At 44.8% G+C, this 44,089-nt stretch carries 41 protein-coding genes, 2 tRNA genes and 1 pseudogene; 16 read left to right on the top strand and 28 right to left on the bottom strand.

Annotated elements, in window-relative coordinates:
- Positions 1-220: 220 nt before the first annotated feature.
- The 4 genes from PSI15_RS09985 to argF all read right to left on the bottom strand — a co-directional run bounded on the left by PSI15_RS09985 (position 221) and on the right by argF (position 5,216).
- Positions 221-1,213 carry a D-cysteine desulfhydrase gene (locus PSI15_RS09985; RefSeq protein ID WP_273583403.1) on the bottom strand — a complete coding sequence of 331 codons (993 nt, stop codon included), beginning with the start codon at positions 1,211-1,213 and terminating at the stop codon, positions 221-223.
- 21 nt (positions 1,214-1,234) lie between these two features.
- A complete protein-coding gene (locus PSI15_RS09980) occupies positions 1,235-2,659 on the bottom strand; it encodes a Na+/H+ antiporter NhaC family protein (RefSeq protein ID WP_273583402.1) in 1,425 nt (474 codons plus the stop codon).
- Between the two features lie 43 nt (positions 2,660-2,702).
- A complete protein-coding gene (locus PSI15_RS09975; RefSeq protein WP_273583401.1) occupies positions 2,703-3,848 on the bottom strand; it encodes a trans-sulfuration enzyme family protein in 1,146 nt (381 codons plus the stop codon).
- Between the two features lie 354 nt (positions 3,849-4,202).
- On the bottom strand, positions 4,203-5,216 hold the full coding sequence (gene argF, locus PSI15_RS09970; protein ID WP_273583400.1) for an ornithine carbamoyltransferase: 1,014 nt from the start codon (positions 5,214-5,216) through the stop codon (positions 4,203-4,205).
- Positions 5,217-5,448: 232 nt separating this feature from the next.
- On the opposite strand from argF, the gene rraB reads away from it, so the two are divergent.
- On the top strand, positions 5,449-5,871 hold the full coding sequence (rraB, locus tag PSI15_RS09965; protein WP_045968382.1) for a ribonuclease E inhibitor RraB: 423 nt from the start codon (positions 5,449-5,451) through the stop codon (positions 5,869-5,871).
- A gap of 45 nt (positions 5,872-5,916) precedes the next feature.
- On the opposite strand, the gene PSI15_RS09960 is transcribed toward rraB, so the two are convergent.
- The 4 genes and pseudogenes from PSI15_RS09960 to vapB form a co-directional block, all read right to left on the bottom strand.
- Positions 5,917-6,420 (bottom strand): GNAT family N-acetyltransferase, encoded by a 504-nt coding sequence (locus PSI15_RS09960; RefSeq protein WP_273583399.1) that lies wholly within the window; start codon positions 6,418-6,420, stop codon positions 5,917-5,919.
- A 107-nt stretch (positions 6,421-6,527) separates the two neighbouring features.
- Positions 6,528-7,823, bottom strand: a complete 1,296-nt coding sequence (locus PSI15_RS09955; protein ID WP_273583398.1) for an MFS transporter — start codon at positions 7,821-7,823, stop codon at positions 6,528-6,530.
- A 40-nt stretch (positions 7,824-7,863) separates the two neighbouring features.
- Positions 7,864-8,262 (bottom strand): annotated as a pseudogene (gene vapC / locus PSI15_RS09950) (type II toxin-antitoxin system tRNA(fMet)-specific endonuclease VapC); the annotation flags it as partial.
- A 4-nt stretch (positions 8,263-8,266) separates the two neighbouring features.
- Positions 8,267-8,509: a type II toxin-antitoxin system VapB family antitoxin gene (gene vapB / locus PSI15_RS09945; RefSeq protein WP_273583397.1), complete on the bottom strand. Its 243-nt coding sequence runs from the start codon at positions 8,507-8,509 to the stop codon at positions 8,267-8,269.
- A 230-nt stretch (positions 8,510-8,739) separates the two neighbouring features.
- On the opposite strand from vapB, the gene PSI15_RS09940 reads away from it, so the two are divergent.
- A complete protein-coding gene (locus tag PSI15_RS09940; protein WP_273583396.1) occupies positions 8,740-9,900 on the top strand; it encodes a PrpF domain-containing protein in 1,161 nt (386 codons plus the stop codon).
- Between the two features lie 42 nt (positions 9,901-9,942).
- Here PSI15_RS09940 and PSI15_RS09935 read toward each other — a convergent pair whose 3' ends face one another.
- The 4 genes from PSI15_RS09935 to PSI15_RS09920 all read right to left on the bottom strand — a co-directional run bounded on the left by PSI15_RS09935 (position 9,943) and on the right by PSI15_RS09920 (position 13,127).
- Positions 9,943-10,716: an amino acid ABC transporter substrate-binding protein gene (locus PSI15_RS09935; protein WP_273583395.1), complete on the bottom strand. Its 774-nt coding sequence runs from the start codon at positions 10,714-10,716 to the stop codon at positions 9,943-9,945.
- A gap of 49 nt (positions 10,717-10,765) precedes the next feature.
- The gene (locus PSI15_RS09930) at positions 10,766-11,530 is read right to left on the bottom strand and encodes an amino acid ABC transporter ATP-binding protein (protein WP_273583394.1); all 765 of its coding nucleotides are present in this window, start codon (positions 11,528-11,530) and stop codon (positions 10,766-10,768) included.
- Positions 11,508-12,209 carry an amino acid ABC transporter permease gene (locus tag PSI15_RS09925; RefSeq protein ID WP_273583393.1) on the bottom strand — a complete coding sequence of 234 codons (702 nt, stop codon included), beginning with the start codon at positions 12,207-12,209 and terminating at the stop codon, positions 11,508-11,510. The genes PSI15_RS09930 and PSI15_RS09925 overlap by 23 nt, the downstream gene beginning before the upstream one ends.
- 144 nt (positions 12,210-12,353) lie before the next feature.
- Positions 12,354-13,127: an amino acid ABC transporter substrate-binding protein gene (locus tag PSI15_RS09920; protein WP_273583392.1), complete on the bottom strand. Its 774-nt coding sequence runs from the start codon at positions 13,125-13,127 to the stop codon at positions 12,354-12,356.
- 237 nt (positions 13,128-13,364) lie between these two features.
- On the opposite strand from PSI15_RS09920, the gene PSI15_RS09915 reads away from it, so the two are divergent.
- Positions 13,365-14,045 carry an AzlC family ABC transporter permease gene (locus tag PSI15_RS09915; protein WP_273583391.1) on the top strand — a complete coding sequence of 227 codons (681 nt, stop codon included), beginning with the start codon at positions 13,365-13,367 and terminating at the stop codon, positions 14,043-14,045.
- Positions 14,042-14,374, top strand: coding sequence for a hypothetical protein (locus PSI15_RS09910; RefSeq protein ID WP_273583390.1), 333 nt, complete (start codon positions 14,042-14,044; stop codon positions 14,372-14,374). Before PSI15_RS09915 ends, PSI15_RS09910 begins: the two co-directional genes overlap by 4 nt.
- 106 nt (positions 14,375-14,480) lie before the next feature.
- On the opposite strand, the gene PSI15_RS09905 is transcribed toward PSI15_RS09910, so the two are convergent.
- From PSI15_RS09905 to pepA, 3 genes are all read right to left on the bottom strand, one after another.
- Positions 14,481-17,378, bottom strand: a complete 2,898-nt coding sequence (locus PSI15_RS09905) for a valine--tRNA ligase (RefSeq protein ID WP_273583389.1) — start codon at positions 17,376-17,378, stop codon at positions 14,481-14,483.
- Between the two features lie 13 nt (positions 17,379-17,391).
- Complete coding sequence (locus PSI15_RS09900; protein ID WP_273583388.1) at positions 17,392-17,883, bottom strand: DNA polymerase III subunit chi; 492 nt, start codon at positions 17,881-17,883, stop codon at positions 17,392-17,394.
- A gap of 65 nt (positions 17,884-17,948) precedes the next feature.
- Positions 17,949-19,457, bottom strand: a complete 1,509-nt coding sequence (pepA, locus tag PSI15_RS09895; protein WP_273583387.1) for a leucyl aminopeptidase — start codon at positions 19,455-19,457, stop codon at positions 17,949-17,951.
- 280 nt (positions 19,458-19,737) lie between these two features.
- Here pepA and lptF point away from each other — a divergent pair, with 280 nt between their 5' ends.
- The 3 genes from lptF to PSI15_RS09880 all read left to right on the top strand — a co-directional run bounded on the left by lptF (position 19,738) and on the right by PSI15_RS09880 (position 22,961).
- Positions 19,738-20,835, top strand: coding sequence for an LPS export ABC transporter permease LptF (gene lptF, locus PSI15_RS09890; RefSeq protein WP_273583386.1), 1,098 nt, complete (start codon positions 19,738-19,740; stop codon positions 20,833-20,835).
- The gene (gene lptG, locus PSI15_RS09885) at positions 20,835-21,911 is read left to right on the top strand and encodes an LPS export ABC transporter permease LptG (protein WP_273583404.1); all 1,077 of its coding nucleotides are present in this window, start codon (positions 20,835-20,837) and stop codon (positions 21,909-21,911) included. Before lptF ends, lptG begins: the two co-directional genes overlap by 1 nt.
- Positions 21,912-22,343: 432 nt before the next feature.
- Positions 22,344-22,961, top strand: a complete 618-nt coding sequence (locus tag PSI15_RS09880; protein ID WP_273583385.1) for a hypothetical protein — start codon at positions 22,344-22,346, stop codon at positions 22,959-22,961.
- A 98-nt stretch (positions 22,962-23,059) separates the two neighbouring features.
- Here PSI15_RS09880 and ampH read toward each other — a convergent pair whose 3' ends face one another.
- Complete coding sequence (ampH, locus tag PSI15_RS09875; RefSeq protein WP_273583384.1) at positions 23,060-24,277, bottom strand: D-alanyl-D-alanine-carboxypeptidase/endopeptidase AmpH; 1,218 nt, start codon at positions 24,275-24,277, stop codon at positions 23,060-23,062.
- A 394-nt stretch (positions 24,278-24,671) separates the two neighbouring features.
- On the opposite strand from ampH, the gene PSI15_RS09870 reads away from it, so the two are divergent.
- Positions 24,672-24,756, top strand: a tRNA-Leu gene (locus tag PSI15_RS09870).
- Positions 24,757-25,156: 400 nt separating this feature from the next.
- On the opposite strand, the gene phoA is transcribed toward PSI15_RS09870, so the two are convergent.
- The 4 genes from phoA to PSI15_RS09850 all read right to left on the bottom strand — a co-directional run bounded on the left by phoA (position 25,157) and on the right by PSI15_RS09850 (position 29,973).
- Positions 25,157-26,593 carry an alkaline phosphatase gene (phoA, locus tag PSI15_RS09865; protein WP_273583383.1) on the bottom strand — a complete coding sequence of 479 codons (1,437 nt, stop codon included), beginning with the start codon at positions 26,591-26,593 and terminating at the stop codon, positions 25,157-25,159.
- 154 nt (positions 26,594-26,747) lie between these two features.
- On the bottom strand, positions 26,748-28,241 hold the full coding sequence (locus tag PSI15_RS09860; RefSeq protein ID WP_273583382.1) for an aldehyde dehydrogenase family protein: 1,494 nt from the start codon (positions 28,239-28,241) through the stop codon (positions 26,748-26,750).
- Between the two features lie 15 nt (positions 28,242-28,256).
- Complete coding sequence (locus PSI15_RS09855; RefSeq protein ID WP_273583381.1) at positions 28,257-28,637, bottom strand: cupin domain-containing protein; 381 nt, start codon at positions 28,635-28,637, stop codon at positions 28,257-28,259.
- Positions 28,638-28,671: 34 nt separating this feature from the next.
- Entirely contained in the window at positions 28,672-29,973 is a 1,302-nt protein-coding gene (locus PSI15_RS09850; protein ID WP_273583380.1) for an NAD(P)/FAD-dependent oxidoreductase, read from the bottom strand.
- A 314-nt stretch (positions 29,974-30,287) separates the two neighbouring features.
- Between PSI15_RS09850 and uriH the strand changes: the two genes are divergently transcribed.
- Positions 30,288-31,238 (top strand): uridine-preferring nucleoside hydrolase UriH, encoded by a 951-nt coding sequence (gene uriH, locus PSI15_RS09845; RefSeq protein WP_273583379.1) that lies wholly within the window; start codon positions 30,288-30,290, stop codon positions 31,236-31,238.
- Positions 31,239-31,493: 255 nt separating this feature from the next.
- Here uriH and PSI15_RS09840 read toward each other — a convergent pair whose 3' ends face one another.
- Entirely contained in the window at positions 31,494-31,664 is a 171-nt protein-coding gene (locus PSI15_RS09840; RefSeq protein WP_045968559.1) for a helix-turn-helix domain-containing protein, read from the bottom strand.
- A gap of 220 nt (positions 31,665-31,884) precedes the next feature.
- On the opposite strand from PSI15_RS09840, the gene PSI15_RS09835 reads away from it, so the two are divergent.
- Positions 31,885-32,097, top strand: a complete 213-nt coding sequence (locus PSI15_RS09835; RefSeq protein ID WP_045968557.1) for a helix-turn-helix domain-containing protein — start codon at positions 31,885-31,887, stop codon at positions 32,095-32,097.
- Positions 32,098-32,137: 40 nt separating this feature from the next.
- On the opposite strand, the gene sugE is transcribed toward PSI15_RS09835, so the two are convergent.
- Entirely contained in the window at positions 32,138-32,452 is a 315-nt protein-coding gene (gene sugE / locus PSI15_RS09830; RefSeq protein ID WP_045968554.1) for a quaternary ammonium compound efflux SMR transporter SugE, read from the bottom strand.
- A gap of 207 nt (positions 32,453-32,659) precedes the next feature.
- On the bottom strand, positions 32,660-33,226 hold the full coding sequence (efp, locus tag PSI15_RS09825; RefSeq protein WP_045968552.1) for an elongation factor P: 567 nt from the start codon (positions 33,224-33,226) through the stop codon (positions 32,660-32,662).
- 41 nt (positions 33,227-33,267) lie between these two features.
- On the opposite strand from efp, the gene epmB reads away from it, so the two are divergent.
- Positions 33,268-34,296 (top strand): EF-P beta-lysylation protein EpmB, encoded by a 1,029-nt coding sequence (epmB, locus tag PSI15_RS09820; protein ID WP_273583378.1) that lies wholly within the window; start codon positions 33,268-33,270, stop codon positions 34,294-34,296.
- Positions 34,297-34,463: 167 nt separating this feature from the next.
- On the opposite strand, the gene PSI15_RS09815 is transcribed toward epmB, so the two are convergent.
- The 4 genes from PSI15_RS09815 to PSI15_RS09800 form a co-directional block, all read right to left on the bottom strand.
- Complete coding sequence (locus tag PSI15_RS09815; RefSeq protein ID WP_273583377.1) at positions 34,464-34,805, bottom strand: DUF4156 domain-containing protein; 342 nt, start codon at positions 34,803-34,805, stop codon at positions 34,464-34,466.
- A 104-nt stretch (positions 34,806-34,909) separates the two neighbouring features.
- Positions 34,910-36,556: a chaperonin GroEL gene (gene groL, locus PSI15_RS09810; RefSeq protein ID WP_273583376.1), complete on the bottom strand. Its 1,647-nt coding sequence runs from the start codon at positions 36,554-36,556 to the stop codon at positions 34,910-34,912.
- Between the two features lie 61 nt (positions 36,557-36,617).
- On the bottom strand, positions 36,618-36,911 hold the full coding sequence (locus PSI15_RS09805) for a co-chaperone GroES (protein WP_045968544.1): 294 nt from the start codon (positions 36,909-36,911) through the stop codon (positions 36,618-36,620).
- A 176-nt stretch (positions 36,912-37,087) separates the two neighbouring features.
- Entirely contained in the window at positions 37,088-37,621 is a 534-nt protein-coding gene (locus tag PSI15_RS09800; RefSeq protein WP_273583375.1) for an FxsA family protein, read from the bottom strand.
- Positions 37,622-37,967: 346 nt separating this feature from the next.
- Here PSI15_RS09800 and aspA point away from each other — a divergent pair, with 346 nt between their 5' ends.
- The 5 genes from aspA (at position 37,968) to PSI15_RS09775 (ending at position 43,568) form a co-directional block, all read left to right on the top strand.
- On the top strand, positions 37,968-39,392 hold the full coding sequence (gene aspA / locus PSI15_RS09795) for an aspartate ammonia-lyase (RefSeq protein WP_273583374.1): 1,425 nt from the start codon (positions 37,968-37,970) through the stop codon (positions 39,390-39,392).
- 139 nt (positions 39,393-39,531) lie between these two features.
- The gene (locus PSI15_RS09790; RefSeq protein ID WP_273583373.1) at positions 39,532-40,833 is read left to right on the top strand and encodes an anaerobic C4-dicarboxylate transporter; all 1,302 of its coding nucleotides are present in this window, start codon (positions 39,532-39,534) and stop codon (positions 40,831-40,833) included.
- Positions 40,834-41,035: 202 nt separating this feature from the next.
- Positions 41,036-42,772 carry a protein-disulfide reductase DsbD gene (locus PSI15_RS09785; RefSeq protein ID WP_273583372.1) on the top strand — a complete coding sequence of 579 codons (1,737 nt, stop codon included), beginning with the start codon at positions 41,036-41,038 and terminating at the stop codon, positions 42,770-42,772.
- An 18-nt stretch (positions 42,773-42,790) separates the two neighbouring features.
- A complete protein-coding gene (gene dicD / locus PSI15_RS09780) occupies positions 42,791-43,363 on the top strand; it encodes a division control transcriptional repressor DicD (protein WP_273583371.1) in 573 nt (190 codons plus the stop codon).
- Positions 43,364-43,492: 129 nt separating this feature from the next.
- Positions 43,493-43,568, top strand: a tRNA-Phe gene (locus PSI15_RS09775).
- Positions 43,569-43,898: 330 nt separating this feature from the next.
- Here the strand turns inward: PSI15_RS09775 and PSI15_RS09770 are convergent.
- Positions 43,899-44,089: tyrosine-type recombinase/integrase (locus PSI15_RS09770; RefSeq protein ID WP_273583370.1), on the bottom strand; the 191-nt coding region annotated here is incomplete at its 5' end.

Genomic DNA, 44,089 nt, shown 5'->3' with positions numbered 1-44,089 from the left:
GCTATATATTGCTATTGCTTGGATTAATCGTGGCTTGGCAGGCCAAAAAATACAGTTTTCCTCATCGTCGCCAAGTTTCGCGAAACTAAGCGTGTCCAGTTGGATAAGTGTATTAATCCAGAAGCAGACAACCGAACTGTAATAAATGCCCTCTTTTTACTACACGCCGGTTGTCAATGGAATGTCTTCAATGCCACCATACGGCCAAGACATTATTTCTTTAGCTTATGACATCAATCCCAGAATAAGAAAACAGCGCAGGGGCTCCGCCCGTATGCACAAACAGCAATGGTTTCTGACTCTCAATGGTGTTATTCAGCACACGATCAATTAATCCGGCCATGGCTTTTCCGGTATAGACGGGATCTAATAAAATGCCCTCTTTTTGTGCCAATAATCTAATGGCGTCTAATCCTTGTTTATTTGGCATGCCATACATTGGTGCAAAATAGTTGTCCCACAACAGGACATCCGGGCAGGTTGTTTGACCTAAGAGCGAGCTGATTTCTTGCTGCAATTGACTCACTTTTGGCGCTTGTTCGGCGGTAACTCGCGAGACGGTAACACCAATCACCGGTGTTTGTGGGAGTGTGACGTGTAATCCGATCGCTAATCCCGCGTGTGTTCCTGCGCTGCCAGAGGCGACAATAACGGCAGCAAACTCTACATCTTTTGGGCGCTGTTCGGCAATTTCTAATGCGCAACGCACATAACCCAATGAACCAAGGGCGTTAGAACCGCCGACGGGAACAATATAGGCATCTTTGAGATTGAGCTGGTCAATCAATGCCTCCATTTGCCTATTGGGATCGAACAACTCATTACACATAACACATTGGGCGTTGAATAATTCCGTTAGTAGTTTATTGCCATTATTCAGAAAATTATTATCTTGGTTTTGGATGGGATTTTCCAATAAAGCGACACATTTTAGGCCATACTTCGCCGCAATCGCTGCGGTTTGCCGGACATGATTGGATTGAATGGCGCCGGCAGTCACAATCACCTTCGCCTTTTTTTGTAATGCGTCAGCAATAAGATAGTCCAATTTCCGTAATTTATTCCCGCCCATCGCTAAGGGCGTTAAATCATCCCTTTTAATATAAATATCACGCCCTAAATAGTGAGATAAATTTTCCAATTTATCCATCATGGTTACTGTCTTAAGTAAATCAAGACGAGCAAATTTTGCTAAATTTTCTTTTAAAGACATATTATCCTCAGAGGATTTAAATTAATAAGTAAAGCCTAAATAAAAATAGATGGCGAGAGCGAAACTTGCCGTCACCAACGCATAGGGCATTTGCGTGCGAATATGTTCAATATGGTCACAATCGGTTGCCATGGAGGCAACGATAGCATCGCTGGAAATGGGCGATGTCATATCACCAAAAATCGACCCTGCAATGGCGGCACCAATCATATATTCAGGAGGCATACCCACGGAAATACCGAGCTGTACACCAATGGGGATCATAATGGCGAATGTCCCCCATGAAGTGCCTGTTGCTAATGACATGATGGAACTGATCAGGAAAATAAAACCGATGGAAAAACCGGCCGGAATAACATCAGAGGTAATGTGTGCAATATAAGCGCCGGTATTTAAATCAGCGGAAACGTTACCCATTAAAAATGCCAATACCATGACCGAACTTATTTTTATCATGCTGGCATAACCAATATAAAGTTCTTTAAAAAAGGTTTCGATGGTTAAAATTCGACGTATCAAGAACCAGAAAAAAGAGACTGTGGTTCCAAAGATAACACTCCAATAGATAGAGGTTGAACCGCTGCCTTTACTAAAATCACCATTACCTGTGATATAGAGCGCAAGGGGCAGCATCAATACCGTCGATAAAATAGGAATAAAGAAGTTTAATGAAGTATGGCTGTTGGGGTGGTCAATAATATCATCATTATCTTCACTGGGCTTGTCTTCAATATCATTATTTAAATGTTCATGTAACGCCCGCATTTCTGCGGTTCTCATTGGCCCCCAAGATACATTAGAAAAAATATAGAATAAAACAGAGGCCAGCGATAACCAGGCCATAATATTATAAATCATAGCGCCGGCCAGAATATCAAAAGGTTCACCGTTGATTAACCCTTTAGAAATCTGCACGCCGATGACGCCCATCATTGCCGCTCCCCAACCATTAATCATGGCAGAAGAGCAAACAGAAACACAGGATGTCTGGATAATGTAAGACATTTTTTCTGGTGGAATACCATAATTTTTGGCTAATTTCTTGGTAGACGCGCCAGCGATTAACTGATTAATTGAGCTTTCAATAAAAATTAATGAGGTAATCATCATTGCCAAAAATTGAACGGCTTTTTTATTTTCAATCAGTTGCGTTTTATCCGTGAGTAAGCGAACTAAGGATCGCACACCACCTGTCACCACCACCAGCCGCATTATTCCACCAATCATTAACATAAAGATGATGGTTTTGGTATTACCGGGAGAAGAAAAGGTATTAATAATACCTTCAACCGTTCCTTGTATGCCTAAAATAACATTATGGTCATGAATAACTGTAAATCCCACTAATATACCGAGCAGGAGTGATAAAATAACCTGGCGTGTAAATATCGCTAAAATAATGGTAACAACAGGGGTAATGATGGTCCAAATACCGTAATCATTCATTTTTTACTTACCTTGTTTTTGTTATTTTTTATATAAATTCAATTTATTCTAATGCTTGTTCAAGGTCAGCCAATAAATCGCGAATATCTTCGATTCCTACTGATAAACGTAACACAGTATCATAAATACCAATCGCTTCGCGCTCTTCTTTAGTCATTGAGCCATGCGACATGGTTGCAGAATGGTTGACCATACTTTCTACCCCACCGAGAGATTCTGCCAAAACAAAATAGCGTAATTTGCTTAAGAATTTTTTGGTATCTTCCAGATCACCTTTTAATTTGATCGTCACAACGGCACCACCGGCGCGCATTTGTGCCTGACAAATGGCATAGTGTGGATGAGTGGGTAAACCAGGATAATAGACTTGTTCAATCTTGCCATGAGATTGCAGGAACTTGGCTATTTCAAGGGCATTAGCACATTGCGCTGACATGCGTAGCGCCAGGGTTTTTAATCCACGCAGGGCTAAATAAGCATCAAAAGGGGATGCAATGGCCCCGAGCGTCGTTTTTAAGAAATCTAACCGATTGGCTAAATCACTTCGGTGGGTAATAACCGCACCACCAATCAGATCTGAATGGCCGCCAATGTATTTACTGGTCGATAACATCACAATATCGGCACCTAATTCGAGCGGCTTTTGGTTCCATGCGGTGGCAAAGGTATTATCAATACAAGTTAAAATATTATTATTTTTTGCGAATGCACAAATACGTTTGATATCCACTAACTCTAATAATGGATTCGTCGGGCTTTCTATCCAGATTAAACGGGTATTCTCTTTTACCTTAGCCTCAACTTCAGTCAGGTTATTTAAATCGACATAATCAAACTGATGACCATTATTCTCGATAGCAACGCGTTCAAATAAACGGAACGTGCCACCATAAACCCCTTTCATCGCAATAATATGGGACTCTTTGGGTAACAGGTTTAAGACTAAAGCCGCGGCTGCGACACCCGATGCGGTTGCCGTTGCGTAAGTTCCCCCTTCTATTTCGGCTAATAAGGTTTCATAAGCATGGCGTGTTGGGTTACTGCAACGGGAATAACAAAATTCACCCTGTTCAGATAAATTTTTCTGTACAAAAGTACTGGCGGTTGTAATGGGGGGAAAAATGGCATGGTTTTCTTTGTCTTGCTGTTTTCCGCCGTGGATCAATACGGTCGCTATATTTTTTATCATTTTTGTCGTCCTATAAATGAATTATTAATGTTTTTTAGGGGGAGTATTTCACTCTTGCAAAAGAATATGGCATAGGGAGATAGAAAAAATTTTCCAAAAAATAACCATAAATTTTTAATTAATAGAAAAATCTTTCTAAAAGAGATGATTTATTATAGCAATCAAATGGTTAAATGAATGTGATTTAATGTGATGATTATCAATATATTGAAAATTTGTGCATAGTGACAACGTTATTTTCTGGCTTTAAGCAAAAGTCAGTCGGAGATAGGCCGTCGTACTTCAAGATGCGTTTATTATCTCCCCCGCGTCGCGGGGAGATAATAAACGGAGACGATGTGAATTTATCGATAGCTACAATGTGAGATTTTCCACCAGCGTTGCCACCATCACCGCCTTAATGGTGTGCATGCGGTTTTCGGCCTGATCAAACACAATACTGTATTCTGATTCAAACACGTCATTTGTCACTTCCAGCCCACCATAGAGATTGAATTCCTTCGCCAGTTGCTTGCCGAGTGCCGTCTCTTCATCGTGAAAAGCAGGCAGGCAATGCAGGAATTTCACGGCTGGATTTCCGGTCAGTTTAATCACAGTCATATTGACTTGATAAGGTTTCAGTAAGGCAATGCGCTCTTGCCAGACCGACTTTGGTTCTCCCATGGATACCCAAACATCGGTATAGAGAAAATCAGCCCCTTTTACCCCTTGCGCAATATTTTCTGTCAGCATGATCTGAGCGCCGGTTTTTTCTGCCTGCTTTTGGCATTCTGCAATCAAATTATCGTCTGGCCAACAGGCTCTTGGCGCGACTAAACGGAGATCCATGCCCGTCAATGCGGCCGCTTCCAGCAGGGTATTGCCCATGTTATTGCGGGCATCGCCCAAATAGGCAAATGTGATTTCAGACAGCGGTTTTTGGCTGTGTTCCTGCATCGTCAGTAAATCAGCCAAAAGTTGAGTTGGGTGGAATTCATTCGTCAGCCCATTCCAAACCGGAACCCCTGCGTATTGCGCGAGCGTTTCGACAATTTGCTGACCGTGCCCACGGTATTGGATGCCATCATAAAAACGCCCAAGTACCCGCGCGGTGTCCTTGATGGATTCTTTGTGCCCGATCTGACTGCCACTTGGGCCTAAATAGGTCACATTGGCACCTTGATCATGGGCGGCAACTTCAAAGGCACAGCGTGTACGGGTGGAATCTTTTTCAAAGATCAGGGCAATGTTTTTCCCCGCGAGTAAGGGCGATTCCGAACCTGATTTTTTATTCGCTTTTAATGTATGAGCCAAAGTTAACAGGGTATTAATTTCTGTGGGGCTAATATCAAGTAATCTTAGGAACGAGCGCTTGAAAAATGGGTTCATTATGGATTTTCTCCATCAGACAATATTGAATTTATATTCACTATATATCGATAAAAAATTCAATTACAAGCATCGTGTTTAGCATTTATAAGAGTAAGTCTATTAAGACGGGTTATAGATCAGTCGCTTATGGCTTGCATTTCTCTTTAAACAAAACGGGTTAGATATATCCTTTGCCCAGAAAAGATGGGAGAATGCAAAACAAGACAGCCAACTGACGGAGGGGATTGGCATGGCAGACCTACATGCTTTAGAAGAACAGCGTGAAGAAACTCGCTTGATCATCGAAGAATTATTGGAAGATGGCAGCGATCCTGAGGCGCTTTATATTATTGAACACCATTTTTCGGCAGAAGATTTTGATCAACTGGAAAAGGCCGCCCTTGAAGCCTTCAGATTAGGTTATGAAGTCACGGATGCGGAAGAGCTGGAAACAGAAGACGGAGCTGTTTTGATGTGTTGTGATGTGATCAGTGAAAGCCGTTTAGAGGCTGAATTGATCGACGTGCAGGTTGAGCAGCTCATGGATCTGGCGGAAAAGATCGGTGTCAATTACGACGGTTGGGGGACGTACTTTGAAGATCCCAATGCCCCTGATGATGAAGATGAGGGTGATCTCTTTCCCCCTGAGGAAGATGAACCCAGATTGCATTAAGGGATTTTGAAGCCAAATGCCCCACTTGAACGGTGGGGCTTGATTTTACAGTTCTTTGACCATCCTGATTTCGCAGTCGCTGTGGCCAGTGTTGCCAAGTGGCTGATCAAGATAGCTGAATCCCAGTTTCTCATACAGGGCAATGGCGGCTTTCAAGTTTTCCGTGGTTTCCAGATAGCAGCGTTTAAACCCCTGTTCTGCCCCGAATGAGAGAGATTGCTTCACGATTTGTTTGGCAATACCTTTTCCCCGCAATACTGATGAAAGGTACATTTTCTGCAATTCACAGATATCGTTATCACCCCCCGCCAGCGGAGCAACACCGCCGCCGCCAACGACTTTCCCCGCCATTTCAACCACCCAGTAAGTGCTGCGTGGCTGGTTGTAAACCTCGTACAAGGTATCCAGAATCGGATCAGCAACGGCAAAGCCTTTGTCAGCGGTTAACCCATGCTCGGCAGATACCTCACGGATCACCGCGGCAATACCGACATTGTCTTGTTGGGTGATGGGGCGAATAACGTAGTCGTGTGTTGTTTTTGTTGTCATTATTTTCTCTTTATATTTTTATTGATAGGGGAGTAAATAATACAGAATGGAAGATATATGTATAGCTAATAATTAGTTACTATTAGATTGATTCCATTTTGTAATATTTATAAATCACCATACCTTTTTTCATATAAATTAGTAATATCCTCTTGCTTACTGGTTAATAATTCATAAAAAAGAGGAATAAAACGGACAGAAATAGCGATAATTATGACAACTAAAGCTGAAATGATCAGTGAAACCATATATCCATAGTGCGTTATGATAAACGGAGTTAATAATAAACCCAGTGGGTTAGCGAACCCAATGAGTGCATTGTGAATAGTTTGAATCTTTACCCGATTTTTCTCAGGAATAGCGATGGAGCGGTTCGATTCTACACTGATATTATTCATCACTATTGCCATTCCCATGAAAAATGCCAGAATACTCCAAATAAAAATATAATGAGAAAAAGCAAACAGAAAAAAGCATAATCCGACGATAAAGAAAGACAAAATAACACACCGCGCTTTCCCGATGATTGTTTCAATTTTCTTCTGCAAATAACATGATGAAAAAATAGCCCCTCCGGCGGCGCATCCTTCAATTAGGCCAACTGAGATAGGGTTTCCTCCTGCAATTTTTACTATAAAATAAGGAATGATCAATGATGAAAATGAAGCAAGAAACATATTAATTATCATTGAAGAGAGCGCCCACCAAGGTTCAAAACGATAACGCATAAATATAGCGATAGATTTTTTTATGTTATAGTCGGCAGGTGATTTTTCGAAAGAAATGGATTGGCCTTTACAATCTAAAGAAAGCAGAATAATAAAAGAAACTAATGATAAAGCCACAATAACCCACATCATATTTTCAAATCCAATCGATTGATATCCTAACATGCCAATTGCGATGCCAAATAAATTATTTGATGCTTGAATTAAAAAAGTTTTTCTGAATGCTTCAACGATAAAATCATTATCTACTATGGAGGGAATAAAGGCATTAACAACAGGAATAAAAAATGTTTCAACAAAACCAATTCCAATGGAAACAAAGATAAATATCAATGGGCTTATGGTTAAAGATTTAATTATAATGGTCGTCAGTGATATTCCCATAAAGAATAATATTAATTGAATAAGGAGTTGTTTCTTTTCTGATTTTTCGAATTTATGAGCAAGAAAGAAACCGAATACACTTCTTGACATAAAGTAGAAGAAAAGGAAATATGACGATAACCATACATTACCACTGCGTAGAAGGTAAAGTGTTATTATGGAAATAAAAATACGCGATGAAAGAATGTATATTGACTCAGCATAGCGTATTTTCCAGAAATCACGAGTCATTGCTTTATATTGTTCCTGATATGGACATATGGATGTTATCCAGAAACGATTTTCCGACATTCTCCACAATAGAAATTAACAAAGCATCAACAAGATGTATTTATTCTGATTCTTTTGTCCAATCTTCGACTCTCAATCCATCCACTCTATTAAATTCTCTAGTGTTATTAGTAACAACAATTAATCCTTTGCTTCTAGCGTGTCCTGCAATATGCAAATCATTATCACCTATTCTTTGCCCCTGTTTTTCAAGTATCGCTCGAATGTTTCCATAATGAAAAGCAGCTTGTTCATCATAAGGTATGATGGTCAGTCTAGATACAAAATCCAAAACAGTAGCGAGATTTTTTGTAGGGTTTGCACTTTTTTCTACGCCAAAAATCAATTCTGCTAATGTAATGGTAGAAATAGCTATCTGAATTGCATGTTGATTAAACTCAGGAAGTGAAAATTCAGGGCGTTTTTTAATGGTAAAAATAACAATATTGGTGTCAAGTAATTACTTAATCATCAAAAGGTTCCCTTTCATAAGTTACTTGCTCAGGACGTTCGGATAAAAAATCGTCTGTTACACTTTGTTCAGATAAAAAGAATGAATCCCATGTATTTTTTGCTGATGTAACAATGCGTTCTTTGTCATTTTCTCTGATTGTTACCGTTTTTACATTATCAAGAAAATGGAGATCTGCTGGAAGTCTCACATATTGATTCCGATTACTTGTAAACACTTTTCTTTGACGGATCATAAGTTATTCCTTCATAAGATTTTTTCTGAATAAATATACGCTTATATTCTAACCATTTATAACTAATAAATATAGTCCTTGTTTATATTACGTTTATCATTAATGCAATACATTCTCCTTGTCTTGAAATAATAATAACTTATGCTTTTATATTTCTGATTTTGGATGGAATATTTAAAATAATCATAAAGAAGAATTTAACAAAAAACAAACTTAATCATGGTAATAATATGAAAAAACTCTCTTTTCCCATTCGAATTCCGCTTTATTATGTTCGAGGTGGAACTTCAACGGGGATTGTTTTACTACAAAAAAATCTGCCAGAAAAAAAAGCACTAAAGGAAGAAATTCTTAAGATTATTATGGGTGTTCCTCTTCACGGAAGCAGTGAAAATAATAAACAATTACACGGTTTGGGTCGGGAAACCACAACCAGCAACAAAGCCTTTATCATTGATATCGATTATCAATCTAACAAGGTGATAAGTACTTTTGCACAGCTTGAGAAAGAGAGTTATACCGTTTCATGGGAGGTTAATTGTGGAAATATGACATCAGCGATACCTTTGGTAATCAGGGATCTTCCGGAAGAAAAATGGTTAATGCCTGATGGAAAGTTAACGATTTATAATACCAATACCCATAAAAATATTTTATGTACGATGGCGAATGTCTCTCCTCAATACCAATTGGCATCGATGCCGGGTGTGATTGGCGATTTCCCGGAAGTTAACCTGTCATTTGAAGATCCGGCCTGTTCAAAAACCAAAGCCCTTTTTCCGACAGGCAATTTAATTGACCAAATTAATGATATTCCGGTCACTTGTATTGATGTCACTGTCCCTATGATCATTATCAGCGCAGAAAGCTTAGGGATCTCGGGTTATGAAAATCTCAATGAAATTAAAAATAATCAAGTATTACAAGAAAAAATCATGGAAATAAGAGTAAACATGGGAATTAAGATGGGGATTCGTAAAAGAAATGGCGAAGTGATGAATGAGAAGGATTTAAAAGAATCGATAACCCAACCGAAAATAGCGATCATTGCGCCTCCTTTATACGCAGGGGATATTACTATCCGATATCTCACGCCCAAAAATGTCCATTTATCGGTTGCCGTCTCTGGTGGCTGCTGTTTAGCGGCTGCTTGCTGCTTTCCCGGAACAGTCGCCAGCAATATCTATTATGTTTATCGCATTAACGATCATTCTACGGTGCGTATTGAACACTTATCGGGAATATCGGAGTTTAGTATCACACATGAGGGTGAATATATAAAGTATGCAAGTGCCCAGCGCAATGCCCAAATTCTGATGAAAGGTGAGTTTTTTATTTATAATCCCAGTGATGAATTAGAAAAAGCAATGAAAACGTTTAAGTGTAAATAAGGCGGTTCATTCAGATACCGCCCGCCTTATTTATCAAAAAAATTACTGAGAAATATCTTCGCCAAAATACTTCTCGGAGATACGGGCATACGTGCCGTCATCCTTTATCTCTTGCAGGGCTTTATTAACCGCTTCCAGTAGTTCAGCATCTCCTTTGCGCAGCAATACGGCGGATTGACTCGCATCAGTTTGTTGAGCGACAATTTTCACCGGCGCATTAGGGCGCTGTTTTTTGAAATCGAGGAATGACAGACGATCATTCAATGTGGCATCGGCGCGTCCGGTGGCGACCAGATCAATGGCTTGGTTAAAACCATCGGTACTGACTAAATTAGCGCCATAAGAGGTTGCCAGTTGCCCGTAGTTACTGGTGAGTGATTGGGCTGAACGTTTTCCTTTAATATCGGCGAAAGTTTTAATATCACTGTTATTATCACGGGTGATCAACACGACTTGAGACGTTGTGTAAGGAAGGGAAAAACTGTATTTCGCTTCACGTTCTGGCGTGACGCCGACTTGGTTGATCACGGCGTCAAAACGCTTGGCATCCAGCCCGGCGATCAATCCATCCCATTTAACTTCCATAAATTCAGGTTTGACGTTCAGGCGGCGGGCGATTTCCCGTGCGATATCCACATCAAAACCGGTTAATTTATTGCCGGCATCGTGGTAGGTAAAAGGAGGATACGTGCCTTCCGTGCCAATCTTAAAGACGCCAGAGGCTTTGATGGCATCAAAATCTTTGCCGGCATAACCAGGGGCAGAAATAGCAAGGGCAGTCGCACTCGCCAGTAACAGACTCAAAATTTTCTTCATTGTGTTTCTCCGAATAAATCATGTTGCTAATGTTAAACGTGACTGCTTGCTATATTTCCCAATCCGGTAAGGTTTCTGTCAGGGTTGAGATAAATTCGACAGTACGTACCTTACTGGGACGGGTGAAGATCGTTTTTGCCGTGCCGGATTCAATAATCTCGCCGGATTCCAGAAACACCACGTTATGGGCAAGGTTGGCCGCCAGACGCAAATCGTGGGTTGCCATTATCATGGTGGTGCCTTCTCCTGCCAATTGTTTCAACACCGAAACGACTTCTTTGGATAATTCAGGATCAAGCGCTGATGTCGGCTCATCGCACAGCAGCACTTTGGGGGAAGGTGCCATCGCTCTGGCGATAGCCACTCGTTGCTGCTGGCCGCCCGATAAGGTGCTCGGCCAAACATCCGCTTTGTGGGACAGGCCGACTTTTTCCAGCAATTCCCTCGCCCGTTCTCTGGCACGTTCTTGGGACCATTTTTGTACCCAAATTAGCCCTTCCATAATGTTTTCAATCACCGTCAGATGCGGGAAAAGCTGGAAGTTCTGGAATACCATGCCGGTTTGCAGGCTAAAACGCTGGATTTCCCGATGCGGCAGCCGCTCTTTTCCGTTAAAGGTCATCTGCTCTTTGCCAATTTTCAGCTTGCCAGCCTGTGGGATCTCCAACAGATTAATACAACGCAGCAAGGTGCTTTTACCGCTACCGGAAGGGCCAATCAGTGCGGTCAGGCTGCCTTCTTTAATGGTCAGGTTAATATTTTTCAGCACCTTTTGCCCGTCGAAACTTTTTTCAATGTTGGTGAGCTGAATCATCTCTGGCTTCCTTATTGCTATTTTGCTGGGCGAATTTCTTTTCCAACCGGACTTGCAGTGCGGACAGTACCGAACTCAAGAGGAGATAGAGAATAGCGGCCTCGGTGTACAGGATTAACGGCTGATAGGTGACGGCGGCAATGCGCTGTGCCGCCAGAAACATTTCCGGCACCGTAATCACGGAAGCCAGGGACGTGTCTTTGACCAGCGAAATAAAGGTATTAGACAGGGGAGGAATAGAAACCCGTGCCGCCTGTGGCAGAATGATCCGGCGTAGTGATTGCCACCAGCTCATCCCGATAGAGTGAGAAGCTTCCCATTGCCCTTTGGGGACAGAACTCAATGCAGCCCGGATCACTTCTGAGGTATAAGCTCCCACATTCAGGGTAAAGCCGATCACCGCAGAGGTGAATGCTTCCAGAGTAATGCCGACACTGGGCAGGGCGTAGAAGATCAGGAATAGCTGCACCAACAGGGGCGTACCACGGATCAGCCAGACGTAAAACCGAACTACCGCAACCAGTGGCTTAGGACCATACAGCCGGATTAAGGCAACGACAAACCCCAACGTGATCCCAAGTGCGAATGTAATCAGAGTGAGGGGAATAGTGAATGTCAGGCCGGCGTAAAGCATCGGCCACAGGGAGTCCAGCGCTAAACTGAGCCATGATGGGGTCATAAAACCTTCCTGATAGAGATTAAAAATATGTTTATTTTTTATAGGCTTGTTTTAATGATGATATTGCAAGAAAAGGTGAACGCTATATACAAGAAAGTTATAGCTTAGAACTATCGTATATGCCTATCTGATTAACGTTTTGGATTATTTACCCGTCCCTTCCGCGAAATATTTATCCCAAATCCGCTGATAAGTCCCGTCCGTTTTTATCTCAGTAATGGCTTTATCGATTGCGGCTTTTAATGCTGTATCGTCTTTACGCAGCAGTACAGCAGTTTTAGCGGCCTGAGCCTCAGTGGCAACAATTTTTACCGGTGCTTCCGGGCGGTGCTTTTTATAATCGAGATACGACAGTTTATCGTTGATCGTCGCGTCGGCACGACCGGTACTGACGAGTTCCACTTCCTGATTAAAACCGTTAGTGCCGATAATCTCTGCGCCATAATGTCGGGCGATCTGGGCAAAGTTATTGGTCAGGGTATGAGCCGATCTTTTACCTTTTAAGTCGTTGAATGTCTTAATATCGTTATTATCATTGCGGGTAATCAAGACGGCGTGTGAAATAACATAAGGCAGGGAGAAACTGTATTTTTTCTCGCGTTCCGGGGTAATGGCGATTTGGTTCATCACGGCATCGAAACGCCCGGCATCAAGACCGCCAATTAAGCCATCCCATTTACCTTCAACAAATTCAGGTTTTACGTTCATGTGCAGTGCAATTTCACGGCCGATTTCCACATCAAATCCGGTCAGTTTTCCAGAGGTGTCATGATAACTGAAGGGCGCATAAGCACCTTCTGTGCCAATTTTGAATACTCCCGTGGATTGGATGTTATCAAGAGTCGATTGCGCACAGGTAAGGTCGGTGAAGCCAAATTGGATAAGACCTGCTAATAATATATTGAGTATGGCTTTCATGCTATTTCTCCGGAAAGTAATTATTTTTTTAACATGATTTATACTATAATGGGAATATTAAAGTCATTATATATAAAATAAAGTTATATCATATCGCGATATTATTGATAATAAATAACACACCAAAATTGTGGATCATTGATTACAAATATCATTAAATATATCTTGGAGTACGACGAGTATATAACGCTAACTATAAATAGGGGCCAAGTGTTGAATTCATTCTTTAGGAAAGGTATGGCTGATTCTTTGCCTGTTTGTATCTCCTTCTTCTTTATTTTTACTTCGATTGGTGCACTTTATCAAAGTCATAGTGTTCCATTAACGGAAACGTTGGTGGGATCATTATTGATCTATGCCGCTCCGTTACAAGTTGCTGCGGTAGGTTATCTGGCTGATGGTGCGGTACTGTCTGTGATTATTTTGGCATTGCTGATCAATTTCCGTTTTTTCTTGATGGCGATGGTGATGTCACAATATTTTCATGGTATTCCTAAGCGAGATATTTTGCTGTCGATGCTCGGATTTAGTGCCAGCACTTATACGGTCACGCATTCGCATCTCTCGGCGGAAAATATCACGGATGGCAAATCCCAGTTTCATTTTTATCTGGGCGTGGCTATACCCTGTTTTGTGATAACATTCTGTGCCACTTTGTTGGGGTATGCTTCGGCAGAGCACCTGAATTATCAATCTTTCTCCCTGTTTCTTGTGATGTTGGTTCCTATTCATTTCGCCTCTCTGGCGGCCAAGCGTGCGGGCAAAGATAGGTCAGTATTGGCGACAATGATGGGCGGAGTATGCACGCCGTTATTGAATGAACTGGATATGAAATTCGTGGATCTGGCGCTCCCTATTTTATGTGGAATAGGGATTGCATTCATTGAGCGGAGAATCAAAAAGGATAAAGCATCATGATGCTGCTAATCGTATTAATGGGATTAATCAGTTACGTGTTAAGAGCAGCACCTTTCTTGATCAATAATCATCGGTTATTTAAGGGAAAGAGCCTACTTATTACTGCGCTGGATTATGCCATCTGTTTTATTCTGGGAACGATTATCGTCAATATTTCGTTGGATAATCTATCCCTGAGTGAATTAATTGAACAGTTTAATATTAGATATGTATTGGCATTAATTACATTGGTGTTATCTTATTTTATCAGTAAATATACGCAATCAATATTAAAAAGTTTGGTCATTGCTTTGGTATTTTTTATGTCGGTACAGTGGTTGTTAAGTTAAAAACGATATCGCAAGTGATAGCAATTGCACAAAAAAAGATGGCAGAAAAAAGCCACTGTCAATTAAATCACAGTGGCTTACATGAATAAATTTCAACTCAGAAAAACTACAGTGCAGCGATCGTCTCTTTCTGCGCCAATAATTTCTCTTTCGCGGCATTGTTGGTCGCCAGACGTTCGCGCTCTTTGGCAACAACGGCTTCCGGTGCACGGCTGACAAAGCCTTCGTTAGCCAGTTTGCCTGCAATGCTGCTGATTTCTTTATCCAGTTTCTCGATTTCTTTATCCAGACGTGCCAGCTCTGCATCTTTATCAATCAAACCGGCCATTGGGATCAACACTTCTGCCCCATTGATAAGTTTGGTCACCGAAACAGGGGCTTCTTCGCCTGCTGCCAATACGGTGACAGAAGAGAGGCGGCCCATTGCCTGAATGAAGTTGAGGTTTTCAGCCACGCGGCGTTGGGCATCGTCATTGGCATCACGCAGCAGAACTTCCAGCGGCTTGCTTGGCGCGATATTCATTTCGGCACGAATGTTACGTACCGCAATAATCGCTTCCTTAATCCATTCCAGATCGTTCAGCGCCAGTTCATCCACTTTCGCCTGATCGAACTCAGGGAAAGGTTGCAGCATGATAGTATCGGCATCAATGCCTTTGACAACTTTCACCCGCTGCCAGATGGTTTCGGTAATAAATGGAATGATAGGATGAGCCAGCCGCAGTAAACCTTCCAGGACTTCAATCAGTGTATGGCGAGCCGCACGGACTTCGGCTTCTGAACCTTTGTTGATCGCAGGTTTGGACAGCTCCAGATACCAGTCACAGAATTGGTTCCACGTGAATTCGTACAGAATGTTTGCAGCGATGTCGAAACGATAAGTATCCAGCGCTTCACGATAGGCGTTGACGGTTTGGTTGAATTCGGCCAGAATCCAGCGATCTGCCAGTGACAGTGACATTTCTCCCCCGCTTTGGCCGCAATCTTTCCCTTCTGTATTCATCAGCACGAAACGGCTGGCGTTCCACAGTTTGTTACAGAAGTTGCGATAACCTTGCAGGCGTTTCATGTCCCAGTTGATATCACGGCCGGTAGAAGCCAGTGCTGCCAGAGTGAAACGCAGGGCATCAGTACCGTGGGCTTCAATGCCTTCCGGGAACTGTTTTTCCGTGCGCTGGCGGATTTTTTCCGCCAGTTGTGGCTGCATCATATTGCCGGTACGTTTTTCCAGCAGGCTTTCCAGCGAAATACCGTCGATCATATCCAGCGGGTCGACAACGTTCCCTTTGGATTTTGACATCTTCTGGCCTTCTTCATCGCGGATCAGACCTGTCATATAGACCGTCTTGAATGGCACTTGTGGCTTGCCGTTTTCATCTTTGATGAAGTGCATGGTCATCATGATCATACGGGCAATCCAGAAGAAGATAATGTCGAAGCCGCTGACTAGCACATCGGTTGGATGGAAGGTTTTCAGCGCGTCGGTCTGCTCAGGCCAGCCGAGGGTAGAGAATGTCCACAGGCCGGAGGAGAACCAGGTATCCAGTACGTCTTCGTCCTGAGTCAAGGGGATATCGGCACCCAGATTGTTTTCGCGGCGGACTTCTTCCTCATCGCGCCCAACATAGACGTTGCCTTGTGCGTCATACCACGCCGGAATGCGGTGTCCCCACCACAATTGACGGGAAATACACCAGTCCTGAATATCACGCATCCAGGAGTAGTACATGTTTTCATACTGTTTGGGGACGAACTGGATGTCGCCATTTTCAACCGCTTCAATCGCCACTTTTGCCAGTGGTGCGGTACGGACGTACCATTGGTCGGTCAGCATTGGCTCAATCACCACACCGCCACGATCGCCGTAAGGAACGGTCAGGTCATGGGGTTTGACCTCAACCAGCAGATCGTGTTTTTCGAACTCGGCCACAATCGCTTTACGGGCAGCGAAACGCTCCATGCCGCGGTATTCGGCCGGGATGTCGGTTGAGTAACTATCAGAAATTTCGCCGTTGCTGTTAAAGACTTCTGCGGCTTCGCGGATATCACCGTCGAAGGTCAGGATATTGATCATCGGCAGGTTGTGGCGCTTACCGACTTCATAGTCATTGAAATCGTGGGCCGGGGTGATTTTCACGCAGCCGGTGCCTTTTTCCATATCCGCGTGCTCATCGCCGACAATCGGAATGCGGCGGTTGACCAGTGGCAGCAGGATCTCTTTGCCAATCAAATCCTTATAACGGGGATCTTCCGGGTTAACCGCAACGCCGGTATCCCCCAGCATCGTTTCCGGGCGGGTCGTCGCCACAATCAGATAGTCTTTGCCTTCGGCGGTCTTGGCACCGTCAGCCAGCGGATAGCGCAGGTGCCACATGGAACCTTTGACTTCGCGGTTTTCGACTTCCAGATCAGAAATCGCGGTGCGCAGTTTCGGGTCCCAGTTAACCAAGCGTTTGCCACGGTAAATCAGATCTTCCTGATACAGGCGAACAAAAGCTTCTTTTACCGCTTTGGACAGACCTTCATCCATCGTGAAGCGCTCACGCTCCCAATCGACGGAGTTACCCAGACGGCGCATCTGGTTGGAGATATTGCCACCCGACTCGGCTTTCCACTGCCAAATCTTGTCGATAAAGGCTTCACGTCCATAATCGTGGCGGGTTTTGCCTTCTTCGGCCGCGATCTTGCGTTCAACAACCATTTGGGTCGCGATGCCCGCGTGGTCAGTCCCGGCCTGCCACAGGGTGTTTTTACCCTGCATGCGCTGGTAACGCACCATCGTGTCCATAATGGTCTGCTGGAATGCGTGCCCCATATGCAGGCTGCCGGTGACGTTGGGAGGCGGAATGACGATGCAGAAACTTTCGCGGCGGGTATCGCCATTCGGTTTAAAGTAACCACTCTGTTCCCAGTGGTTATAAAGGGGTTGCTCTATCTCTGTCGGGTTGTACGTTTTATCGAGAGATGGCTCAGATTGCGTTTGAGTAGCGGGTGTCTTTTCCATTGTATCTTGATATTTAATAGGTTGGCGGGGTGGCCATGGTCAAATTAAAGCCGACGCTACGATAGGATTTATATCGTTCGCGCGCTAACTGTTTCAGATTTTCATCAATAGGAACGAAGTCTATCACTTCATGGAAAGCCGTGGCAAAGTCTGCAAAATGCGGAAGCAGGGTGATCAGCACATCGCGGGGAGCATGGCTTCTTTTTTGCGGCCAGCACAATTCCACCGGGGCACCATAGCGGGGACCTTCTCCGGCAAGATTGTGCGGCACAAATTGATTCGGCTCCCGTTGCCATAATGCTTCGTCCAGTTTTTCGGCCTGTTGCTGGTTTTCACACGCAATCAGAACCCGCTTCCCTGCACGCCATTGGTCAGCAGCAAGCTGGCAGGCCAGCCATTCATGTGGCTGTAGATCCTCTGGCGATGAGAGTTCCGGTGACAGTTTCTCTGGTGACTGCTTTTCCAATAGCAGCTTTTCCAACAAATAAAAGGTGGCGTTTTTCATAGTCTTTTGACGGAAAAGGGTATTGCAGTTGCAATACCCTTAATTCCATTTAGGTGGCAGAGACATTAATCATCAGAATTCAATCCTGAACGATTTAACAGGAATTGTGACAGGAGCGCAACCGGACGACCTGTTGCGCCTTTTGCTTTACCTGAACGCCAGGCTGTCCCGGCGATATCCAGGTGTGCCCAGTTGTATCTGCTGGTGAAGCGGGACAGGAAAGCGCCGGCGGTAATGGCACCACCTAAGCGTCCGCACGCGTTGACCATATCGGCAAAGTTGGATTCTAACTGCTCGGTATATTCATCACCTAACGGCAGACGCCATGCCCGATCCCCTGCTTGTTCTGACGCATTCAACAGTTCATGCGCCAGTGGGTTGTGGTTAGACATCAGCCCCGTATAATGGCTGCCCAGCGCGATCATACAAGCGCCGGTCAGGGTTGCCACATCGATGACCAGTTCCGGTTCAAAACGCTCAACATAAGTCAGCGCATCACACAGTACCAGACGGCCTTCCGCATCGGTGTTGGTCACTTCAACGGTCTGGCCGGACATGGTGGTTAAAATGTCTCCCGGACGATAGGCACGCCCACCCGGCATATTTTCACAGCCGGCCAGAACACCGATGACATTGATGGGCAATTGCAGTTCGGCAACCACGCGCATGGCACCATAAACAGAAGCGGCACCGCACATATCATATTTCATCTCATCCATGCCTTCGGCTGGCTTGATGGAAATACCGCCGGAATCAAACGTCAGCCCTTTGCCCACCAGCACGATAGGTTTCGCATTGGCGTCTTTGCTGCCTTTGTATTCCATGACGGCCATCAAGGATTCATTTTGCGAACCTTGACCGACCGCCAGATAAGCGTTCATGCCCAATTCTTTCATCTGCTCTTCACCAATCACTTTGGTGGTCAGATTGGCCGCGTTGTCAGCAAGCTGGCGCGCCTGCGATGCCAAGTACGCGGCATTACAGATATTGGGGGGCATATTCGCCAGATCTTTTGCCGCCTTGATGCCCGATGCAATGGCAAGGCCGTGCTGAATGGCACGTTCACCGCTGGTCAGTTCGCGGCGGGTCGGCACATTAAACACTATTTTACGCAGTGGGCGACGCAGTTCATTTTTGCTGCTCTTGAGTTGATCAAAAACATACAGTGACTCTTTGGCCGTTTCGACCGCCTGACGGACTTTCCAGTAATTGTTGCGTCCCTTCACATGCAGTTCTGTCAAGAAACATACTGCTTCCATTGAACCGGTTTCGTTGAGGGTGCTGATCGTTTTCTGGATAATTTGCTTATACTGGCGTTCATCCAGTTCACGCTCTTTTCCACATCCAACCAGCAAAATACGCTCAGACAGTACATTAGGAACATGATGCAGCAATAAGGTTTGACCTACCTTGCCTTCAAGTTCACCACGACGTAATAAGGCACTGATGTAGCCGTTACTTATTTTGTCAAGTTGCTCTGCGATAGGGGAAAGACGGCGGGGTTCAAACACGCCGACAATAATACAGGCACTGCGCTGTTTCTCCGGGCTACCGCTCTTTACACTAAACTCCATGCGTTCTCCTGAATCTTAAAGACAAAGACGGATACAATCGCTAAAATACCACGCTCCGCATTCATTCATCCCAAAGAAAATTAACGGTTATGTTCAGCTAACCCTTTTATTTTTTGGTACTTAGCTGACGATAAGTATGTTCTAATTGGGAACCCATATAGGGAATGCTTTGGTATCATTTTAGCGATGGGGAAGCCAAACTGATTCATATAAATGGTAGATATACGACGAAGTTAGCGACTTTCCTGCAAAAAGACAAGTTTTCACAGGCGTAATAAGCGTGATCATCATTAGATATCTAGTACGGGAAACCCTGAAAAGCCAGATCGCAATACTTTTCATCTTACTGCTGATCTTTTTCAGTCAGAAATTAGTTGAGGTATTGGGTGCGGCAGTAGAAGGGAATATTCCTGCAAATTTGGTTCTATCGTTGTTAGGTTTAGGTGTGCCAGAGATGGCGCAGCTTATTTTGCCCCTGAGTTTATTTCTTGGGGTATTAATGACATTCAGCAAACTCTATACTGAAAGTGAAATCACTGTCATGCATGCCTGCGGGTTGGGCAAAAGTGCATTGGTGAAATCAGCCCTTATTCTGGCTTTACTTACATCAGCGTTGGCAGCCGCTAACGTTATCTGGTTCACCCCGTGGTCTTCCAAATATCAAGCGCAAGTATTGGCGGATGCAAAAGCCAATCCAAGCCTTGCCGCCGTCATGGAAGGGCGGTTCAAGCCCTCTCGTGATGGCAACATGGTGCTTTATATCGGTAATGTGAAGGGGAATACTTTTGAGCATGTTTTCCTGGCTCAGCTTCGGCCAGCGAATGACCAACGTCCTTCCGTGGTGATTGCGGATGGCGGGCATATGGAAGAGCGTCCGAATGGGAATCAGGTAGCGGTACTTCATCAGGGCACGCGTTATGAAGGTACAGCACTGTTGCGTGACTTCCGCATTACTGATTTCACCAATTACCAGGCCGTGATTGGGCATCAACGAGTTGATGTCGATAGCAAAGTTGAACAAAAATCGCTTGAGCAGCTTTGGCATGATACTGACAACGACTCTCGTTCAGAATTTCACTGGCGCCTGACGTTGATTGTCTCGGTGCTGATCATGGCGTTGATGGTGGTGCCGTTAAGTGCCGTGAATCCACGTCAGGGGCGCATACTCAGCATGTTGCCCGCCATGTTGCTCTACCTGATTTTCTTCCTGTTGCAAAGCTCCCTGCGTTCCAATGGCGGTAAAGGCAAACTTGATCCGATGTTCTGGATGTGGTTGGTCAACGGTGCCTATTTTGTGTTGGCTGTGGCGCTGAACCTGTGGGATACCGTCCCCATGCGCAAACTGCGTTCACGCTTTAAGAAACAAGGAGCGTTATGATGTTTGGGGTATTGGATAGATATATCGGCCGAACCATCCTGCAAACCATCCTGACGACGTTGTTCATGCTGGTATCGCTTTCCGGCATCATTAAATTTGTCGATCAGCTACGTAAAGTCGGCCAGGGGGAATATACCGCGCTTTCCGCCGGCATTTATACCCTGTTAAGCGTACCCAAAGATATCCAGATCTTCTTCCCGATGGCCGCTCTGCTTGGCGCATTATTGGGCTTGGGGACACTGGCAACCCGCAGTGAACTGGTGGTGATGCAGGCTTCTGGCTTTAGCCGCCTGCAAGTGGCGGGATCAGTCATGAAAACGGCAATCCCGCTGGTCTTGCTGACAATGGTGATTGGTGAATGGGTTGCGCCGCAGGGAGAGCAACTCGCCCGTAATTACCGCTCGCAAAAAATGTATGGTGGCTCGCTGATGTCAACCACTAAAGGGCTTTGGGCGAAAGATGGCCACGATTTTGTCTATATCCAGAGTGTGGGAAAAGACAATGCCCTGAATGGCATCAGCATCTATCATGTTGATGACAACCAGAAATTGTTATCCATAAGATATGCGGCTTCAGCGGTGTATGACAAAGATAGCCATCAATGGAAGTTATCTCAGGTTGAAGAATCCGATTTAGCCCAAGATGGGCGAATTACAGGATCACAACGCCTTTCTGCGGACTGGGAAAGCCGGCTGACACCCGAAAAGTTGGGCGTCGTTTCCCTCGATCCGGAAGCGCTTTCGATACGCGGTTTGCATCAATATATTGCCTACCTGAAACAGGGCCAGCAGGATGCCGGGCGTTACCAGCTTAATATGTGGAAGAAAATCTTCGCACCGTTATCGGTGGCGGTAATGATGCTGATGGCGCTTTCCTTTATCTTCGGGCCACTGCGCAGCGTGCCGATGGGGTTCAGGGTAGTTGTGGGTATCAGCATGGGCTTTATTTTCTATGTCTTGAATGAGATATTCGGCCCGCTCAGTCTGGTTTATAGCATGCCACCGATATTGGGGGCGCTATTGCCGAGTTTGTTATTTTTTGTGGTGAGTGTTTACTTACTTTTGCATCGAAAATAACGATATAGATTGAGATTTCTTAATATGAAAAATCGCTCCTGTGGGTTATCGAGGGGCGATTTTTTATTTTCAATGATAAAGATAAAAAATCTTTGTATTTCATTGTGTAATCTTTGGTTGAATTGCTACTAGCTGTTTAATATTGAATTGTTTAATTAATATTTATTATGTTTTTGTGATATGTAACTAAACTTTTCCTTGATGAGTTTTATATTTATAGAGATAAGTATTCTGCTCCCTAACTCATGTCATTATTAACTGGGTGTTATGTGGGATTTAAAAGAAACGTGAAGTCCAGATGAATGGATATTTCTTTTATATAAATACCACTCTGAAAATATTTTTAACTGCAAGCATATTCGTATGCTTCTAGACTAATTTGAGGCTTTTATTATGAGTGTAAAGTATTATTTTTATTCTGAGTTATGTTATATGGTTGAAGATGTATGTCTTAAATCAAAGCAACAACGATTGAGTGTAGTATCCCACGGCGCTTTGGGGCTGATGGGTACTGATAAATTTAAGAATGTAGGGCCGCAGGGCTTAATAGATATTTTAAGGAAGAGGGGGCTTCTTGTTCAGAATAAACAAATTCGTTTGTTATTTTGTCAATCGGCAGATGAAAACATATTTAAAAAATCTTTTGCAGCTAAATTTTCAGAATTATTACCTGAACCTGATATGGTGACAGTAGAGGGTTATCGTGGAAAACTGGTTATGAAAACTAGTAGTGGTTTGTCATCAAAGTCCTTAGATACTTCCTATGCTAACTTACAAAATATATCTATTCCTCCTGAAAACAATACACCTACAAAGATGTTGCATTCTGTTATTGAGCCTAGATTTGCAGTCAATACGTTGTTTAAGCCTACAGGAGAAAACGGTGAAAGAAGTAAGTTTATAGCTGCTACACTGAGTCATGAAGAACAGATGAAAAGTTTTGACCCAGTTAATTATGTGCTATCGGATGGCCCATATTTTTATCGTAATGGAAAATTAATAGATGGGGTTAGATACCTTATGCAGCGTCTAGAGATAGGAAAGCAGTAGTGAGACATAGAGAACTTTTGTTTACAATTATGCAACTAGACTGAGCTTAACATTAACAAAGCTCAGTCTGTTATTTTCATTACTCAAAATACATTGTGCTAAATCTGACTATGATTCCGCGCCAAAGCGGCAACTAATTCATTCACTCCACTCGTGACACGGGTAAACTGACTTTGTTCCTTACGTGTCATCACCACAAATACACCAATATTCTGCTCAGGGATCATGGCCATATAAGTATTGAATCCACCGCCGCCGCCGGTTTTCTGATAAATCCCCGGAATATCGTCTTTAGCATCCATATAGACCCAACCAAGCCCGATACCGTCCGCTTGGCCCGCCACATCCATCCCTGTGATTGACGTCAGATCAGCACGCTTAAAGTAAACGCCTTGTTCACGGCTGGCCGTCTGCTTCCTTAACTGATTATGGGAAGATAAAAATTGCTGCATCCAGCGCTGCATATCTGCGGGAGTCGAATAAATCCCGCCACTGCCCGCAGCGGCAAGGGTATTGACGCAAGGGCTGGATTTAACCCCCACCATCAAACGAGCGCATTGAGATGGCGTGGGCGTCAGTGTCGTATCTTTCATGCGATAAGGATGGGTAATCTCCTCTTGCAACAGACGGGGATAAGGCTTTCCCGTTGCTTTGGACAGGGCATCCGCCAATAAATCGTAAGCCAGATTGGAATACGCAGCGGTTGTGCCGGGCGTGGCATTGATTCCTGCGGTTTTCAGCCAATTCCAGCGGTTCGATTGCGTCGGCCAGATAAAGACAGGGCGTCCCCACTTTCCGCCAGGTTGCTCCCGTGGCAACCCGCTGGTATGGCTCGCCAGATGATACAGCCGGATTGGCTGACCTGTGCCGTAATTCGGGATACGGACACCATCATAAGTGTATTTCTGTAACGGATCGGTAATCTTAAGGCGTTTCTTCTGGGCCAACTTAATCATGATCTCGCTGGTCATCAATTTGGTAATAGAAGCAATACGAATCAAAGAGTCCTGCCGTGGCCGAACGCCGCTCCCCCGATACGTTTCCCCAAGACTGCGATGGATCACCTGATTATTATCGATAACCACCATCGCCATTCCCAAAGGACTGCCTTCATCAAAGATAGACTGCGAATACTGATCGACCAGCGTAGTCGCCATTTTCTTGATCTTGCCATTCCCCTCGAAAACTTCCCACCTTGCAGATTGCGCATTGGATTGCTGAAATTTGTTCTGGTGTAAATGACCCGAATCCGCACAAGCTGAAATCGCCCATATCATGGCGGAAACAGCACACAGTTTATATAGGCGTTTTTTCATTTTTGGATTAACCAATCAGGGAGCATTAAAGTGGGGGGATAAGCTTTATCTGTTTTTCTTAAAAATCGCCATAATGGCGCCAATAACCAGACCCAACAGGATACCTGTAAAAATCCAACTGATAATCGTCATGATAATTTACCTCATAGCAGTGTATTGTTTTGAATTATATAAGGAGTTGATAGCTTGTCTATTGGCAGAAAAAAATTGTGTGAGAGGGAATTTGCGGGATGTGATGGAAAAGGGGATTGGATTTTAAACGTTGCAGGTGAAGGATTGGCGAAAAAATAGAATAACAGATTCTTTTTTCGACACTTGAACAAGATTGAAAGGATAAGTGTTGCGAATGCTCTTCTGACAGGTATAATGGCCCCCGTTCTCCGAACCCTTCAGTGCCGAAGTGGCGAAATCGGTAGACGCAGTTGATTCAAAATCAACCGCCTTCGGGTGTGCCGGTTCGAGTCCGGCCTTCGGCACCATATAAATTAAGACGCTAATAAAAAGAAGCGTCTTTTTTTATGTCTGAAATTCAGTATCCGCAAGGCTTCGTGCGATGTTCCTTTCAACAGAAGTCAACCTGAGTCAACCCACATCAACCCACATCAAGTCGCTTGTGAGTATAGAACCGAGTATATATGCTGGTCCGATAATGGTTGTATACTCACAGAGGCACATGGAAGGAGAATCGTTATGGCTCTGACAGATATCAAAGTGTGTTCTGCAAAGGTTCTGTCGCATTAAGAATAATAGTTCGAAGGAATGCAGGATTGGTTAACTTTTGTGCAGTTGGTTGATAAAAGAAGTTTGCCACCGCTTTTATCTATAGTCACCACGTCAGGTTTTCCTTGTTCCCGCGTTGTCATTATTATTTCAGCCCCATTATTTCAAACCCATGGCATCACGCAGGGTAAAAAACAGATCCGTCTGATCCGTCAAACCGACAACATTGGCAGCATATGGACCATAAGCGGCAACACGTAGCTGTGTACCGGTATGCTCTTGAGCATCCCCTTCCGAATTACCATAATTGACGGTCATGATCGCGCCATCTTTTGTTATCAGTGATCGCGTCAAACCGGGTGATTTAACATCAGGCTCAATGATCTGACTGGCATGTGCATGATCCGCTGTCACAATCACTAGCGTATTCCCATGCTCTTTGGCAAATTTAAGGCCAACTTGTACGGCTTTATCTAAGGCGACGGTTTCACCAATCTGGGCACAAGGATTGGCCTTGTGATCCTGTTTATCAATCGAAGCACTTTCGACTTGCAGGAAAAAACCATTGTTATTCTTTTTCAGTAAATCAATCGTTTTTTCTGTCATTTGCGCCAGCGTAGGTGCGTTGGGATCTAATTGGGCATTTACTGCACATTTCACCGGCTTTTCATTGATATTGCCGTGATAAACCGCTTTTGGCCCTTGCCAGGCGACATCCATATTTCCCTCATGGAACAAGCCTAACAAGGGTGTTTGTTGATTCGCATTTTTGACGGCTGCTAATGACTGCGCATCCGTTACCCATTGGTAGCCCTGCTCCAGTGCCTGTTGTTGCAACGTCTTCCCTTTATTGACGCCAGATACCGATTGTTGGGTAAACGACTTAGCGCCCCCGCCCAAGGTGACATCAGCGCGTACAGCCAGCAATTGTTCGGTAATGGAACCTTTACCACCATTTTCTAACGCATCCGTGGCGCATATTTTCGACGTTTCTTCCGGGCCATAACACTTGCGGTTCGTCACATGGGCATATAAAGCCGCGGGTGTGGCATCCTGAATTTCAGCCGTGGTGATATTTCCCGTTGCTTTACCGTTCTTTTTCGCCAACGTCAAAAGAGATTGATGAGATTTGCCAAAAACATCAATGCCCAACGCCCCGTTATAGGTTTTAACGCCCGTAGCCCAAGCCGTGGCGGAAGCCGCAGAGTCTGTAACATAGTTGGGTTTGTGCGTTTTCTTATCTAACGAGTAGTGGGTATATTGCCCGGTAAATGGCAGGGCATCGATCCCTTTAAAGAATCCACCGGCACCTTCGGCATAATTACGGGCAAGGGTAATTTCAGAATCACCCATACCATCACCGATAAATAGGATCACATTCTTGGCTTTATGGTTGCTCAGCGCCGCCTTAAGCGCCTGCGTTTGATCTTGAGTGAGGCGGCGGGCACCGCCAAATTCGGTAATATTGCCTTGTGCTGCACGCGGTTGTTCTATGATGTGATTGGCATCACCAGTAGCCCATGCGGGCGCAATAACGCCTGATATCAATACAGCGATCACCGCAGCAAGCCGTTTTTTTTCATAATGACGCGACATAGGATTTTCCTTGCAATCAGAGGAATAGGATGAAAAATCATCATATTGAGTTGCCTGAATAATAGAATAGATGTGTCATATGACAATTATTTGAACTTATGACGACATTCTTATGACAACGATTCTTTTCCATCCCATTTACTGTCGCATCCTGTCAATAACGCATCATGACCGATTTTAGCTCCGTGTAATGTTCAATGAAGGCACTGCCAAATTCACGCCCCATCCCTGAAGATTTACTGCCACCAAAGGGAACGGCCGGATCGAGGAAGGTATGCATGTTGATCCAAACTATGCCGGCTTCAATGCGGGGAGTCATGCGCATTGCTTTGCTCAGATTATTTGTCCATAAACTGGCAGACAAACCAAATGGCGTCGCATTCATCAGGCTAATTAACGCTTCCTCATCATCGTAACTGAGGAAAGTCCCGATTGGCCCGAAAGTCTCCTCTTTCATTAATGTGTCTTCAACACTCTTGGCTTTGATGATCGTTGGGGCGACAAAAAATCCCGGCCCTTTCAGGGCATGGCCGCCATAGACAATTTCACTGCCTTCCTGACGCGCTTTTTCAAACAGTGACAGAATCTTTTGGTAATGTGCTTTGTTAGCCAATGGCCCCATTTCCGTTGATTCATCAAGAGGAGAACCCATTTTCATTGCAGATAAGCGTTCAGAAAGTAATGCTAAAACTGCATCCATATGAACGGATGGAATATAAAAACGTTCCGCAGCCGCACAAATTTGCCCTTGATACAGATATCCCGCTTCCAATATGCCATCCACGATCTTTTCAACGGTCATATCAGACAGAAAAGCGGCTGCGTTTTTGCCGCCAAGCTCCAGCGTTGTACGCTTTAGCCCCTGTTCCAACGCCAGTTTCCCCACGCTAATGCCTGTCGGAACGGAGCCAGTAAACGTGACTTTAGCACATTGGGGATGATTAATCAGGGAAGAACCTGTGCGGGCACCTGAACCATTGACGATATTGATCACCCCATCCGGGATACCCGCTTCTTTTGCCAGTTCAGCGACCCGAAGCAGGGTTAAGGGAGTATATTCACTGGGTTTAAGCACGATCGTACAACCACAGGCCAGTGCGGCGCCCAATTTCCAGATCGCAATCATGATGGAAAAGTTCCACGGAATAATACCAACGACAACGCCAATAGGCTCACGGTAAGTAAATGCAGAATATTTTTCCCCTTTAAGCGATGGCAATGAAACGTTCAATGTCTCACCCGTGATTTTGGTCGACCATCCGGCAAAATAGCGTAAATAATCGGCGGATGCGTCCACGTCCAGCATACGGGATAATTGGATGGGTTTACCGGAGCATAAACTTTCCAGTTGTGCCAACTCCTCACCATTTTTTTGCAATAGATCAGCCAGCCGGTTCAGGCAATTTCCCCGTTCTGCCGGAGAAGTCTGTGTCCATACGCCGTGAAAAGCGGCTGATGCCGCCTGCATTGCCTGATTAATTTCGAACTCTCCGCCTTGATTAACCGTTGCCAGCGCTTCACCCGAAGCGGGATTAATGACCGAAAAAGTTTCATTTTCCTGACCAGGCACCGCGACACCATTAATATAATGACCGTGGGAACGCTGCAAAAAAGTGGTAACGGATGCCAACAAATTAATTTCACTCATCCTCTTTTCCTCTGCTTAATCAGACAATTGTCCATTAACACAAGCCATATAATGTTTGACGAAACTCTCACTGGTGATTTCCCACAAGACTTCGGTTCCCTTTGCCGCAAACCACGAGTCACCTTGCTGATATTCAACCATCACCCCGGTTTTGACATCGGTCAGTTTTACGGCCCCCTCATGCACCGTTGCCATTTCATCAAAGGGATAGATCATTTTAAATTTGCCTTGGGTGCAGGCAAAAATACCGCATGTCAGATTATCCGCTGGCTCGCCGTGGATCATGACTCCACTTGCCTGCGGATCACCTTCCACCACAATAGAACCAAGGTTGGTAACACTGCCAAACGGCATTAATTCAGGAAGTGCTTTATCTAACAGTAATGGCTTTATCATGACTTTTTCCTTTAATAGTGACTGTTCAAAAAAATTAACGACGCCCTTTCCAATAACCCGAAGTTTGGTGCCAAATCTTACCGGCTGAGAGCAGGACATTTCTCAGTCTGTCTTTCCCGATGATATTGGCGTGTGGAATCGAACTAAGTAGCGAATAGCGCTCTGAGCCTTCGCTCATCCCCTCAGCCAGAATTTTGCAAATGATGTGGCTCGGCGTTACGCCAAAACCCGAATAGCCTTGAACATAGAACACATTTTTATGATTAGGCAGAGAGCCTATTTGCGGGAACAGATTTGCGCTGCAACATAATGGTCCCCCCCATGCCAGCTCTATCTTCACCTCTTTTAAATAAGGGAAGGTTTTGAGCATGAGATTGCGGTTCCATGCTTTTAAATCAGAAGGGATATACTCAATAAAATGTGTCGCGCCGCCATATAGCAGGCGATTTTCTTTGGTCACACGGTAGTAATCGATGACAGGGCTAATATCACCATATGCCCCACGAATCGGACTAATCCTTTCAATCAAATCGTCTGACAGTTCTTCTGTCATTAATTGAAAAGCATAGGTATTGATGGTCCTTCTATAAATCGTCGGTTCAAGCCCATCCAAAAAGCCATTGCACGCCCACAACATTTTGCTGGCACGCACCGACCCCGTTGCTGTGCGTACTGTAACCCTGGGGCCATACTCTACGTCCACAACCTGACTGTTTTCAAAAATTTTGACGCCATATTCAGTGGCAGCCTTGGCTTCCCCCAACAGCAAATTGAGTGAGTGAACGTGTCCGCCGCCCATATGTTTTAATGCGCTGGTATAGCGATCTGAGCCAATGACTTTTTTAACCTCTGCGCCAGTATAAAGCTCAATTTCTTCATCAGGAGAAGCCGCACGAAATTCCGGTAGCCAACTACGCAGTGTTTTATCATGCCGTGAATTCATGCCAAGATAGGCATAGCCTTGGCAAAAGTCGGCCTGAATATCATATTTGGCAATGCGATCACGGATAATTCCCGCTCCCAAGCTGCTAATTTTAAATATGGTTTCCAGTCCTTTTGGACCCACATGGCGTTTGATCTTATCCAGATCATGGCCAATTCCCGTCATCACCTGACCACCATTACGGCCTGTACCGCCATATCCCAACGTTCGGCCTTCCAAGACAGCAATATTCGTGATGCCTTTTTCAGCCAACTCTAAGGCCGTATTGATACCAGAAAAACCGCCGCCAATGATAACGACATCAACATCCAGATCCTCTGTCAACATTGGAAAACGAAGATCATATTTTTTAGTCACTGCATAATATGTTAATGAGTCAAGATTATTATTCATGTTATACCCCATGAGCATTTGTTATTCAGGTGTATTAACAAAGCAATGAAAGAGTCAGGATATTAATAAGTTAATAAATTAATAAAAATCGCTATCCTTGCACTTCATCTCTGGTATCTATATGAATCATATGTTCTTGAAATGCTCAAACCATTTGTTGCTTTCATGTTAATCAAATCACAATTATTAAAATATTTATTAACAAATTGTTACCTGAGTATTTTCATTTTGTGACAACTTGAGGGGGAATTTTTTCTATTAGTGAATTATTCTGAGGGTAGATATTTACATATGTACCGAAAAAAGGAATAAATATGCTACCCAAGAAAATTATCCTTGACTGCGACCCTGGGCATGATGATGCCATTGCTCTCCTGCTTGCTCATGGAGATCCCAATATTGAATTGTTGGCGGTAACAACAGTGGTGGGTAATCAAACCCTGGATAAAGTCACCCAAAATGCCCTTTGCGTTGCACACATCGCCAATATTCATAACGTTCCCTTCGCCGCAGGCTGCCACCGCCCGCTTGTGCGGGAAATCAAGACGGCACCAGACATTCATGGTGAAACGGGTTTGGATGGCACCATTCTTCCTGAGCCTAACATAAGGCTGGATGCCCGCCATGCCGTTGATTTAATTATTGATGTGATTATGGAAAATCCGCCCCAAAGTGTCACATTGGTGCCCACTGCGGGGTTGACGAATATCGCTATGGCCGCACGCAAAGCGCCACAAATCGTTGAGCGTGTGAAGGAAGTCGTCTTGATGGGAGGCGGATATCATAAAGGAAACCGCAGCGCAGTGGCAGAATTCAATATCGTGATCGATCCGGAAGCGGCACACATTGTTTTTAACGAAAAATGGCTGCTGACGATGGTCGGTTTAGATCTCACTCATCAAGCGCAAGCAACCCCTGATATTATCGACGCCATCGCCCAGATTAAGACTCGTCCGGCTCAATTCGTTTTGGATGCGCTGAAATTTTATGGCGATAGGTATCGTGAGCATCAAGGCTTTGGCTATCCCCCCGTACATGATCCCTGTGCGGTGGCCTATGTGATCGATCCTGATGTTATGACGACCCAAAAAGTGCCTGTGGATATCGAGCTAACGGGAGCGTTAACCACCGGCATGACGGTGGCAGATTTCCGTTTTCCTCCCCCTGAAGATTGCCATACGCAAGTTGCGGTTAAATTAGATCACGCAAAATTCTGGCAATTAGTGATTAATGCGCTGAAAAATATTGGTGAAACAACTTACTGATTTTATTAATTTATTTTTTGGCGCTTGAAGCGGAAGGGCAGCCTCAAGGGGCGAGGAAATTTCGCTCAAACTAACCAGTTCCCCATCAACACAGCACGACATAAGATCAAAAATAATGTGACATATTGTAATACCTTGTCAGGTAAATCAGCCTGATGTTAAAGCCAAATGACAAAGAAGATGATTTTCTAGTCGCAGCTTTATTGGCTGCAACTTTGTCATTGAAAGAAAAAAGGTGAAGATATAGAGATTAGTTTAATGGGGAGGGTGTATTGTCTCAAAATCAAACAATTCATTGAGTTCAATCTGCAATCCATTTGCTATCACATTGATAATTTCCAAGGTAGGGTTTCTGACTCCACGCTCAATACCACTGACATAAGTGCGATCCAATCCACACTTATCGGCAAAAGCCTCTTGTGACATCCCAGCTTCTCTCCTGAGATACCGAATTCTTTGACCAAAAAGGGATTTGATGTTGTTCGATTTTTTCATCCGATAAGTATCGATTCATGTTACTTACCCGACCACGGACTATAAGTCACGTTTTAGCTGGAGTTATGCTAAAATGTGTGACTTATAGTCTACGGAAAAGTAATTTATGTTTATTGAAAATAAAATGGTTAGACAATCGGAGAAGTTAAGGATGGAAAAAAAAGACTGGCATTCTGCTGACATCATTGCTGAGTTGAAAAAGCGTGGGACAACACTGTCAGAAGTATCGCGGACAGCAGGGCTGGCATCATCAACGCTTGCCAATGCACTGCAACGACACTGGCCAAAAGGCGAGCGTCTTATTGCAGCAGCGCTGGGACGCTCGCCAGAAGAAATATGGCCTTCACGTTATGAAAAAAAATAATGATAAACCCAGCAACTCTGCTGGGTTTATTTATCAGCAATCAATTGGCTAACTTTAAGCCAATAATGCCTGCCACAATCAAACCGAGGCTCAATATTCGGGCAAAATTCGCAGATTCCCCCAGTACCATAATGCCGAAAATCGCTGTACCTACCGCACCAATCCCTGTCCACACGGCATAGGCCGTTCCTGCCGGCAGATTTTTCATGGCATAGGCGAGTAACCCCATGCTGACAACCATCGCGCTGATCGTCATTAAACTCGGTATCAAACGTGAAAAACCGTGGGTATATTTCAAGCCTACTGCCCACACGACTTCCAACAAACCTGCAATAAGAAGGATCAACCAAGACATGTCTTTCCCTTTATATGATGATAAGTGGGGCCGTCCCCAATAAGATGGCGTTTATCCGGGTCGTCCAGGATAACGATAAGAGATGAAATGGGATTATAGCTATCCGTTCTGATAGCCGCAATAAATGCTAGTGATCGGTAATTAGCAACAAAAAAACCGCAGCCCCTAGACGAAGGGGTTGCGATTTTTTTAAAATAACAAACGCGATTATTTCACGCGAGAAACGTATTCGTTAGAACGAGTATCAACTTTGATAACTTCGCCGATCTGTACAAACAGAGGGACTTTAACCACAGCACCGGTGCTCAACGTTGCAGGTTTACCGCCAGTACCCGCAGTGTCACCTTTCAGACCTGGATCGGTATCCACGATTTCCAGTTCAACAAAGTTTGGTGGCGTGACAGCAATAGGACGGCCGTCCCACAGTGTCAGAATACATTCTGCCTGATCGATCAGCCATTTTGCATTGTCACCAACGGCTTTCGCATCCGCAGCTAACTGCTCGAAAGTTTCGTTGTTCATGAAATGCCAGAATTCACCGTCGTTGTACAAATAAGTCAGGTTGACATCCATGACATCTGCACTTTCAACGGAATCTGTTGATTTAAATGTTTTTTCCAGCAGTTTACCAGAAATCAGTTTACGAAGACGAACACGGGCAAATGCCTGCCCTTTACCTGGTTTAACAAATTCACTGTCAAGAATAGCGCACGGCTCGCCATCTAACATGATTTTAAGACCTGAACGGAATTCATTGGTACTATAAGTAGCCATGGAGATCCTCTAATTTTTAACAAAATGGCTTAGCCAAAAAAATGGCACACATTATAACCCATATTCACCCTCCCAGAGAAGTCTGGCTAAAACAACTTGCGGATGTTATTACTGATCCCAATGAGTTGTTGCAACTATTGTCGTTAAATACGCATGCGATGCTGAAAGAAGGCAATGAAGCAAAGCGTCTGTTTCCCCTGCGTGTGCCAAGAGCGTTTGTAACACGAATGAAAAAAGGCGATCCGCGTGATCCTCTTCTATTACAAGTCCTGACTTCACGGGAAGAGTTTGTGACGTCCCCTGATTTTTCCACTGATCCGCTGGATGAACAGCGCAGTGTCGTTCCCGGACTGCTGCACAAATATCGCAATCGGGCGCTGCTATTGGTCAAAGGGGGCTGTGCGGTCAATTGTCGCTATTGTTTCCGCCGCCATTTCCCTTATGAGGACAATAAAGGCAACAAGAAAAACTGGCAGCTTGCTCTGGATTATATTGAACAACACCCTGAACTTGACGAAATTATCTTCTCTGGTGGCGATCCGTTAATGGCGAAGGATCATGAACTGGACTGGTTAATCAGTCAAATTGAATCCATTCCACACATTAAGCGGTTGCGGATACATACCCGTTTGCCGGTTGTGATCCCGGATAGAATCACGCTTTCGCTGTGTAATCGTTTAGCGCAAACCCGTTTACAGGTGATCATGGTGACCCATATCAACCATGCAAATGAAATTGATGATGCGTTTCGCGAAAGCATGATGCGGCTAAAACAAGCCAGAGTGACGCTTCTGAATCAAAGTGTAATGTTACGTGATGTCAATGATCATGCCGATGCGCTGGCAGACTTAAGCAATGCGTTATTTGATGCGGGGATCTTGCCTTATTACATTCACGTTCTGGATAAAGTTCAAGGTGCCGCCCATTTTCTTGTGGAAGATGAACAAGCGAAAGCTATCATGCGAGAGTTATTGACTAAAGTCTCCGGTTATCTGGTTCCAAGCCTGACAAGGGAAATTGGGGGAGAACCCAGCAAAACCCCTCTGGATTTAGGGCTAGCCCAAAACTAATGCTATGCCAATCACTGATTAAGCCGACGCTATATCATCGTTGAAGCTCTTCTGAATGGGCAGCGCACAGAAGCTGAATCATACGTAACTGACGTTTCGAAATATTCTTTCTGGGCGTTGCCCAAACCACTTTCTCACTAGCCCTATCGATTTTAGATCGTTAATGCTTAGGGACACTTATAAACCTGACCCACCATTTTGCTGTCGAGGGGAACAAAACTCGCCAATAATCCTGCGGACGGGCTGTTTACGCCATAAATGACATTCCCCCCCATTTCAGCCGCTTTATTGCGTAAGTCATTGCCGGCACTACGCATAGAGCTGCTCTCATTGCTAACACCATTGAGCCAGTTGGATTGTGTCCCAACCACTTCCCCTAACCGCTGGCATTCACTGCTTGGTTGCGTATCGACAAAACGCACATTGGCACCAGCAGAAGTTAATTGATGAGTTGTCGTACACCCTGCCAACAATAATACTGACGCACCAAACAAAATTTTAATCCGCATAACTTCCCTCATTAATTAACGTAAAAAGGCGAGCAGAAAAAACGGCTCGCCTTTAAAGTCTTATCCTAAGTGGATGGAAGAATCCATCAGCAGGATGAACAGCATTACATCATGCCGCCCATACCACCCATGCCGCCCATACCACCGGCTGCGCCTAAGTCAGCTTTGTCATCTTTAGGCAGGTCAGTCACCATCGCTTCAGTGGTGATCATCAGGCCAGCGATAGAAGCTGCGAATTGCAGTGCAGAACGGGTGACTTTAGTTGGGTCCAGAATACCCATGTCGATCATATCGCCGTACTGTTCCGTTGCCGCGTTATAACCGTAGTTGTCTTTACCCGCTTTCACGTTGTTGACAACCACAGATGGCTCTTCACCGGCGTTGTCTACGATCTGACGCATTGGCGCTTCCATTGCACGCAGTGCAACGCGGATACCGACGTTCTGATCTTCGTTATCACCCGTCAGGCTAGAAATAGCGCTGGCAACACGAACCAGAGCAACACCACCACCCGCAACAACACCTTCTTCTACCGCCGCACGCGTTGCGTGCAGTGCATCATCAACGCGAGCGCGTTTTTCTTTCATTTCAACTTCAGTTGCGGCACCCACTTTGATGACAGCAACACCGCCTGCCAGTTTAGCAACACGCTCTTGCAGTTTTTCACGGTCATAGTCAGAAGTTGATTCTTCGATTTGCTGACGGATTTGAGTCACACGTGCAGCAATTGCACCCTCTTCACCAACGCCATCGATGATCGTTGTGGTGTCTTTGTTGATAACGATACGTTTCGCTTGACCCAGATCTTCCAGCGTCGCTTTTTCCAGCTCCAGACCAATCTCTTCAGAGATAACCGTACCATTGGTCAGAGTCGCGATATCTTGCAGCATCGCTTTACGGCGATCACCGAAGCCCGGTGCTTTAACCGCAGCCACTTTCACGATACCACGCATGTTGTTAACAACCAGCGTTGCCAGCGCTTCGCCTTCAACATCTTCTGCAATAATAACCAAAGGTTTGCTTGCTTTAGCTACACCTTCCAGAACTGGCAACAGTTCACGGATGTTAGAAATTTTCTTATCAACCAACAGGATGTATGGGTTTTCCAGTTCAACAGAACCGGCTTCTGGTTTGTTGATGAAATAAGGAGACAGGTAACCACGGTCGAACTGCATACCTTCAACAACATCCAGCTCGTCTTCCAGGCCAGTCCCTTCTTCAACGGTGATAACACCTTCTTTGCCGACTTTGTCCATCGCTTGTGCGATCAGTTTGCCTACTGTTTCGTCGGAGTTTGCAGAGATAGTACCAACCTGCGCAATAGCAGTGGAATCAGAGCAAGGTACGGACAGTTTTTTCAGCTCGTCGACTGCTGCAACCACAGCTTTATCGATACCGCGTTTCAGATCCATTGGGTTCATGCCGGCAGCAACAGCTTTCAGACCTTCGGTGACGATAGCGTGAGCCAGCACGGTTGCTGTCGTAGTACCATCGCCCGCAGCATCGTTGGCTTTAGAGGCGACTTCTTTAACCATCTGAGCACCCATGTTTTCGAATTTGTCTTCCAATTCGATTTCACGTGCTACAGATACGCCGTCTTTAGTGATGACAGGCGCACCGAAAGATTTATCCAAAACAACGTTACGGCCTTTAGGACCCAGGGTCACTTTAACTGCATCAGCCAATACATTCACACCGCGTAGCATTTTGCTGCGAGCATCATTACCAAATTTTACGTCTTTAGCTGCCATTGTGTCTTTCCTTTAAATTCGTTCAATTATTAAGAAGATCTCAGCGTAATAAGATTCTCAATTACGCTTCAACAATTGCCAGAATGTCGCTTTCAGACATGATCAACACTTCTTTGTTATCGATCTTTTCTGTTTTCACGCCGTAACCTTCATTAAAAATGACGGTATCACCCACTTTTACGTCCAGCGCCTTCACTTCCCCACTTTCGAGGATGCGACCATTGCCGACTGCCAGAATTTTCCCACGGGTAGATTTGCCCGCAGCAGAGCCCGTCAGAACAATTCCGCCGGCGGATTTTGATTCAACTTCGGTACGCTCGACGATAACGCGGTCATGTAATGGACGAATGTTCATTGATAGATCTCCTATAAATAAAGTCCATATCAGGTAAGAGGATTGATACCAGAACCCAACAGAACCAGTACCATGAAGCTACAAATTGGGGCTTGGGATCATGACTTCAAGGGTGGGCAACAAAAAATATTTTACTTTTTTCTTACCCACGGAAATTTCAGCCAACGCAGCGGTCATCATTTCTTAGGGTGCTGACGGTCAGGTTCACCATGATTTTTTTGTTTCGCGGATTTTTGGTCATCTAATGTATAAGCGGGATCATCTTGCCGGCGCTCATATTCCCCCTCAAACGTCTGCCCATTCTGACCATGACCGCTGCCATGATGACCGGAACCATAAAACGTATTCGGGCGGTAAAGCTTAATATGAGGCAATAGCTTCGCGGTCAGGCGTTTTTGTACGGGGGGTAATAACAGCAGTAATCCGAGAAAATCGGTGAAGAAACCGGGCAGTATCAGCAAAAATCCAGCGATAACCAGAGAAACACTTTTGACCGCCTCTTCGGCAGGGCTCTCACCGGCTGCAAGTTTTTGCTGCATAGCCATAAAATTCTTGATGCCTTGATTACGCACCAGAGAGACACCAAGACAAGAGGTAAGAATCACCAACAGCAGAGTCAACAAAACCCCAACTGCCGAGGCAATTCGAACAAACAGGACAGACTCGATGTAAACCAGAAGGCAGATAAGGATAAGCGGGAGCCAACGCACGTGGTTCTCCTTTCATTCATTATTATTGAGAGTTCACCCTATGTGTAACACATAATAGGGTGTCAGATAACCCATGTGGGGATAACCGTGGTCGTTTTCAATACTTCGGATACTTAACTTTTTCCTGCCGTAATCGTGACCTTAGTCACACATATGTTATTTCATCAATAAAATAGCACTATAAAGTGATCCAGGTTCAAGGCATTTCTCACAAATCCACATATGATCGCGCCAGCAATTTCATGATAAGTATCTAATATCAGGGAAATTGTTGTCGGCAACATTATTTCTCAACAAAAACACGAATAAACAGTAAAAAACACGTATCTAATTTAAGAAGGTTCTCATGTCAAACAACATTCGTATCGAAGAAGACCTGTTAGGTAAACGAGAAGTTCCTGCTGAAGCCTACTACGGTATTCACACTCTGCGTGCGATTGAAAACTTTTATATCAGTGACCGTACTATCAATGATGTGCCCGAATTCATCCGAGGCATGGTAATGGTGAAGAAAGCCGCGGCACTGGCAAACAAAGAACTCCATACTATTTCCGGCAAAGTAGCGGATATTATTGTCAAAGCCTGTGATGAAGTCCTCAATAAAGGCAAATGTATGGATCAATTCCCTGTTGATGTCTTTCAGGGTGGCGCAGGGACCTCGCTGAACATGAATACCAATGAGGTACTGGCAAATATCGGCCTGGAATTGATGGGACATCAAAAAGGTGAATATGAGTACCTGAACCCGAATGATCACCTGAACAAAAGCCAGTCCACCAATGATGCTTATCCTACCGGCTTCCGTATTGCTGTTTATAACTCCCTGATGCACTTAATTGATTCCATTGAGTTGCTGAAAGAGGGCTTCGACAGAAAAGGCGTTGAATTCGATGATATTCTAAAAATGGGTCGTACCCAGCTACAAGATGCGGTTCCCATGACTCTGGGCCAAGAATTCCGTGCGTTTTCCGTGCTGTTGAAAGAAGAGATCAAAAACATCACCCGCACCGCAGAACTACTGTTGGAAGTGAACCTTGGCGCTACCGCTATCGGTACTGGCTTGAATACGGCACCGGGTTACCAAAAGCTGGTGGTTGAAAAATTGGCCGAAGTGACCGGTTTACCTTGCCAACCCGCAGAAGATTTGATAGAAGCCACGTCTGACTGCGGAGCTTACGTTATGGTTCACAGTGCGTTGAAGCGTCTGGCGGTCAAGATGTCCAAGATTTGTAATGACTTGCGTCTGCTCTCTTCCGGCCCTCGCGCTGGTCTGAATGAAATCAATCTGCCAGAATTACAGGCGGGTTCTTCCATTATGCCAGCGAAGGTTAACCCCGTTGTACCAGAAGTTGTTAACCAAGTTTGCTTCAAAGTCATTGGTAACGATACCTGCATCACGATGGCGGCAGAAGCGGGTCAGTTGCAGCTTAACGTGATGGAACCGGCGATTGGACAGGCGATGTTTGAATCGATGTCTATTCTGAACAATGCCTGCCGTAATCTGGTTGAAAAATGTATCAATGGCATTACGGCTAATCGAGAAGTTTGTGAAAGTTTCGTCTTCAACTCTATTGGGATCGTCACTTATCTGAACCCATTCATTGGCCATCACAATGGCGATATCGTGGGCAAGATCTGTGCTGAAACCGGCAAAAGCGTCCGTGAAGTCGTGCTTGAGCGCGGTTTACTGACCGAAGTTGAATTAGATGATATTTTCTCCGTTGAGAACCTAAAACATCCGGCTTATAAAGCAAAACGTTTTGATGACTGATTAATGATTATAATAACGAATTCGTCTTAATTATTAAGGCACGCTATTCCAACCGGAAGCGTGCCTTTTTAATTTGTAGCAAACACAAAGTATTAACCATAGATTTTCATAAAACTAAATAAATGAAGGAGTATTTAACATGTTAGCCGTAGAATTGATTATTGTTCTGCTGGCCATTTTCCTAGGGGCCCGATTAGGGGGAATAGGTATTGGTTTTGCTGGTGGGATTGGGGTTTTCGCCCTCGCCGCCATCGGTGTTAAACCGGGTAGTATTCCATTTGACGTTATCTCAATTATCATGGCGGTCATTGCTGCGATATCCGCCATGCAAGTGGCTGGCGGACTCGATTATCTCGTTCAGCAAACTGAAAAATTACTGCGCAGGAATCCCAAGTACATCACCATCCTTGCACCTATCGTCACCTATTTCCTGACACTATTTGCAGGGACGGGAAACATCTCACTGGCAACCTTGCCGGTGATTGCCGAAGTCGCCAAAGAGCAAGGCATAAAACCGTGCCGTCCGCTCTCCACTGCCGTTGTCGCGGCTCAGATCGGGATCACCGCCTCGCCTATTTCCGCGGCCGTGGTTTATATGGCGTCCATTATGGAGGGAGAGGGCATCAGCTATATCCACCTGTTGATGGTACTCCTGCCGGCAACATTCTGTGCCATTATCCTCATGTCATTCATTGTTTCATGGCTTTTTGATTCTAAACTGTCGAATGACCCGGTTTATCAAAAACGCCTTGAAGATGGCTTGATAGAAATGCGCGGTGCCAGTCAGATTCAAATCAAACCCAAAGCAAAACGCGCTGTCCTGTTGTTCCTGCTGGGGGTTGTTGGGGTTGTCATTTATGCGATTATCAATAGCCCAAGTGTCGGTCTGGTTGAAAAACCGCTGATGAACACCACCAATGCGATTTTGATCATCATGCTCAGTGTCGCCACGCTCACCACCCTGATTTGCTCCGTCGATACCGATGCCATCCTGAACTCCAGCACGTTTAAAGCAGGGATGAGTGCATGTATCTGTATTTTGGGCGTGGCATGGCTGGGAGATACGTTTGTTCAGGCCAATCTGGATTGGATCAAAGAAACAGCGGGAAGTTTGATTCATGCCCAACCGTGGCTGCTGGCGGTTATTTTCTTCTTCTGTTCAGCGCTGCTCTACTCACAAGCCGCAACCGCTAAGGCTCTGATGCCAATGGCGCTGGCACTGCATGTCACCCCATTAACGGCGATCGCGTCGTTCTCTGCGGTGTCTGGTTTGTTTATCCTGCCAACGTATCCGACACTGGTTGCCGCCGTACAGATGGATGATACCGGAACCACCCGCATCGGGCGTTTTGTTTTCAATCACCCCTTCTTTATTCCGGGCACCATCGCCGTTGCATTGGCTGTCACCTTTGGTTTCTTATTTGGTGGCATTATCTTGTAACTTTACCAAATGGTTTGACATCATTATTCAGGGGCGTACCAGCCCCTGAAATCTCTTCTTTATCCCTCTTTTCTGTCAAAAAACCCATGTTGTCTTAATATTAGACAAGTGACTTTCTGCCATGGGACTCATCGGTTATAGTGCAGGCTCTGATAAATTTCACAAATCAAACCCACGATACGGACAGGTTAAAGATTATCTTATGATGAAACGTATTCTCATGTTGTTTCTACTGTTTAGCGGTATCGCGCTGTCTGCCAGCAAAGCCAGCGCACTGTTTGAGCAACCAGGGAAAAGTCTCTACCTTCCTGCTGATCAGGCATTTATGTTTGATTTTCAGCAACAAGGAAATCAACTCACGTTGAACTGGGATATCAAACCCGGTTATTACCTCTATCGAAAACAGTTCAGTATCGTTCCCAATCAAGAAGCCTCATTGGGTGAAATTACCTATGCCAAAGGCGCAGATCATGAAGATGAGTTTTTTGGTAAGACCGAAGTCTATTTTCAATCGGCGCGGATTAATGCCTCTATCTTATCTGCGACCAATGATGGCGCTCTCCAAGTCACCTATCAAGGATGCGCAGAAGCGGGTTATTGTTATCCCCCTGAAACCTTAAACGTGCCCCTGCAAGCTGTGGTTGCTACCACTCAACCCCGTGATGAAACCGCACCATCAGCCGATTTCGTCAAGCAACAGGGAGATACGTCCTCCAATGCCCATGACGTTCCCTTTTCGCCACTCTGGGCGCTGTTGATTGGCATGGGTATCGCTTTCACCCCCTGCATCCTGCCGATGTACCCGCTGATCTCCAGCATTATTTTGGGTCAAAAACGCCCTGAAAGCCTGAAACGAATTTTTTGGCTCGCGATGAGTTATGTTCAGGGAATGGCGCTCACTTACACGCTGCTGGGTTTAGTCGTTGCGGCGGCCGGCTTACAATTTCAGGCTGCCCTGCAAAATCCTTACATTCTCGTCGGGCTGTCACTCCTGTTTATTTTGCTCGCCTTATCCATGTTTGGACTCTATAACTTACAGCTTCCCTCTTCCGCCCAGACCCGTCTGGTAGATTGGAGCAACCGGCAACAAAGCGGCTCTTACCTTGGTGTATTTATTATGGGGGCCTTAGCAGGGTTGATCGCCTCTCCCTGCACTACCGCACCGCTCAGTGCTATCTTGCTGTATATCGCCCAAAGCGGTAATACCCTGGTCGGTGGTTTGACGCTATATCTCTACGCATTGGGAATGGGCTTGCCGCTTATCGCCGTCACATTATTTGGGCACAAACTTCTGCCACGCAGTGGCCCTTGGATGCAGTACGTCAAGGAAGCCTTCGGGTTCATTATCTTGGCTTTGCCGGTCTTCCTGCTGGAACGGGTGCTTGGCGACACATGGGGCATAAGATTGTGGAGCCTATTAGCCGTATCTTTCCTGATTTGGGCATTCGCATTAACGTTAAACAGCAAAAACGGCTGGGTGCGAACTTTACAAGTCATTTTGCTGGTTTTGGCTTTCATCGCTTCACGTCCTTTACAAGATGGGATCTGGGGAGATCCTGCGGCAGAACAGCAAAAAGCCACGTTGCACTTTCAACAAGTCACTGACTGGCAACAATTAAGTCAAATTTTAGCTGAAAACCGCCATCAACCGATTATGTTGGATCTGTATGCTGACTGGTGTGTCGCCTGCAAAGAGTTTGAAAAATATACTTTCCGTGATCCACAAGTACAGGCACAATTGAGCCAATTCCTCTTGTTACAGGCAGATGTCACGGATAACACCCCAAAACAAAAAGAATTATTACAACAACTGAACGTGATGGGGCTTCCCACTCTCTTGTTTTTCGAGAAGGGTAAAGAGCTCACCGATTCGCGAGTCAATGGATTCATGGACGCTCAACGTTTTAACCGGCATGTACAACATCTACAACAAAAATAATTGGGAAGGAGAGCCACCGTGCAACGAGAATATGTGATTAACCATGTTCTGAACTTATTGGAACAACACGGCCTGTCAGCAACCCTGGAGACACTTTTAGCTTCTCTCGATATTGATACCCGCCATATCAAACACTTTTGGCCTGACCGCGAAGCCCTGCTCTACGATTGCCTGCGCTACCACAGTCAGCAAATTGAAATCTGGCAGCGCCAAATCCTGTTAGATGACACCTTAAGCCCTGAGCAAAAATTAATGGCACGCTATGATGCCCTCAAGGAAAAAGTTCAAGAACAGCGTTATCCGGGCTGTCTGTTTATTGCTGCTTGCAACGCTTTTCCTGATGTTGACCACCCCATCCACCAATTAGCAGAATTGCAAAAACAGCACTCTTTTCATTACACAGAAGAATTATTGCAACAACTTGATATTGACGACAGTCAGCAAGTCGCCAAACAGATGGAACTTATCCTTGAGGGGTGCCTCAGTAAGCTTTTAGTAAAAAGAGAGCTTGAAGATGTGATTACCGCAAAATTGCTGGCTCAAGATATTCTAACCATCGCAAAATGCCGAAAAAATGGGGCATTAAGTTAATAAAAAGCAGCTCAAGCTGAATAATTACACTAAACCGGTATAAAAACACAGCAAATAATCAATTGTCAGGGTTTTTTCGCAGAAAGTGTTTGACGGATTGAGCTGAATACGGTTTAATGCGCCCCGTTAGCCCGGATAGCTCAGTCGGTAGAGCAGGGGATTGAAAATCCCCGTGTCCTTGGTTCGATTCCGAGTCCGGGCACCAATTTTAAAACTCGTTTGTTGAAGATTTTCAATGACTTAACAGGTGAGTTAGCATTAGGGCCGTTAAGAAAATGTTAAGCAATTGGTGGTCCTATTTTGCATGTATTTGGTGTATTAACACCGCCAATCAAGAATACAGGGTGCCTGCATCAGCAAGCGCCTTTTTCTTGTTCAGGGGTAATGATTTCAGTAATTGATTCTGATGTCAAGTAAGGGGAAGGCTTCACTGGATACGGGATCAAACATTAAACGTTTTTCCTTGCTGTCTTTGACACAGGGCGGCTCATTCTCTGTAACAGATGAACGCCCTATTTTTTACGTTCCTGTATCTTTATACAGAAAGATCCAGATAAAACGCCAGCTCACTTTCCAGCGTTTTACCTGCGATGTCCATATCGATATCAATATACTCCATCGTGGTCACCAGACTACGGTGTCCAAGCAAACATCTGACCAACTGTAAATTCCGGTCCGGTGCTTTCATCAGCTCGGTCGCCAGCGTATGACGAAAACGGTGAGGGG

Source organism: Xenorhabdus sp. PR6a, assembly GCF_028599065.1.
Lineage (GTDB): Bacteria > Pseudomonadota > Gammaproteobacteria > Enterobacterales > Enterobacteriaceae > Xenorhabdus > Xenorhabdus doucetiae.
Note: the sequence above shows the minus strand (reverse complement) of the source record. Positions and strands in the feature narration are given on the sequence as shown.

Coding starts and splice junctions, on each gene's coding strand:
- PSI15_RS09785 (WP_273583372.1), top strand. CDS start 41,036: ATGATGAAACGTATTCTCATGTTGTTTCTACTGTTTAGCGGTATCGCG.
- PSI15_RS09940 (WP_273583396.1), top strand. CDS start 8,740: ATGAAAAAACTCTCTTTTCCCATTCGAATTCCGCTTTATTATGTTCGA.
- argF (WP_273583400.1), bottom strand. CDS start 5,216: ATGAACCCATTTTTCAAGCGCTCGTTCCTAAGATTACTTGATATTAGC.
- pepA (WP_273583387.1), bottom strand. CDS start 19,457: ATGGAGTTTAGTGTAAAGAGCGGTAGCCCGGAGAAACAGCGCAGTGCC.
- rraB (WP_045968382.1), top strand. CDS start 5,449: ATGGCAGACCTACATGCTTTAGAAGAACAGCGTGAAGAAACTCGCTTG.
- PSI15_RS09925 (WP_273583393.1), bottom strand. CDS start 12,209: ATGACCCCATCATGGCTCAGTTTAGCGCTGGACTCCCTGTGGCCGATG.
- sugE (WP_045968554.1), bottom strand. CDS start 32,452: ATGTCTTGGTTGATCCTTCTTATTGCAGGTTTGTTGGAAGTCGTGTGG.
- PSI15_RS09840 (WP_045968559.1), bottom strand. CDS start 31,664: ATGTCACAAGAGGCTTTTGCCGATAAGTGTGGATTGGATCGCACTTAT.
- vapB (WP_273583397.1), bottom strand. CDS start 8,509: ATGATCCGTCAAAGAAAAGTGTTTACAAGTAATCGGAATCAATATGTG.
- PSI15_RS09850 (WP_273583380.1), bottom strand. CDS start 29,973: ATGAATAATAATCTTGACTCATTAACATATTATGCAGTGACTAAAAAA.
- groL (WP_273583376.1), bottom strand. CDS start 36,556: ATGGCAGCTAAAGACGTAAAATTTGGTAATGATGCTCGCAGCAAAATG.
- PSI15_RS09880 (WP_273583385.1), top strand. CDS start 22,344: ATGGTTGAAGATGTATGTCTTAAATCAAAGCAACAACGATTGAGTGTA.
- PSI15_RS09855 (WP_273583381.1), bottom strand. CDS start 28,637: ATGATAAAGCCATTACTGTTAGATAAAGCACTTCCTGAATTAATGCCG.
- ampH (WP_273583384.1), bottom strand. CDS start 24,277: ATGAAAAAACGCCTATATAAACTGTGTGCTGTTTCCGCCATGATATGG.
- uriH (WP_273583379.1), top strand. CDS start 30,288: ATGCTACCCAAGAAAATTATCCTTGACTGCGACCCTGGGCATGATGAT.
- PSI15_RS09960 (WP_273583399.1), bottom strand. CDS start 6,420: ATGACAACAAAAACAACACACGACTACGTTATTCGCCCCATCACCCAA.
- efp (WP_045968552.1), bottom strand. CDS start 33,226: ATGGCTACTTATAGTACCAATGAATTCCGTTCAGGTCTTAAAATCATG.
- PSI15_RS09985 (WP_273583403.1), bottom strand. CDS start 1,213: ATGTCTTTAAAAGAAAATTTAGCAAAATTTGCTCGTCTTGATTTACTT.
- PSI15_RS09815 (WP_273583377.1), bottom strand. CDS start 34,805: ATGCGGATTAAAATTTTGTTTGGTGCGTCAGTATTATTGTTGGCAGGG.
- PSI15_RS09930 (WP_273583394.1), bottom strand. CDS start 11,530: ATGATTCAGCTCACCAACATTGAAAAAAGTTTCGACGGGCAAAAGGTG.
- PSI15_RS09900 (WP_273583388.1), bottom strand. CDS start 17,883: ATGAAAAACGCCACCTTTTATTTGTTGGAAAAGCTGCTATTGGAAAAG.
- aspA (WP_273583374.1), top strand. CDS start 37,968: ATGTCAAACAACATTCGTATCGAAGAAGACCTGTTAGGTAAACGAGAA.
- PSI15_RS09955 (WP_273583398.1), bottom strand. CDS start 7,823: ATGTCGGAAAATCGTTTCTGGATAACATCCATATGTCCATATCAGGAA.
- PSI15_RS09905 (WP_273583389.1), bottom strand. CDS start 17,378: ATGGAAAAGACACCCGCTACTCAAACGCAATCTGAGCCATCTCTCGAT.
- PSI15_RS09805 (WP_045968544.1), bottom strand. CDS start 36,911: ATGAACATTCGTCCATTACATGACCGCGTTATCGTCGAGCGTACCGAA.
- PSI15_RS09835 (WP_045968557.1), top strand. CDS start 31,885: ATGGAAAAAAAAGACTGGCATTCTGCTGACATCATTGCTGAGTTGAAA.
- PSI15_RS09935 (WP_273583395.1), bottom strand. CDS start 10,716: ATGAAGAAAATTTTGAGTCTGTTACTGGCGAGTGCGACTGCCCTTGCT.
- PSI15_RS09980 (WP_273583402.1), bottom strand. CDS start 2,659: ATGAATGATTACGGTATTTGGACCATCATTACCCCTGTTGTTACCATT.
- PSI15_RS09920 (WP_273583392.1), bottom strand. CDS start 13,127: ATGAAAGCCATACTCAATATATTATTAGCAGGTCTTATCCAATTTGGC.
- lptG (WP_273583404.1), top strand. CDS start 20,835: ATGTTTGGGGTATTGGATAGATATATCGGCCGAACCATCCTGCAAACC.
- PSI15_RS09975 (WP_273583401.1), bottom strand. CDS start 3,848: ATGATAAAAAATATAGCGACCGTATTGATCCACGGCGGAAAACAGCAA.
- PSI15_RS09790 (WP_273583373.1), top strand. CDS start 39,532: ATGTTAGCCGTAGAATTGATTATTGTTCTGCTGGCCATTTTCCTAGGG.
- epmB (WP_273583378.1), top strand. CDS start 33,268: ATGGCACACATTATAACCCATATTCACCCTCCCAGAGAAGTCTGGCTA.
- phoA (WP_273583383.1), bottom strand. CDS start 26,593: ATGTCGCGTCATTATGAAAAAAAACGGCTTGCTGCGGTGATCGCTGTA.
- PSI15_RS09860 (WP_273583382.1), bottom strand. CDS start 28,241: ATGAGTGAAATTAATTTGTTGGCATCCGTTACCACTTTTTTGCAGCGT.
- PSI15_RS09910 (WP_273583390.1), top strand. CDS start 14,042: ATGATGCTGCTAATCGTATTAATGGGATTAATCAGTTACGTGTTAAGA.
- PSI15_RS09915 (WP_273583391.1), top strand. CDS start 13,365: ATGGCTGATTCTTTGCCTGTTTGTATCTCCTTCTTCTTTATTTTTACT.